The sequence below is a fragment of the Veillonella sp. 3627 genome (assembly GCF_003992195.1).
In the GTDB taxonomy this organism is placed as follows: Bacteria; Bacillota; Negativicutes; order Veillonellales; family Veillonellaceae; genus F0422.
The window spans coordinates 1-57,671 of record NZ_RQVG01000011.1; the positions used below are offsets into that span (position 1 = coordinate 1).

Annotated in this window: 52 protein-coding genes and 1 riboswitch (1 of these 53 running past the window's edge); of the genes, 1 reads left to right on the plus strand and 51 read right to left on the minus strand. The window is 38.9% G+C overall.

Translation table 11 applies throughout. The features are described 5' to 3' along the window. Positions 1 to 92 precede the first annotated feature (92 nt). From EO114_RS06430 to EO114_RS06620, 39 genes are all read right to left on the minus strand, one after another. Entirely contained in the window at positions 93 to 7,193 is a 7,101-nt protein-coding gene (locus EO114_RS06430; RefSeq protein ID WP_127062188.1) for a filamentous hemagglutinin N-terminal domain-containing protein, read from the minus strand. Positions 7,194 to 7,319: 126 nt separating this feature from the next. Beyond that, complete coding sequence (locus EO114_RS06435) at positions 7,320 to 8,546, minus strand: type II secretion system protein GspD (RefSeq protein ID WP_127062190.1); 1,227 nt, start codon at positions 8,544 to 8,546, stop codon at positions 7,320 to 7,322. A 57-nt stretch (positions 8,547 to 8,603) separates the two neighbouring features. After that, positions 8,604 to 9,347, minus strand: a complete 744-nt coding sequence (locus tag EO114_RS06440; RefSeq protein WP_127062192.1) for a hypothetical protein — start codon at positions 9,345 to 9,347, stop codon at positions 8,604 to 8,606. Between the two features lie 16 nt (positions 9,348 to 9,363). Then, entirely contained in the window at positions 9,364 to 10,344 is a 981-nt protein-coding gene (gene galE / locus EO114_RS06445; protein WP_127062194.1) for a UDP-glucose 4-epimerase GalE, read from the minus strand. 11 nt (positions 10,345 to 10,355) lie between these two features. Further along, complete coding sequence (locus EO114_RS06450) at positions 10,356 to 11,807, minus strand: glucose-6-phosphate isomerase (protein ID WP_127062197.1); 1,452 nt, start codon at positions 11,805 to 11,807, stop codon at positions 10,356 to 10,358. 98 nt (positions 11,808 to 11,905) lie between these two features. Continuing rightward, positions 11,906 to 12,616, minus strand: coding sequence for a viroplasmin family protein (locus EO114_RS06455; protein ID WP_127062200.1), 711 nt, complete (start codon positions 12,614 to 12,616; stop codon positions 11,906 to 11,908). Positions 12,617 to 12,618: 2 nt separating this feature from the next. Beyond that, positions 12,619 to 13,107: a Cys-tRNA(Pro) deacylase gene (gene ybaK, locus EO114_RS06460; RefSeq protein WP_127010845.1), complete on the minus strand. Its 489-nt coding sequence runs from the start codon at positions 13,105 to 13,107 to the stop codon at positions 12,619 to 12,621. Positions 13,108 to 13,115: 8 nt separating this feature from the next. Beyond that, the gene (locus EO114_RS06465) at positions 13,116 to 14,114 is read right to left on the minus strand and encodes a nucleoid-associated protein (RefSeq protein ID WP_127062202.1); all 999 of its coding nucleotides are present in this window, start codon (positions 14,112 to 14,114) and stop codon (positions 13,116 to 13,118) included. Positions 14,115 to 14,164: 50 nt separating this feature from the next. Next, positions 14,165 to 15,082: an NAD-dependent epimerase/dehydratase family protein gene (locus EO114_RS06470; RefSeq protein WP_127062205.1), complete on the minus strand. Its 918-nt coding sequence runs from the start codon at positions 15,080 to 15,082 to the stop codon at positions 14,165 to 14,167. Between the two features lie 90 nt (positions 15,083 to 15,172). Further along, entirely contained in the window at positions 15,173 to 15,721 is a 549-nt protein-coding gene (locus tag EO114_RS06475; RefSeq protein ID WP_127062208.1) for an NAD(P)H-dependent oxidoreductase, read from the minus strand. Positions 15,722 to 15,764: 43 nt separating this feature from the next. After that, positions 15,765 to 16,694, minus strand: a complete 930-nt coding sequence (locus tag EO114_RS06480) for a ComEC/Rec2 family competence protein (protein ID WP_127062211.1) — start codon at positions 16,692 to 16,694, stop codon at positions 15,765 to 15,767. Positions 16,695 to 16,724: 30 nt separating this feature from the next. Continuing rightward, on the minus strand, positions 16,725 to 18,317 hold the full coding sequence (locus EO114_RS06485) for an NAD(P)H-hydrate dehydratase (protein WP_127062213.1): 1,593 nt from the start codon (positions 18,315 to 18,317) through the stop codon (positions 16,725 to 16,727). Positions 18,318 to 18,328: 11 nt separating this feature from the next. Then, on the minus strand, positions 18,329 to 18,691 hold the full coding sequence (acpS, locus tag EO114_RS06490) for a holo-ACP synthase (RefSeq protein ID WP_164723793.1): 363 nt from the start codon (positions 18,689 to 18,691) through the stop codon (positions 18,329 to 18,331). A 4-nt stretch (positions 18,692 to 18,695) separates the two neighbouring features. Next, complete coding sequence (rpe, locus tag EO114_RS06495) at positions 18,696 to 19,343, minus strand: ribulose-phosphate 3-epimerase (protein ID WP_062402431.1); 648 nt, start codon at positions 19,341 to 19,343, stop codon at positions 18,696 to 18,698. A 1-nt stretch (position 19,344) separates the two neighbouring features. Continuing rightward, positions 19,345 to 20,205, minus strand: coding sequence for a ribosome small subunit-dependent GTPase A (gene rsgA / locus EO114_RS06500; RefSeq protein ID WP_126940751.1), 861 nt, complete (start codon positions 20,203 to 20,205; stop codon positions 19,345 to 19,347). Between the two features lie 8 nt (positions 20,206 to 20,213). Then, positions 20,214 to 22,118, minus strand: coding sequence for a Stk1 family PASTA domain-containing Ser/Thr kinase (pknB, locus tag EO114_RS06505; RefSeq protein WP_127062217.1), 1,905 nt, complete (start codon positions 22,116 to 22,118; stop codon positions 20,214 to 20,216). A gap of 11 nt (positions 22,119 to 22,129) precedes the next feature. After that, positions 22,130 to 22,828: a Stp1/IreP family PP2C-type Ser/Thr phosphatase gene (locus tag EO114_RS06510; protein WP_127062219.1), complete on the minus strand. Its 699-nt coding sequence runs from the start codon at positions 22,826 to 22,828 to the stop codon at positions 22,130 to 22,132. After that, positions 22,825 to 23,874, minus strand: a complete 1,050-nt coding sequence (gene rlmN, locus EO114_RS06515) for a 23S rRNA (adenine(2503)-C(2))-methyltransferase RlmN (RefSeq protein ID WP_009353452.1) — start codon at positions 23,872 to 23,874, stop codon at positions 22,825 to 22,827. The genes EO114_RS06510 and rlmN overlap by 4 nt, the downstream gene beginning before the upstream one ends. Next, positions 23,871 to 25,229, minus strand: coding sequence for a 16S rRNA (cytosine(967)-C(5))-methyltransferase RsmB (rsmB, locus tag EO114_RS06520; RefSeq protein WP_127062222.1), 1,359 nt, complete (start codon positions 25,227 to 25,229; stop codon positions 23,871 to 23,873). The genes rlmN and rsmB overlap by 4 nt, the downstream gene beginning before the upstream one ends. After that, the gene (locus tag EO114_RS06525; RefSeq protein WP_127062293.1) at positions 25,201 to 25,971 is read right to left on the minus strand and encodes a DUF116 domain-containing protein; all 771 of its coding nucleotides are present in this window, start codon (positions 25,969 to 25,971) and stop codon (positions 25,201 to 25,203) included. The genes rsmB and EO114_RS06525 overlap by 29 nt, the downstream gene beginning before the upstream one ends. Beyond that, the gene (gene fmt, locus EO114_RS06530) at positions 25,964 to 26,941 is read right to left on the minus strand and encodes a methionyl-tRNA formyltransferase (RefSeq protein WP_127062224.1); all 978 of its coding nucleotides are present in this window, start codon (positions 26,939 to 26,941) and stop codon (positions 25,964 to 25,966) included. Before fmt ends, EO114_RS06525 begins: the two co-directional genes overlap by 8 nt. Then, a complete protein-coding gene (gene def, locus EO114_RS06535; RefSeq protein ID WP_009353453.1) occupies positions 26,941 to 27,417 on the minus strand; it encodes a peptide deformylase in 477 nt (158 codons plus the stop codon). Before def ends, fmt begins: the two co-directional genes overlap by 1 nt. An 8-nt stretch (positions 27,418 to 27,425) precedes the next feature. Then, entirely contained in the window at positions 27,426 to 29,606 is a 2,181-nt protein-coding gene (priA, locus tag EO114_RS06540) for a primosomal protein N' (RefSeq protein WP_127062295.1), read from the minus strand. Positions 29,607 to 29,900: 294 nt separating this feature from the next. Further along, positions 29,901 to 31,091 carry a methionine adenosyltransferase gene (gene metK, locus EO114_RS06545; RefSeq protein ID WP_127062226.1) on the minus strand — a complete coding sequence of 397 codons (1,191 nt, stop codon included), beginning with the start codon at positions 31,089 to 31,091 and terminating at the stop codon, positions 29,901 to 29,903. Between the two features lie 49 nt (positions 31,092 to 31,140). Next, a riboswitch (SAM riboswitch) is annotated at positions 31,141 to 31,242 on the minus strand. Between the two features lie 57 nt (positions 31,243 to 31,299). Beyond that, positions 31,300 to 32,481 carry a bifunctional phosphopantothenoylcysteine decarboxylase/phosphopantothenate--cysteine ligase CoaBC gene (gene coaBC, locus EO114_RS06550; RefSeq protein ID WP_127062228.1) on the minus strand — a complete coding sequence of 394 codons (1,182 nt, stop codon included), beginning with the start codon at positions 32,479 to 32,481 and terminating at the stop codon, positions 31,300 to 31,302. 218 nt (positions 32,482 to 32,699) lie between these two features. Continuing rightward, positions 32,700 to 33,146: a GNAT family N-acetyltransferase gene (locus EO114_RS06555; RefSeq protein WP_127062231.1), complete on the minus strand. Its 447-nt coding sequence runs from the start codon at positions 33,144 to 33,146 to the stop codon at positions 32,700 to 32,702. Positions 33,147 to 33,313: 167 nt separating this feature from the next. Then, positions 33,314 to 33,754 (minus strand): hypothetical protein, encoded by a 441-nt coding sequence (locus tag EO114_RS06560; RefSeq protein WP_009353256.1) that lies wholly within the window; start codon positions 33,752 to 33,754, stop codon positions 33,314 to 33,316. 9 nt (positions 33,755 to 33,763) lie between these two features. Further along, positions 33,764 to 34,255, minus strand: coding sequence for a pantetheine-phosphate adenylyltransferase (gene coaD / locus EO114_RS06565; protein WP_062402407.1), 492 nt, complete (start codon positions 34,253 to 34,255; stop codon positions 33,764 to 33,766). Positions 34,256 to 34,270: 15 nt separating this feature from the next. Next, positions 34,271 to 34,816: a 16S rRNA (guanine(966)-N(2))-methyltransferase RsmD gene (gene rsmD, locus EO114_RS06570; RefSeq protein WP_009353851.1), complete on the minus strand. Its 546-nt coding sequence runs from the start codon at positions 34,814 to 34,816 to the stop codon at positions 34,271 to 34,273. A gap of 85 nt (positions 34,817 to 34,901) precedes the next feature. Beyond that, entirely contained in the window at positions 34,902 to 35,903 is a 1,002-nt protein-coding gene (locus tag EO114_RS06575; RefSeq protein WP_127062233.1) for an NAD(P)H-dependent glycerol-3-phosphate dehydrogenase, read from the minus strand. Between the two features lie 2 nt (positions 35,904 to 35,905). Next, positions 35,906 to 36,505: a glycerol-3-phosphate 1-O-acyltransferase PlsY gene (gene plsY / locus EO114_RS06580; protein WP_370106658.1), complete on the minus strand. Its 600-nt coding sequence runs from the start codon at positions 36,503 to 36,505 to the stop codon at positions 35,906 to 35,908. Further along, the gene (der, locus tag EO114_RS06585) at positions 36,502 to 37,836 is read right to left on the minus strand and encodes a ribosome biogenesis GTPase Der (protein WP_127062235.1); all 1,335 of its coding nucleotides are present in this window, start codon (positions 37,834 to 37,836) and stop codon (positions 36,502 to 36,504) included. Before der ends, plsY begins: the two co-directional genes overlap by 4 nt. A gap of 137 nt (positions 37,837 to 37,973) precedes the next feature. Beyond that, on the minus strand, positions 37,974 to 39,881 hold the full coding sequence (locus EO114_RS06590; RefSeq protein ID WP_009353850.1) for a bifunctional 4-hydroxy-3-methylbut-2-enyl diphosphate reductase/30S ribosomal protein S1: 1,908 nt from the start codon (positions 39,879 to 39,881) through the stop codon (positions 37,974 to 37,976). Positions 39,882 to 39,890: 9 nt separating this feature from the next. After that, complete coding sequence (locus tag EO114_RS06595; protein WP_126940761.1) at positions 39,891 to 40,496, minus strand: 1-acyl-sn-glycerol-3-phosphate acyltransferase; 606 nt, start codon at positions 40,494 to 40,496, stop codon at positions 39,891 to 39,893. Then, positions 40,489 to 41,175, minus strand: a complete 687-nt coding sequence (gene cmk, locus EO114_RS06600) for a (d)CMP kinase (protein WP_009353847.1) — start codon at positions 41,173 to 41,175, stop codon at positions 40,489 to 40,491. The genes EO114_RS06595 and cmk overlap by 8 nt, the downstream gene beginning before the upstream one ends. A 1-nt stretch (position 41,176) precedes the next feature. Further along, positions 41,177 to 42,421, minus strand: coding sequence for an NAD(P)/FAD-dependent oxidoreductase (locus EO114_RS06605; protein ID WP_127062238.1), 1,245 nt, complete (start codon positions 42,419 to 42,421; stop codon positions 41,177 to 41,179). Positions 42,422 to 42,429: 8 nt separating this feature from the next. Then, on the minus strand, positions 42,430 to 43,152 hold the full coding sequence (locus tag EO114_RS06610) for a pseudouridine synthase (protein WP_127062241.1): 723 nt from the start codon (positions 43,150 to 43,152) through the stop codon (positions 42,430 to 42,432). Position 43,153: 1 nt separating this feature from the next. After that, complete coding sequence (scpB, locus tag EO114_RS06615; protein ID WP_127062243.1) at positions 43,154 to 43,690, minus strand: SMC-Scp complex subunit ScpB; 537 nt, start codon at positions 43,688 to 43,690, stop codon at positions 43,154 to 43,156. Beyond that, on the minus strand, positions 43,687 to 44,418 hold the full coding sequence (locus tag EO114_RS06620; protein WP_127062245.1) for a ScpA family protein: 732 nt from the start codon (positions 44,416 to 44,418) through the stop codon (positions 43,687 to 43,689). The genes scpB and EO114_RS06620 overlap by 4 nt, the downstream gene beginning before the upstream one ends. A 175-nt stretch (positions 44,419 to 44,593) precedes the next feature. Here EO114_RS06620 and EO114_RS06625 point away from each other — a divergent pair, with 175 nt between their 5' ends. Then, positions 44,594 to 46,420, plus strand: a complete 1,827-nt coding sequence (locus tag EO114_RS06625) for a phosphoethanolamine transferase (protein WP_127062247.1) — start codon at positions 44,594 to 44,596, stop codon at positions 46,418 to 46,420. A 225-nt stretch (positions 46,421 to 46,645) separates the two neighbouring features. On the opposite strand, the gene EO114_RS06630 is transcribed toward EO114_RS06625, so the two are convergent. From EO114_RS06630 to EO114_RS06685, 12 genes are all read right to left on the minus strand, one after another. Further along, on the minus strand, positions 46,646 to 48,253 hold the full coding sequence (locus EO114_RS06630) for a glycosyltransferase family 39 protein (RefSeq protein ID WP_127062249.1): 1,608 nt from the start codon (positions 48,251 to 48,253) through the stop codon (positions 46,646 to 46,648). 25 nt (positions 48,254 to 48,278) lie between these two features. Then, positions 48,279 to 48,614: a hypothetical protein gene (locus EO114_RS06635; protein ID WP_009353859.1), complete on the minus strand. Its 336-nt coding sequence runs from the start codon at positions 48,612 to 48,614 to the stop codon at positions 48,279 to 48,281. 8 nt (positions 48,615 to 48,622) lie between these two features. Beyond that, entirely contained in the window at positions 48,623 to 50,068 is a 1,446-nt protein-coding gene (gene gatB, locus EO114_RS06640) for an Asp-tRNA(Asn)/Glu-tRNA(Gln) amidotransferase subunit GatB (protein WP_126938696.1), read from the minus strand. Then, positions 50,065 to 51,522 carry an Asp-tRNA(Asn)/Glu-tRNA(Gln) amidotransferase subunit GatA gene (gene gatA, locus EO114_RS06645; protein WP_127062252.1) on the minus strand — a complete coding sequence of 486 codons (1,458 nt, stop codon included), beginning with the start codon at positions 51,520 to 51,522 and terminating at the stop codon, positions 50,065 to 50,067. Before gatA ends, gatB begins: the two co-directional genes overlap by 4 nt. Before the next feature lie 10 nt (positions 51,523 to 51,532). Further along, positions 51,533 to 51,817 carry an Asp-tRNA(Asn)/Glu-tRNA(Gln) amidotransferase subunit GatC gene (gatC, locus tag EO114_RS06650; RefSeq protein WP_126938694.1) on the minus strand — a complete coding sequence of 95 codons (285 nt, stop codon included), beginning with the start codon at positions 51,815 to 51,817 and terminating at the stop codon, positions 51,533 to 51,535. 107 nt (positions 51,818 to 51,924) lie between these two features. Beyond that, positions 51,925 to 53,136: an ABC transporter permease gene (locus EO114_RS06655; RefSeq protein WP_127062254.1), complete on the minus strand. Its 1,212-nt coding sequence runs from the start codon at positions 53,134 to 53,136 to the stop codon at positions 51,925 to 51,927. Then, positions 53,129 to 53,866: an ABC transporter ATP-binding protein gene (locus EO114_RS06660; RefSeq protein ID WP_062402368.1), complete on the minus strand. Its 738-nt coding sequence runs from the start codon at positions 53,864 to 53,866 to the stop codon at positions 53,129 to 53,131. The genes EO114_RS06655 and EO114_RS06660 overlap by 8 nt, the downstream gene beginning before the upstream one ends. Continuing rightward, positions 53,866 to 54,933: an efflux RND transporter periplasmic adaptor subunit gene (locus tag EO114_RS06665; protein WP_082717795.1), complete on the minus strand. Its 1,068-nt coding sequence runs from the start codon at positions 54,931 to 54,933 to the stop codon at positions 53,866 to 53,868. Before EO114_RS06665 ends, EO114_RS06660 begins: the two co-directional genes overlap by 1 nt. Positions 54,934 to 55,194: 261 nt before the next feature. Then, positions 55,195 to 56,154: a 6-phosphofructokinase gene (gene pfkA / locus EO114_RS06670; RefSeq protein WP_062402363.1), complete on the minus strand. Its 960-nt coding sequence runs from the start codon at positions 56,152 to 56,154 to the stop codon at positions 55,195 to 55,197. A 1-nt stretch (position 56,155) separates the two neighbouring features. Further along, a complete protein-coding gene (locus tag EO114_RS06675) occupies positions 56,156 to 56,719 on the minus strand; it encodes a shikimate kinase (protein WP_009353844.1) in 564 nt (187 codons plus the stop codon). An 86-nt stretch (positions 56,720 to 56,805) separates the two neighbouring features. Then, complete coding sequence (locus EO114_RS06680; RefSeq protein ID WP_127062256.1) at positions 56,806 to 57,189, minus strand: hypothetical protein; 384 nt, start codon at positions 57,187 to 57,189, stop codon at positions 56,806 to 56,808. A gap of 34 nt (positions 57,190 to 57,223) precedes the next feature. After that, on the minus strand, positions 57,224 to 57,671 hold the 3' portion of the coding sequence (locus EO114_RS06685; RefSeq protein WP_127062258.1) for a hypothetical protein. Its footprint extends 104 nt past the window's final position; only the last 448 of its 552 coding nucleotides appear in the window; its start codon lies off the right edge, out of view; its stop codon occupies positions 57,224 to 57,226.

Here is a 57,671-nt window from a genome sequence, read left to right on the forward strand (position 1 = left end):
GTCACATACCGGTGAATATTGATATATAGATAGAGTGGCCCTAGTATTCCGACAATTATTAAAAACCACATACATATTTTTCGCATTCTTCATCACCCAATAAACATAAGTTCATCAATTTTATATGCCACATCATAGGTTGTTTTATAGGCAAAAATTTTTTTCCTTTTTGACTGCTGTAAAATATATGCATCTTTCAAGAACCAATATTTAGATTCATCTATATCATGATCCCAATTATCTATAATGGTAATTTTTCCATAAACCAAATCTCCATCAATTTGATATGTCGCTATATAACTTGCTGTTCCATAGGCTAAAGCTTCATCGACTCCTTTCCTATAAAAAGAAATAGTCCCTTCATATGTTACTTGTTCTAAGTTATGCATATAAGAATTCGACATAGTCTTAGAAATTATTTCTTTATTCAGTCCATCGTTATTTGCAAGATATTGATGTACTTTAGAGTTCTCATTTAAAACATATAAAGGAAATCCTGGTAAAATCTCTTCAGATTTTTCTATAATATCTTGATTATTTTCTGGTTCCATAAATAACCCTAACAGTTCTGTCGCTTGTGGGAATATATTTGCTTTTTTATTCAAATGGTACATATTCCACAAGTCATTTTCTGCTTGGTTGATAGTCTTCTCACCATAAGGATTACCTTTACGTTCCATTTCTATATATTGCCCCTTAAAGGTATCAATAAAGTTTTCATATCTTTTCTGCCGTATAGCTTTTGCATGTTCATTTAATAATAAATTCCACTTAACCCCATAATGACTGATGCTTCCACCTAGCTCTCCCGTTCCTCCAGCAAGCTTATCTATGGCATATCCCAAAGCATATGCTAGCCATTGTGCTTTTGCTGGATCGCCATTAGATGCTTCTAATATAGCTGGTGCTAGGAGTTCAGATAGTCCGCCAGCTGCAGTGCCTACACGTATATTACCATTCACCATATTAGCACTTATATTGCCTACTATGGCATGTAATGCTACCTTTTCTGATGAACCTTCCTTCCAACCTGCCATATCAGAGATATGATGAATAGCTTCATTGGCATATTTGTTAAATAATTTAGTTAGTTCTTGTCGTTCTTGTATGTCTTGTTTGTTGAAAATAGTATCCAATGCTTGAAGGCTGTGATTAATATCTCTATTAATTTGACTCACATCCATCTTAAAGTTCTCTACATCAATCATTCCAGGTGCAATAGCAGATTTTGTCACACTGTAAGCTTCTTTTCTTTCACCAGGCATCATATTTGGTAATAGGCCTACTTGATTATGCAAGCTATTAACATACTTGAGGTGGCTTGTATAGTCATTATCTTGATTCAACTGTTGTAAGTATTTTATCTTAGCTGGAATGCTAAGATTTTTATCTGTGAGTATAGCATTTTTTCTATCTCTCATGTGTTGCAAAGACTTCCTGTATTGTACGTCAGATAGATATGATACTCCCTTAGACCCATAGGTATACTTCGCCCTATTCTCCATATCCTTCATAACTAGATATTTTGTTTTCAGTGTATTCGTATCTGTACGACTAGCTAAGAGAGCTCCTTCTAATGTAGTTGTGTTGCCTACGGATATGTTGAATCCTGTACTTCCTGCATAGAGTCCAGATTGGTGGATCACAGAGGTGTATTTGCTATCTATATCAGTCCGTTGTAAAGAACTTTGTAATGATTTGAATGCTCCCTTTTTAGATAGGCTAAGACTCATGCCACCAGATGTAGTATGGTCTGTATAATCATGTGTATCCTGTACAGAGTGAATCTCTAAGTTACCACCAATATTTGCTTGGATAGCCTCCCCTTTAAGAACACCATCTTTGATGTGTACATCCTGTTTTGTAGTTAGTGCAAGGGTATTCGTTGCACGTATCTTCGTAGGGTCATGGACTATATCTGTACCAGCTATATTTCCTTTACTGCCACTGGCATTGACAGATATATCGGAGAATCGGTGTTGTAATACATCATATGAAATACCTAAGGAGCCTTGTTTCTGCTTCATACTCTGTGTCATCTTAGAGGTCGTTTCTTTGCCTTTCACATAGATACTTTTTGACGAGTCTAAGGTAATGTCCTTGCCTTGTACATCGCTTCCTTCTATGCGGAGATCCTCCTTCTTAGTGGTAACACGAATATGTCCATCGGACACAACCGTCGATGCTTTTGCTATCTTGCTGTCTACATGAGTAGAGGCTTCGCTTCGTTCTGTGCCTAAAGATAGATTGAGGTGTAAACTCTTGGCTTGGTCTTTCAGTTTAGATTTTTCTAAAGATGTCTTGGCATCATCATAGGTTTTGTAGGCTAATAGAGCTTTTAATCGCTCGTCTTTCACCATATGTGCTCGTGTCAGTGTACCCACTGCATTGGTTGTGGTATCTACTAAGCGATTCGACAAAGAAAGAGTAAGCCCCGTTTTAGAAAATCTATGTGTTTCTTCTGTATGGGATGTGGTATAACCATTACGTATTGTCACACCAGATCCTTGAACCTGAATATCCCCTTTCGATGCTACATCACTGGCTTCTACTTGTGTAGATCCTGTAGCACCTAAGGTGACAGAACCAAAGCGACTTCCAATCACGCTGCCTTTAGCTACACTGCTCTTAGCATCGTAAGTATCTGTTTGTTTTTGTGTACCAATGGTAAGGCTAAGACCGCCATTACCAAAAATACCCGATTTACGTACTTCCTCACGATGAGTGGCACCAGATTCTTCCTGTGCTGATGTGATGGTCAAATTACCTGCACTCGTAACCGTAACATCTGCATCCCCCACTATATGGCTGGCTTTGACTAGTACGTCTTGTTTACCATCTACCTTAACAATACCACTTGAAATAGTAGAGCCCACTACCGTATCTGTACGTCTATGGTCATAGGTATCCCTTGTGGTAGATGATAAGAACCCTCTATCTTTTTGATGTATCTCAGATAGTGTTTCATGACGCTCAGTACCATGTGCAATAGATACTCGATCTGCTTGTACATCTACAAGGCCCGTTTTACTATGTATGGTACTTGCTTTCATGGATACATTGTTATCCATACGCACCTTCACACCGGTATCACCTTCAATGGTAGCTCCTAGATTCTGTTCTTCTATAACCATCTTACGGTTGAAATAGTCACTACCTCTAGCACCCACAGCTACATCTGACAAAGTTCTATCTGTTACATTCGTAAGGGTTAGAGAGTTCCCTGTAAGGTCCACTGTGTGTCCTATCATGCGAGAGCCTTGTAACGTGATCTCTCCTCCTTGCACTTGTACCGTATGTCCTTGTACGGTACTTCCTAGGTACTTAGTGGACTCTAGGGTCACTCCGCTACCTATATAACGATTTTGTAAGGTCCGGGCAGAGAGTTGTATATCTTTCCCTGCGAGATTCACTGTATTACTACCCTGTATAGTAGCGCCTACAGAGCGTATGGAATCCCCTTGGATATGGATACTACCTTCACTAGTGATACTAGCATTTCCATGCGCTGTATCTTGTTGATATCCAAATGAACTGTTAGTCATTATTTGCGTTTCATTACGGATATCCTTTCCTTCTATATGAACACCATCTTTACCATGTATACGACCCGAAGTATTTTCTAACATATCTGTTCGTATAGACACTAGATTGCCATTCATAGACCCACTGAGGTTTCGGACATGATTTCCTGTAATGGACAGAGAGTCCTTAGCTTGTATGCTGCCAGTATTATATAGTTTTTGGCTTGTTATTTTCACGTCTTTACCTAAGACGATACTACCATCTTTGCGCAAATCTCCCGCTTGTAACATGCTATTAGGTATCCCTGAAAGTAAAGACTGATCATGACCTGTATATTTCGTAAGGGTATGACCACTTTGACGGAGTTCTTCTTTCGCTATTTCTTGATCTTCATATCCATTGCGTAATCGATTGTACACTCGTTCTGGGTCTGCTTGTAATCTAGCGACCATATAGTCACTAGACAAAAATTGCTTTTTATCTGTATATAATGGGTTCTCTTCTATCTTGGCAACGGCAAGGGGCTCCCTCGTCATGTAGAGTTGTTTTGATGGTTCCAACACAGGGGTCACTAATTTAGAAACATCTGTAGGTGCCACCGCAGTTTCAACCTTTTTATCTCGTATGGCATAAGCTGTTCCATCTGCCTCAAGTGTTGTATTGGTAAATGCATTAGACTGGATGCTCGTAGTTCCATGACTGCCTAATACAGCAATACGTTCACTAGATGGACTACTTTCAGCATCAAAGCTCTCGTGATGTTCATAGGGAATATCTGTATGTCCATAGACCCACTTTTTACGTTTCCACCAGCGTTTTTTCTGTTTATACTTCCAGTAATGTCTATCTCGGCCTATATCATCGTAGTGAACCGTCCCTTGATATCCTGTGTTGGTAATGGAATCTGCCGTAACCTGTAAGCCATCCTTCGCCATAATCTGGCTATATGTATTTTGCACATCTTGCCCTGTAATGTGAATTGTACCATCGCTCAGTATTCTAGATGTGGCGGTTTCCTCTTCTATGGTTCCTGTATGAATCGTTCTATGGTATTTTCTATCTGCCTCATAATAGTTAGGCTGGTCTAGATGCGGTATGCCCTCATACTTATCTTCTTCTGAAATGGTCCACCCCGTCTTAAACACATCCTTATGGTTTTGTATTTTAGGGGCTGTGATAGTGAGATCACCTTTGACAATGACATCTGATGACCTATTTTCAAAGCTCTCTTTTCCCAATACATAGGCATTACCTTTTACATAGATGTCTGAACCAAAGTAAGAACCTTTGCTGTTGATATTCCGAATGTGGCGACCTTGCGCACGCAAATTACCTAACACATGCCACAACCCATCTGTATTCGTCACATCTTCTTTCATATCTATCTCTGCATCGTTTTTTGCAAAGAGAATGCCTTTCGTATTAGCAAAGGTATTCCCTTGTATCTGTAGGGTATCTTCTGCAATGATTGCCCCTATGTTTGTGTTTTCTAAATTGCCTACGCCTAAGTGCATCACACCATGACTGACCACATGGGACGCATCGTTCTGTAAGGTATCTCCCGTGATATGCACACTAGTACCAGCTTCTAATACAGAAGAATTGCTATTTCGGATATGATGCGCTGAGATATGTACATTCTGATTCGCCTTCATAATTCCCTTATCTTGTACAAGCTCATTTCCAGCAAATTGGAGAGTATCTTTACTTTCTACAAAACCCGCATTGTGCATAGTTTTGGCAGATATATGCATAGTCTCTGCTGCTATATTTCCTGTATTCTCTAAGGTATCTGTGTCAATACGAAGGTGATGGCCCCATAGTTCACTGCGGCGGTTACGTAGATGGTCAGTGATGAAAGTACTATCTATCTGCTGTCCCCCATAGCCCTTTCCTACGATGTCTATATAATCTTTCCCTTGCAGGGTCATATGAGTGCCATTGATCACACCAAATCCGTTGACGGTCATACCATTTGGGTTCACAATGACTACATCCGCTGGATTCCCTGCCACTTCTATATATCCCTTTAAAGTAGATGGGTTCGTAGAGGTAACTTCATTGATGATTGTCTTAGCACCATTCCCAGCTAAGAACATATTTTTATCAATGTAACCAGCTAACTGAGTTTTTGTGTATTTCGTAGCATTATTGAGAATAAGGCCTCGGTCTTTCACATTAAACTGTGTATATGCATTGTGAGAAACACCGTTTCCATCAACACCAGCAATGTGTAGGATATCTATGCCATTCCTCGTCGTATCTAAGATAGGTTGGCGATTCTTGGGACTATTCGTATCTACAACAATAGGTAACTCTTCTTGTGTATCCTCTACCACCACCTTGTTAGGTATATGAGGGATAGGTTGTATGGTCGGTGTATGTAAAGGGTTCTCTAAAGCTGGTTTTGAGCTATCTACAGGTATTTCAGGATTAGGTGTTTGCGATTCTATATGCAGTTTATCTTTAGATACTACTTGTATATGGTTTCGATCTACTTCTACCTGTTTCCCACGTACAGTGATATCCCCAGACTGAGAGCGTATGCCGCCTTGATACACAATAGAGTCTATACCTTGGATTGTTATATTCTCCGCACTGGAAATCACTCCCTGTCCACGAAGATTGGTCACATTCGCCTCAATCTGTTTTCCTTGTAGGTTCCCATCGTTGGTAAGTGTACCGCTTTGTATTGTCACTGTTTCATCACTCACAAGGGTGCCACGATTATGAAAGTCTTGGCTACGAATCACTACTTTTTTGGCACTGTGAATACTTGTAGGCTCTTGCTGTGAACCACCTTGTTCAATGGTGAGATTTCCCGCTGTATCAATATGTAGGTTCCCCGCTATGGCATCGATAGAGCCACTGATATTAACACCTAATCCAGATTCTGTACCGATTAAAGAAATGGTATTTCCATACATACCACCAAGAGCCCCTACATCTAAGGCAACACCTGTAGAGGTATTTCCACCAGATTCCTTAGCTGTTACAGTTCCATCCGCATAATTCACTATATTACGTCCTGTGATAGCTCGAATAGAATCTTGTGCCACCACATCTGCATTGATACGAATCGTCTTTGCCAGTAAATCGACCTTTGAAATAGGGGTATATGAGTTAGCTCCACTATGTTCCGTAGGTGCATTGATAGCCCCTGTTACATCAATCTTTCCTTTCTCAATGGTAAAGTTTTCTAACTGACCATCTACCATGTGTGGGACACCTGTAGTAAGCGTGGCTTTTGGGGTGTTAATAAAATGAACTCCTTTGATAGAAATCCCGTTGGGATTGGCAATGACCACATCCGCAGGCTGTCCTGCTACTTCAAAAGTTCCTGCTAACTGGGATGTAGAAGTCCCTACTACTTCATTGACAATAAGGTTGGCAGACTCTCGTAAGTTAGGGTTTGCATTTACAGGACCAATCTGAGTACTAACTGTAGGTGTAGTGGCATTGTTAAAAATAGCCCCCGTATCTGTAGAAAAGGACTCATACCGATTATGGGATACACCATGGGTCGGACTTGCAATCTGTATAATGGGAACAGCCTGACTATTGTCCACCATTACTTCGTGACTTATAATGCCCTGTGCTGCATAGGTTCCTAATTGCAAAGACAACGTAATCCATAACGTTAAGAGTTCTTTTCTTTCTTTTTTCATATCAATACCCCTATTATATAACGACCATATCCCAAAAACCTGATATGTTCTATGCTTTCATCATATCATACATAAAAGGATTTTTGGAATAGTGAATGCGTATATATGGTATTTTGCCTTTCTTATTTACTGAATTACCCTAGCGGTCACTAAAATATATAATTCTACTTCATCTTTTGTTTTACGACTATGTTGAAATAGTTTCCCAATCAAAGGAATATCTCCCAAAATAGGTACTTTTTGCCATTGTCGCACGGTACGTCGATCCATCAATCCACCAATGACCAATGTTTCTCCATCAGGTATGCGCACTCTTGTTTTCGCTTGCCTTGTGGTAATGCGATAAGCTTTCATTTCAGGGACCAAAGTAGGGTTACTCACTTCAGCTTCCACAATAGTATCAATGTGATTCCCCTGTAATACATAAGGTTTGCATAATAACCGAATACCCGCCTCTTCATAGCGAATACTGGTTCTCGTGACACCATTTTGAATAGATTCTACTGTCACCGGCACGCGTTCACCAATAAGTATGCTTGCTTCCTCTCCATTAAGAGCTACAATACTAGGTCTTGCAATCAATGCCATACGACTACTTCCTTCTTTAGCAGATACTGTAGGGTGCGCTAAAAACGAATACGATGTGCCCTTAGGCATATGACCGATATGAACATTTCCTTCCACACCTGATTCAGATTTTCCATGCATGGAAAGCCCTGAACTTTGTAATCCAGGAAATGACCATTGTATCCCTAGTTCTTTAGCATAGCCTTTTTCCATTGCCAATACCGCCACATCTAACTGTACTTGTTTTGGTGTAGCATGCCAAGATCGTAGTAATTTTTCTACTTCTAAAATTTCATGAACCGTTCCATAATAAATCACTTCATTCGTGCTTGGCATCACTTGTACATGTTCTTTAGGTACTACAGACAGAATCAGATTGCTCAATTCCTCAGGCGTTCCTATCTCCGCTACGATTCGACGCACATGTCGACGTTCTTTTTCTTCATGGCGCCCCTCTACAATGAAGGTACCACCTTCTTCATAGACTAAAAAACCTAACTGTGATCCCAACTTAGTAATGGCCTCTTGTCCTGAATTTTCTTGTACTTCTAAAGTAACCTTCCCCTCTAATGTATCTAATCCTACTACTGAAAGTTTCTCCGTCCTAGCTATGGTTTGCACCAATGTTCGTAAAGGCATATCTTTAGCCATAATATGTACTGCCTCTGCAGGGAAAATTCCTAAAACTATCATTATCACCGCATAGGCTATTCCCCAGCGATAGATAGCTTGATGGATATGGATTGCTACATTCCTTTTAAAATAATTTACTGTTTTAATCCACATATGTATCTCCTTCCTTTATGTTTCTACTTCTTACTCAACATATTTTTTACCCTTCCTTTATTCTATCCATTGAACAGAACTGTTTACTTGAACTTGTACCTTTGTATCACGAATCGTATGCACCTGTACCTCATCAACTACATCTCCTTCATACACAGTATGAGTATTTCCATTAATATCTAACACAGCTACAGGTACCTCTCCTTGTATAATTCCCAACAGTTGTACTTGCATCTCTTTTACATGCCCTACCTCATGTCTCGCATGCGTGTTTCTACCATTATCATTGCCATAGGTATGTACAGCGTATCCTTCCATACTATGTTTATTACCTTTTCCTTTCCTGTTCATATTGTCCATGTTGCTTCTATCTGCACTTAGTACCGATGTTGGAGTAACTACAGACAATTCCTTTGAAAACGTATCTAGTAAAGGATAGGGTCGTACTACATTCCGTATTGGAAAGACAAGTTTCCCCTTATCTGTCTCTCCTTCTAGGGATTCTCTCTTTTTTTCATGTTTCTTTCCCCTATATTTTTTCTCACCTTTTTCAGATGTATGAGTAAGTGTTTCTGAAGAATCTTCAAATTTTCCTTTTTTATTTTTTCCTAATGCATCACTTTCACGATGTGACTGTATAGGACTTTCTAATTGTTCAACCTCCGACCATGCGGACTCTCTCCAACCTAGATAGCAAATAAGGCACAATAAAACGGTCGCCCCGAAAACGAGACGACCGTGTGTACGTATATATCTTTCTATTTGGTTGTAGAGGTCTTTCACAGATGATACGTTCATCATGCCCTCCTATATACGATTAATATCCTTTTGGATGTAGTTGATGCCAATTCCAAGCATCACGAATCACTTCTTGTACTGTACTATGTACAGGTGTCCAACCAAGTTTAGCATGAATTTTTTTAGAAGATGCAATTAATGTACCTGGATCCCCAGCACGACGTTCCCCGTAATCAACGCGGAAATCTACACCTGTCACTTCTTTAGTAGCAGCTACGATTTCATTTACACTAAAACCATTACCTGAACCTAAGTTAAATACGTCTGATTCTCCACCATTATACAGATATTCCATAGCTAGAATATGAGCAGAAGCTAAATCATTTACATGCACGTAATCACGTACGCATGTACCATCCGCAGTATCATAATCTGTACCAAATACAGTGATGGATTCACGCTTACCCAAAGCTGCATCAATAATAAGTGGGATTAGATGTGTTTCTGGTGTATGATCTTCACCAATTTCACCAGATGGATCGGCACCTGCTGCATTAAAATAACGTAGTGCTACAAATTTAAATCCATAAATTTTGCTATAGTCACGTAGCATATCTTCAATCATCAATTTTGTGCGACCATACACATTGGTAGGATTCCATTTCGCATCTTCTGTAATAGGTACTACTTCTGGTTCACCATAGACAGCTGCCGTAGAGGAGAATACTAATCGATTTACGCCATGTTTACGAGCTGTTTCTACTAAGCGGTAAGAACCTACTACATTATTTTCATAATAGATGGATGGATTTACCATAGATTCCCCAACTTGAGAGTGTGCTGCAAAGTGCATAATGCCATCAATTTTATGCGTATCCAGAACCTCACCTAATGCAGGGTCTGTAATATCCATTTCATAGAATGGTACTCCTGCAGGAATCGACTCCTTATGGCCTCGAGATAAATTATCTACAATCACCACTTGATGACCTGCTCCTAATAAGGCACGTACTGTATGGCTACCAATATACCCAGCGCCACCTGTTACTAAAATATTCATTCTTACTTCTCCTATGCTTTTGAAAGTTTAGGTCCTAATAATTTTTTATATACTTCTACACCTGGTTGATTGAAAGCATCCACCCCTGCCAATTGTCCTTCAAAGTAGATGGCCCAGCACATAGTAAACATCAATTCTCCCAAATGGAAGGCATTCATCGTTGGAACTTGGTAGGTTCCATTAAATCGTCCATCGCTTGCTAAGGACTCTGCATTGGATGCCAAGGCAGCACGATTGATAAATCCTAAGTCAAGACCTGCTAAGGCTTCAAGTTTACTATATTGGTCATACATATGTGGCACTGTTAGATTCACATGCCAATTTTCTACATCTACAAAAGATACAACTTTATCGTAGCGTCCTTCTTGATGTTCCTGTGTTTGGGCATGCATGTCTGTAGTACCCACCGCTACAATTGGAGTACGACCATAGTGTCCAGATTTATCATCTTTCTCTTTACCTAAGGATTCCGCTAATAATTGTACATACCATTCAGATAAAGATTTCAAACGATCTGCATAAGGCATAAACACTTCAATATGACGACCATATTGTTCAGAGCCAATATATTTTAACACAGCACTTAACAAGGCTGGATTCTTCCATACATCTTGTTCTTGAGCTGCTATATCTGCTACTTTAGCCCCATCTAAATAATCATGAATGTCAAATCCTAATAAAGCACCGATTACTAATCCTACTTCTGAGAACACAGAGAAACGACCACCAATGCCATCAGGTACAGCGAAGATGGAGTCTCCCCAACCTTCTGCAACGGCTAATTTATGCAATAACGTTTCTTTTTCATCATCTCTAGGATCTGTTACAACTAGTACTTCATAATTAATCATTGCTACTTCTAGAGCTTCTTTCACAATCATGAAGTTTGTCATTGGTTCAATAGTAGAACCAGATTTAGAAATTAGCACCAATAGCACTTTATACTCATTAGGTACATGGGCATGGTCTTCTAAAAATTGTTGCCCTTTCCATTCTCTTTGTAATTGCTTAATTAATTCTTGGGTACGTACAGGGTCAACATTATTACCACTGAAATACATACGTGGACGGTAATTACGTTCTTCATCGCTCATGGAGTTCCAAAACTCCCCACAATGTACGTCAAATAATACTTTTCCACCTAGGAAAGAACCACCAATACCAAAGCTTACTACAGTGCTTACTTTCTTATTTCTTAAAGCATCTAATCTAGCCATCACAGTAGGATTATTAATATGTCCTTCCACTACATACGGCAATTGTGGAAAAAGTACTAATTCAGGCTCTCCATCCTTGGACAGATGGCCTTTTACAATACCATGATGACGAGTTTCTTCCGCTGCTGCTAAGGCATCAGAAATGGCAGTGCCTAAGTTTGTTACATCTGCTTCCGTCACCCCACCAGGTAACATCATATTTGTATAATCATAAACAAAACCAGAGTCTAATTGAATCCGTTTCATAGTTTCCTCCTATGTACAGTATGATTGTAATCGTACTTTTATTGTACATCAAATCATGGAGAGATTAAAGGAATTTTATGAGAAATTTCCTACCAGTGTTATTTTAGTAGCGTTCCTTTCTTTGCTAATGCATCTGCACGGTCGTTATAGGCGATACCAGAGTGAGCTTTTACCTTATGAAAATCGATACGAAGTTTTTTGCTAGCTTCTTTCATTCGTTTCGCATAGTTAGTTGTTAATGGATTATTTGTTTTCCATCTACCTGTAGCCCACATTTCAATGCCCATATAATCATAATAGAGAGAGCATGATGTATACCCATGGTCTAATGCATAATCCACTACATGAAGTGCTGCTAATAATTCCCCAGACACATTCCAATAGGCCACATGATTCGGTTCTGTACTCGAAAGAGAAAATTCTACTTCTTCTGCACCAAGAAGAATAACCCCTCCAGAGCCAACCACACCTTTTCGCTTATCAAAACTGCCGTCGATAAAAGCACGAATTTCACAAGGATCTGATTCTACGATTTGACTTATGTTATCAGTCTGTGTTTTAAGATATTCACCTACGCTCATACCTTTAGACGCACTAGCAGATGTTTTCTTTGTATCAGTTCTAGTCGGTTTAATCCCTGCACTCTTAGGTAAATCGATAGAGCCCATATAGGCTTTTGCTTCTGCTTCTGTAGGGAATGACTTATACTGCGCACCAGGAAATCCTTTTACTTGCACTTCACAGTCAGACCATGTCACGTAGATTCCTGGATTGTGCCCTACTCGAACAGCATAATACTTCTTTGCCATACTTACCCCATTGTCAGTGGCGCTATCGTGCCACCTACTACATCTACTAATGCTTGTGGATTAACCTGTACTTGCATCCCTCTAAGTCCTGCACTGACATAGACCATAGGAATGGATGTAATGCTATCATCAAAATAGGTAGGAAATGCTTTTTTCATCCCTAATGGAGAGCAACCGCCACGTAAGTATCCTGTTAACGGTAATAAGTCTTTTACCGCAATCAATTCTACCGATTTATTTCCACTCACTCGTGCGGCTTGTTTCATATCTAGTTCCCCTTCTACAGGAATACAGAATACTACATGACCTGTTACATTGCCTTTCCCAACCAATGTTTTAAACACTTGTTCAGGCGGAATATGCAAAGATTCAGCAACATGTATACCAGCTCCGCGTTCTTCAGACCATTCGTAGGTGAACACTTCATAGTCAATATGGTGAGTATCTAGTATGCGTAATGCATTTGTTTTTTTATGTCCTTTTTTACTCATTAGACCCCCTATTTGTTGGTAATCTTTGAAATATTTTTTAATTCAATGCGCAAGGTACCATTTTCATTCGTTGAAATTTCTATAAACTCACGATCATTCATATATTCTACTGGAAATGAAAGTTCAATACCAGTATCTGTTTTAATTTTATGTTGCTTCCCCACTTTTGTAGCATAGGTCCGACTCACTGGCAATGGTTCAAGTAAATCTTCTTCTGCTAGCTCTTTCATAGCTGCTTCTCGCTGAATGGGGTTCGTACTAAACACTTGCTCAATAATATGTCGTGCTTCTAATGTATCAGAAACTTCTGCATTCTTAGCTAGTAATTCTTTTGTTTTAGCCATAGCTGCCACACCATCTTGCTCATGAGCTTTAGAAATTCGATCTACCACTGTACGTACTTTTTTCACTGTATCTTTAGAAGACGGATTCGTGGTAACCTGAAAGATTCGTTCTTCCAAGAAGTGCATTTTCTCTCCATCATATTCTCCTTTCGGCTCAAAGAGACGAATGGATAAATCAGAAAGTTTAATACTTGCAAAAGCATATAGTTTTTGTGTCACTGTTGGTAATACGACTCTATGCTCTACTAATTTTGTTGCTAATGAACCATCCTCTTCTGAATATAATTGGTGAGTATATCCATCATGGGCTTTACAAAGAAGAACACAAAGGTAAGCTTGCTCTCCTTGTGCTTCACAGACAATCATATCTAGTACACAAGGGTCCATTGCTTGTGCCATATAGATAAATAAAGTCTCACCTAGTTCTTTACCAAACTCTACAAGGCTTACTTCTTGATTCTCCAATTGTTTAATCTTTCTCCCCCATGGGGTTTGGTCCGAGATATAACCAGTTCTAGTTCCAGGGTCTTGTAACGCTTTCATTACATGCATTTCAAGATAGCTTTGTATCTCTGGTTCAGTAATATCCATATGATGATCTGAATAGGCCGACATAGACGACGTAAAGTCAAACACTTCTAGTACAGCTGCATTAATTTGCATAGTTCCTCCTCAATAACAAAGAGCTTTGCCTTCGCAAAGCTCTTATGATGTTATCTATTATCTTTCACATAGTGATAGGTATTTTCCAGTCCTTTTTGTAATGTCCATTTCGGCATATACCCTAAAGATTGTTTTGCTTTTGCAGTACTCAATAAAGAATGTTTAATATCACCAATGCGCGGTTCTTCATAATAACGTGTTACCGTAGTGCCAGCAATATCTTCTAATGTGTCGATTAAATCATTCACAGAAATTCCAGTTTCTGTACTCACATTGATGACACCTGTTACATCATTATTCAATCCCAATATATTTGCTTCTACTACGTCATCTACATAGACAAAGTCACGTGTTTGTTCTCCATCACCAAAAATTTTGATGGATTCACCATTCGCCACATGTTCGCAGAAAATGCTAACAACGCCACCTTCACCACCATTTCCTTGACGTGGTCCATATACATTAGAATAGCGATAGCAAATATAAGATAATCCAAAAGATTCTTGGTAAATACGCAAATAGCCTTCCGTAGTTAATTTTGTCAATCCATAGCAAGAACGAGGCACTCCTGCCAATTCTTCTGTAAGAGGTAATACCTCTAAATCACCATATACAGCAGCAGAGGATGGCATAAGGAATTTTTTTACTCCCACTTTAACTGAGGCTTGTAATAAATTCAATAGTCCCATTAGATTGATATCACAATCTTCTGTTGGATGTACCATGGATTCTGCTACTACTGTTTGCGCTGCCTCATGAAATACATAGTCCGGTTGAAAGTCTTCAAACACGTCATGTATCTTTTTATCTCGTATATCCAATTCTAAAAATTCAGCTTGTTCATTCACAAATGTCCGCAATCCACTGCTTAAATTGTCAATGACAAGTACACGATGTCCCTCTTGAATCAATCTGTCTACTAGATGTGATCCAATGAAACCGGCACCGCCTGTTACAATTATATTCATGTTCCTCATTCCTGTATCAATGACTGTCTTAGTAATATAAATTATACACCGTATCTAGTATATCGCAATAGTATGTACCCTATGGTGCACTTAAGCGTCTATATACTGAACTAATTGCTCACAGTGTTCTTTTGCTTGTCTATGAATCACTTGTAGCTGTGCATCTTCACCTGTATACAGCATATTGCCAGTGAAAACACCACCTTTAAAATTCATTTTACAGAACTTACAAGTAGCTTCACAGGTTTTAAATATTTCATCAATGGTAATGCCTTTATCACCATACAACGCATATTCATCATTACCACAAGCGGCGGTAAGACCAACAACCATATCCTTACCGGCTACTGCATAGGTATCTGCTCCATAGGCCCAACCATAAGCAAACACTTCTTCAAACCATCTCATAATCAGCGATGTTAAAGAATACCAAAATAGAGGAGACTGTATCACAATCGTATCTGCCCACAGCAGCTTTTCACGTTCTGCTTCTACATTGATCTTGTAATCTCCGTAGAGCACTTCCAAACGATCAAACTCAGCCTTAGGATATTTTTCTTTAAGCAACGCGAGAATCTCTTTGTTTGCCACAGAATTTTCTTCGTGGGTATGACCTGTTACAATTAAAATGTTTTTCATTTCTATACCTCCCCTAATTTAGACCCTTATATAATACACTCTATTATCGTTCTCGTTGGATATCATAGTCTGTACCATTTGTCCGAATGGTAACAGTCCCCATCGTATCTGTACGATAGATATCTACATGTTCCTCCAATAAACGTGCCATAGCTTTCTCACCAGGATGTCCATAAGAATTATGTAAACCTGCAGAAATAACAGCTGCTTCTGGTCGAACAGAACGAATAAAATCTTTTTGACTAGAACCATTACTACCATGGTGTCCCACTTTTAAGACTTTACTAGACATTTTTGTATTTTGCTCTTTAATAAGACGTGCTTCTTCTTCTTTTTCCGCGTCACCAGTCATAAGCATAGAAAACTTACCAAATGTCAGCTTACCTACAATGGAGTTATTATTTTGATGAACTTCACCTTTTTTGTCAGCCATCACTTCCCCTTTCCAAGGGGCATAGACCTCAAAATAAGCGCCATTTCCTAAGTCTAAAAGATCACCTTTATGAAGTGTTTCACGATGAATCTGTTTTGTCTCTATCATTTTTAAATAGGTTCTATAGGTACCACTATCGATATCGATGCCATTATCATAGACATGTTTAATCGGGATTGCTTTGGCAATAGCATAGAAACCGCCAATATGGTCCGCATGAGGATGTGTCAAAATGACATTTTCTAATTCTTTCACACCATATTTTTTTAATAAGGCGACCACCTGTGGTCTATGTTCAATATCGCCTGTATCAATCATGGAAAATCTATCACCAATTTGGAGTAAAATTGCATCTCCTTGTCCGATATCCAGTACATGGACCTTCATAGTACCAGTTGGTGCTTGCGTAGATTGACTGACCTCTGTCTTTGCAACATTTGCATTCGCCTGTGAAAGTTCTTTTCCACAGCCCAATAGACTAAGTAGTGATACTACCAACACACCTAACAAGAGTAGATATTTATATATTGATTTTTTCATTTTGAAGTACTTTCTAATTTCTACGTATTATCACAGAGGTATCATTCGCACATATCCATCCATAGAGGGTAATACTCGACCAATTCGCTGTGCCACTTCTGTAGGAGTAAATCCTGGACCACAATCATCGAGTGCTATATCTCCGGCTCGACTATGGGCATACACAGCAACATTAATAGCATTCATTGGATCCTGCTCTTGATTCAACAGAGAACCAATCACACCAGCTAATACATCACCCATGCCCCCAGTTCCCATATATGGGTTACCAGTTGTCGTTAGATATACTCTGCCAGCTGGGTTAGCCAGAATCGTTGGTTGTCCTTTAAGCACTACATATACATTGTACTCTTTCGCAAAGGCACTAGCATATCCAATGGGATCTTTGTTAAGCTCTCCTATACTTTTTCCTGTAAGAGCTGAAAATTCACCTAAATGCGGTGTTACTACAACGGCATGCCCTTTTTTACCTAATGTATACGAGCACTGTTTTAATAATGATACATCATTAGAAATCGCTATGAGACCATCTGCATCAAGTACCATGTGGCTATCTGTAACAGATTGCATCCATTGAAGTAAATGTTTCCTATCAGTATTACTCCTGCCACCACCAGGGCCAATGACTACTGTGCTATTCCCATCTAGTTGTTCTACATTGTTACAATCACGAATCATCATTTCAGGGCGACTCAAGGAACGCAACGCATCTAACTCATTTGTACCAGACAGTATAGTGACCTTTCCAGCTCCACTACGTAAAGCTCCTTCAGCACTTAATATGGGAGCCCCATAAACTCCCGGAGAACCACCGACAATATAAACATGTCCATTGGTCCCTTTATGGGCAATGGGAGAACGAGGCTCTACATACAAGGAATCTGCATTGTTCCAATAGATTTCGGACCAATTATGATCAGACTCCCCTAAGGCATGATGGGGAAAAGGATATCCAATACTGCCTACGGTCATTTTCCCTACATATTGTCGCCCTGGATACATAAGCATTCCCACTTTAGGAGCTAATAATGTAATCGTTTCATCTGCTCTGAATGAGGATACATCGGCATTTCCTGTTAAGCCATTTACACCACTAGGAATATCGATAGCAATACATGTTCGTATCTCACTGTTAGAACGCCATGCTTTACATTGTTCAAAAATAGATGCTATCTGTTCTGGCAATACACCGTGAAAGCCTGTACCAAACACACCATCTACCACAATACTCACATCCCGTAATATATGGGAGGGTATTAGATTTCCATTAGACTGCATCATCTCATCAGTCACAATCGTAATCGTATCTTCTAGAGTATGTACCACCTTCCATTGTTGTTGAAACAAAGGAGATCCTTCGTCTGGATTCCCACACACAACAACATAGGGCGTCACTTCAGGCACTTCTCTTAACAATCGTGCTGCCACTAAGGCATCACCACCGTTATTGCCAATGCCACAAAGAAATAAAACTCCCTTTGGCCTCTTTATTTCTTGTATGTATCTATATACTACCTCAAAAACAGATCGTCCCGCTTGTTCCATTAAATGAGATACTGGAAGTCCTAAACTTTCAATATATTGATCTACTATGTTAACTTGCTTTGGAGTTAAAAGTCGCATAGGTCTATCCTCTAATATACAATGACAGTACTCGTAGCATATTCACGACAATGACTAATAGAAACTTGCATCGTTTCATATCCTAAGGCTTTCATTTGTTGTCCAAAATAGCCTGTACAAGTAAGGACAGGTGCCCCCCATGCATCGTGAGTAATCTCAATATCCTGCCAAGAACCGTGGCGAAATCCTGTCCCCAAGGCTTTTACACAAGCTTCTTTCGCCGCAAAGATGCCCGCAAAGGATGCTGCTGCTTGTTTGTTACGTCCCCACGCATAGTTTCGTTCGTATTCTGTAAATATTCGTTGTAAAAAAGTATCCCGTTCAATCGCTTGTTCCATACGATGAATTTCTATGATATCTGTACCTACTCGAATCATCTTAGCCTCGTAATCTGGCAATCATCATCGCTCTATCTTCTGCTCCGAATACAGCAGAACCAGCTACTAATAGAGTAGCCCCTGCTTCACGCACTAATGGAGCTGTTTCCAAGTTAATACCACCATCTACTTCTACAACAGCTTTTGTATTGCCTACCGAGTCCAATAGTTCTCGAGCTTGCTTTACTTTTTTTACTGCATTATGAATAAACGATTGGCCGCCAAATCCTGGATTTACACTCATAATTAAAATTAAATCTAAATCTTCTGCAATATCTTCCAGTAAGGAAACTGGCGTAGATGGATTTAAAGAAACGCCTGCTTTCATACCAGTTGCTTTGATAGCTTGAATCAAACGATGCGCATGTGGCACAGCTTCCCAATGAAAGGTGAAATACTCCACACCTATCTTGGCATACTCTTCTACATAATCACCTGGATTTTCTACCATTAAATGTACATCAAAAGGCAATTTCGTATGTGGACGCAATGCTTTTACCACAGGAGCACCAAATGTTAGGTTTGGCACAAAATGTCCATCCATCACATCAATATGTAATAAGTCAGCACCACCTTCTTCGATAGTACGAATATCTTCTCGCAAATTAGAAAAATCTGCCGATAACATAGATGGGGCAATTTGAATCATCTTATCGTCTCCTTTGATCTTCAAGTTCTGATTTAATCGTCAAATAGGATTGGTATCGTTGCTCACTAATCTGCCTATTAGCTAAGGCATCTTTCACAGAACAAATAGGTTCATGACTATGGGAACAAGGACTAAACTTGCATCCCCTATCATGGTCACCAAACTCAGGGAATGTATGCACTAACTCTTCTACAGTCATCCCTGTATGCTCTAGAGCTGAAAATCCTGGTGTATCCATGATAAAGGAACTTTCATCCAAGCTGTATAAAGAGGCATGGCGCGTCGTATGGCGACCACGTTTAATCTTATCGCTAACAGCCCCTGTTTGAAAGGCAAAATTCGGATCTACTGCATTTAGCAAACTACTTTTACCTACGCCAGAAGGGCCGGCAAAGGCACTGATTTTACCATGTAATACATGGCGTAACTCCTCAATCCCTTCACCAGTATATGTGGACGTGCAGAGTACAGTGTAACCGATATTTTCATAGATAGATTTCAGTTTCATCGTATCTTCTGTATGCAAATCATATTTATTAATCACTAGTACTGGAGGAATATGACTATGATGAATCATCACTAATAAACGATCCAATAATAGAGGATGAATATCTGGCTCTCTAGCTGCTACCACTACAATGACTTGGTCAATATTGGCAATGGCTGGTCTACGCAAAGAATTTCTTCGTGGTTCAATCGTATCAATCCAAGAATCTTCTGTAATTGTCACTGAATCACCTACTAAAAGGGAATATCGTTCTTTTTTTAATCGACCACGCACTTTACATTCATGCACATCTCCATTTGGAGTCTGCACATAAAAGTAGCCATTCATATTTTTAATTACAACACCTTGTTCCATAGTCTCTCCTATAAGGATTGTTCTTGCACTAATGCATTGTTTAAGTACACCTGTACGCGTACATTTCCAGATCCTGATACACTTTTCACAATACGATCTCCAGGCGCATTTGTACCATCATAGACAACACGACCGCCATCGTCATCAATAACCACTAGCTTGATATGCTGGGAGGCACGTCCATTTGGTACGGTTATATCTACTACACCTTTTGTAGTACCATTTTGTTTACTATTAGTAGTATCTTTTTTGGCATCTTTTGCTTGCCCTACTAGAGAAATACTTTCATCACGTTTTACGGAAGATCCTGGTGCTGGGCTCACTTCAATTACAATTGCAGAATCCTCATTAGAGCCTGCTATTTTACTAATGCTTAATCCTAAATTTCCCAATGCTTCTTTAGCTTCTTTAATTGTCATACCCACTACATTAGGTATCTCTACCATGGTAGATTTTGTTTCATTAATCGTAATATCTACGGTTGCATTTTTAGAGGCTTTACCGCCTGGCTGTAAGCCTTGACTAATAATAACTCCATCATCTTTACTAGTGTCACTTACATAGGATATCTTACCAATTGATAGGCCTAAGGCTTTCAACTTTTCTCTTGCCTGATCAAAACTCATCCCTTGTAGATCTGGTATTGTTATATCACCAGCACCTTTACTAACCACCAAATGAACCATCCGTTGTTCTTTTACTGTTTCACCTGGCTCAGGACTCTGTGAAATAACCTGCCCTGCAGGTACATCAGAGTTAGTTACCTCTGAACTAGAGACTCGAAGATGTCGTTCTTCCAACAATCGTGTAGCCACACTTAATTGTTTGCCCACCACGTTTGGCACATCTACTGTGGAATTACTCCAAAAGTTACCAAAACTCAAGAAGGCCCATAAAAAGGCAAGCAAAAAGGCAAAAACAGCACCACCAATGACATATTTTTGTGGTAAGTTTCCAAGTTTTGCCAATATTCCTTCTTGTGAATCAGCCTCATCTTCCATAGTGTCTGTCTCCATAGGAGGTAATACTTGTGTAGCAAAGTCATGCTGTAATGGTCGTGTCGAAGTACTACCACGATAACCTAAAGACATCCGTAAAGCTTGAATCATCTCAGAAATAGAACCAAATCTCTTACCAGGTTCTTTTTCTAATGCTGTCAAAACAACTTGCTCTAACTGTGCTGGAATCTGTGGATTCTTAATACGTGGTGCCAATACTCGATCACGTACATGTTGTAAGGCTACACTAACTGGTGTCTCTCCTCTAAAAGGAACTTCTCCCGTTAATAATTCATAAAGCACAACCCCTAATGAATAAATATCTGTACTCACATTAATACTTTTTCCACTAGCTTGTTCTGGAGAAATATAATGAGCTGATCCCATTACTGAATTTGTATACATCATCGTAGCTGCTGTATTAATTGCACGAGCAATGCCAAAGTCAGTTACTTTGATACGGCCAGAATCTGTAATTAAAATATTATGCGGTTTTATATCACAATGTACTATGCCCATCATGTGTGCATGCTCCAAGCCCTCTGCAATAGCTACTACTATTTTTACAGCCTCTTGCACAGATACTTGATTACCATGATGTTGAATATACTCTTTCAATGTACATCCAGATACATATTCCATAATAATGTAATGAAAGCCTTGATCAAAGCCTACATCATACATACTAACAACATTGGGATGATTTAATTTACCAGCAGCTTGCGCTTCTCGCTTAAACCGAGCCACAAAATCTTGATCACTACCAAAATTTTGATGCAAAATTTTAATGGCCACAGGTCTTCCTAACAATGTATCTTTTCCAAGATATACGTCGGCCATGCCGCCAACACCTATTTTTTGCTGTACTTCATAGCGATGGTCAAAGACCAATCCTACTAATGTAAGTCTATCCATAAGTCACCTCTTTATATACGTCCTAGTACGATTGTCACATTATCTCGTGCTCCCGCATCATACACAAGGTGCACTAAATCTTCTAACGCTCTATTTTCATTTTGTTCTTCAGAAAGAACTTGTTCAATCTTGGATTCTTCAATATAACCAGATAAACCATCACTACAAAGTAAGATTCGGTCATTTTGAAATAATTCTATCATCCCTGTATCGACTTCTACCGATTCATAGACGCCAATCGCACGGGTTAACATATTCCGTTTAGGATGATGAAGAACTTCTTCTTCTGTAATCGTTCCAGCTTCTACTAACTGTTGTACCATAGAATGATCTTTTGTCATGCGTTGTAAGCCTTTTTCGCCATATATATATAAACGGCTATCTCCTACGTGAGCCCAATATAAAATATTATTTTGCACATAAGCCACAACAGCAGTAGTTCCCATACCTTCTAATTCCTTATAGGATTGGCTTTTTCTATACACCATATGATTTGCCTCTAGTATGGCATTTCGCAATACATGAGCAGATACTTCTTTAGACTTTTCTACTACATTTACAATAGCATCTACCACCATAGTACTAGCATATTCTCCACCAGTATATCCACCCATACCATCTGCTACAATTAACAGCGGTCCTTGTGCATAAAAGCGATCTTCGTTTCGCTGGCGAACTAGCCCAGTTTTACTAATTCCTAAACTAATCATACCCTTCCTTCTTTCAAAGATTGTTGATGTTGTATTTTTAATTGTCCACAAGCTGCTTGGATTTCATCTCCCATTTCCTTACGAATCGTTACAGACACACCATAGGATTCTACAATAGACTTAAACTCTTGCATTGCTTTCATAGACGGTTTATATAAATTAATATGTTCATTTCCATTGACAGGAATTAAGTTGACATTACAATGAGGAAATTGTTTTGCAATACTACCTAGTTCATGAGCTTCTTTTTCAGATGTATTCACATCTTTAATTAAAATATATTCAAAGGTTACACGGCGTTCTGTCCGTCGATAATATTCTGCCACAGCATCTAGCACATCTTGTAAAGCATACGTCGCCCCTATAGGCATAATTTCTTTTCGTTTTTCATCAGTAGTAGCATGCAATGATAATGCTAATGTGATAGGTAGTTCCAGTTCTGCAAAACGATAAATATTGGGTACTAAACCACATGTAGATACAGTCATTCGACGATAACCTATATTAAAGCTTTCTTTTTCATGAATAAATTGCAATGCTTCCATAGTGTAATCGAAGTTTTGTAATGGTTCTCCAGATCCCATGACAACAATGGAGTTGACTTCTTCTTTGATGATACTTTCAAACAATAACAACTGCCCAACAATTTCAGCTACCGTCAGATTCCGGAATAGGCCTTCTGTAGTGGATGCACAAAAAATACATCCCATTGCACATCCCACTTGAGATGACAAACACACAGAGTTCCCATAGTGCTGCTTCATCAGTACCGTTTCTACTTGATGCCCATCAGAAAATCTGAGCAATAATTTCTTTGTATTTCCATCAGAACTAGTAGATTCTCGCACCACCGTAGGAAGTGTAATTGTACAGTGTGTAGCAAGCCATTCACGCATTGTCTGTGGAAGCTGTAACATATCTTCCATAGAGAATACGTGACGTTGATAAATATAATCCATAATCTGTTTGGCTCTAAACTTTGGAAACCCTCCATCTGTCACAACTTTACTTAATGCTGGCAATGAAAGGCCAAGTAATTCTATCATGCTCTCTCCTTACGTAAACGGGCTATAAAAAATCCATCCATATCATATACATGCGGTAATAAAGTAACCATAGGACCTTCTGCTGCAAACGGCAACAAGGGAGCCACATCTTCTAATATAAAATTAGGGTTTTCTCGTAAAAAGTTTTCTACAACCCCTTCATTTTCCAATGTATTTATAGTACACGTAGAATATACCAAATATCCCCCTACTTTTACATAGGAACTAGCATTTTGCAATATTTGTTTCTGTAACATTGGCAATTCTTGTAATTGAGATTCCTCTTTTCGCCAACGCATATCTAATTTCTTCTGTAAGATTCCTAGTCCTGAACATGGTGCATCTACTAGTACCGCATCAAAAGACTCTTTCCATTGTTCTTCTTTAACTGTAGCATCCCCTTGCTGTGGTTGCACATTAGATATTTTCATGCGTTTTGCATTTGCCTGCAACAGTTCTACTTTATGTTCATGAATATCCGTAGCTACGATAGTTCCTGTATTATCCATAAGGGTTGCCATATGTAATGTTTTACCACCCGGCGCTGCACAGGTATCTAAAATACGCATATGTCCTTTAGGTTGTACTGCATAAGCTACAGCCATAGAGGCTTCGTCCATGAATGTCATCAATCCCTCTTGTACCCATTTTGCTTCCTGCAATTGTCCTTTGTGAGATTTGATGATAATTGCATCTGGAATCATATGACTAGGCTCTACCACCCAATTTGCCTGTGAAAGCTCTTCTAATAAATCATGCCGGCTAATTCGTAAAGTATTCACTCGCGCTGTCAATAATGGAGTTTCATTGAACCATTCACAGAGATCAATTGTTTCTTCTAGACCTCGTTGCTCTATCCATAAACGGACTAGCCATAAAGGTTGATTATAAATATAGGAAATTCTCTCCGTTTCCGAAGTGGCTAAAGCATCTACTCCAATATCTTCGCGCTGTCGATCTACATTACGAAGTACAGCATTGACAAAGCGGTCTGTACCAGGTGCCACTTTTTTGGCAAGCTTTACACTTTCATTCACCGCAGCACTAGAGGGTACCTTATCCATATAGAGCAATTGATACACTCCGAGTCTAAGAATTTCTAGTACAAAAGGAGATAATTTTTTAACCGGTTTCTTGGTAAAGTGAACGATAACGGCATCCAAGTAGTTTTGGCGTCGCACCACACCATATACCAACTCTGTAAAGAATCTACGATCTAAATCCTCTAGTCTTTCTTGCATCATATACTGAGGCAATACAATATTGGCATACTTCTTATCTCGATGTATATCTACTAAGGCTTTCATAGCTAGGCGCCGAATGTTTTTATGTTCTTTCTTTTGTTTCGTTTCCATAGAGTAACCTTTCTATGACAAGTCTAATGTCTTCTGTATTGACTCGCGTATTACAACAAGGACCACAAGGTCGTTCATTTAAGACACCAATTACAGGAATAGGAAATACATCTGCCATACCACTAACTAAGTCTCTTTCACAGGCGATAGCCACAATCGCTTGAGGACGAATTTCCTTAATTTTTAAACGTGCTAATGTACCACCTGTGACTACCACAAAATGACATCCATAGGTATCTGCAATATCTAGCAAGGTTCCTACTTGGCATCCCCCACAGCGCTTACAATTATGTACATCTGTAGTCACTTTATGTACACAGCTAGATAATTGTATGCAATGCGGTGTAAGCAATAATAATCGTTCTGGTTCCACGCGATACACTTGGGTGCTCACGAGATGATTAATTAACGCAATCAAGGATTGACTCACTTCATCCTTTGTATACCCAAAACATCTAGCTAAGACCGTGACCAAAGGAAATAAAAGATATAACCCACGATTGGATAGTCGCAATAAAATCGGATGTTGTATAGGATATATTGTGACTAATGCCATGTATATCCACATGGACCACCCAATCAATATAGGTAGTAGTAGCGCACTCTCTACGATAGGCCCGACAACAGGTCCCCATTGGGATAAGCTAAGATGCATCATCCAGACTATCCAACCCCATACCATGGAAATCAATAGCATTGCCACAGCCGTCACTGTTAAATATAGACGATAAGATTTATTCATCGCCAAAGCAAGCTCCTACTGCTAACTGATGACCACGAGCAAAATCACCTGCATTCATTCGTTTTTTATTTTCAGGCTGCACTTCTGTGACACGTAAGACCCCGTGACCAGTGAAAATACTGAAAGACTCTTTATCTACATGCACTATTGTCCCCTCTTTAGGATAGCCACAAGCCCCTTGTAAATGTTCAGGGGCATACTTGGAGGTAGGGTCTACTTTTGCATGCCAGAACTTAATCCGTTTACCCTCTAAGAATGTATAACATCCAGGACTGGGATTGAAAGCTCTTATTTTCGCAGCTAATGTATGTGCTGGTTCTGTAAAGTTAAGATGTCCCATCTCTTTTGTAATTTTTCCTGTTTCAATAGCTTCTTCATGATTTTGAGGGACTCTTGTTAACGTACCTGATTGTAAAGCATCTACGGCTGGTACAATCATCTGTGCCCCTAATTTTGCCAAAGCTGTAAAGATTGTACCAGATGTATCCTCTTCTGTAACAGGAATACGTTCCATTAACAGAGTATCACCTGTATCTAATCCTTCGTCCATATGCATAATAGTCATACCAGTTTCTGACTCTTCATGAAGAATCGCATATTGAATAGGTGCTGCACCTCTAAATTTCGGTAATAAAGAAGCATGTAGATTAATACACCCCAAAGGAGGCTGATGAATAAGCCAAGGAGGCAAAATTTTTCCATAAGCAATGACTACCACAATATCAGGAGCCAAGGATTCTAATAGTTCTTCCGCTTCTTCATTGCGCAAGGATTTTGGTTGATACACAGGAATATCATGCTCTAATGCCAACTCTTTCGTCGGCGGCATTTGTAACTTATTACCTCGCCCTTTCGGCTTATCTGGTTGACAAAATACACCTACTACAGTGTGTGGACTATCGATTAAAGCCTGTAACGTTGGGACTGCTATATCTGGAGTACCCATAAATACTATACGTAATGGATTCATTATTGTTGTTCCTTTTTATGGATAAAAATCTCATTGGGATTCACTAACTTTTCCACAAATAAAATACCATTTAAATGGTCGATTTCATGCTGAAAAATACGAGCTAAAAAGCCTTCTGCCTTAATTTTTATCTTTTTATTATTTCGATTGATACCATGTACTTCAATTTTGTCATATCGCTCTACATCGCCGAATAGTTCTGGTACGCTCAAACAACCTTCTAAGCCTACTTGAGAACCTTCTTTTTTCACGATTTCTGGGTTGATGACTTCAATTAAACCATTTCCATCATCTAGTACAATAATTCGTTTGGATACGTTGACTTGTGGTGCCGCCAAGCCTACACCATCTGTTTTATACATAGTTTCAGCCATATCATCTAATAATTGACGAATCTTTTTATTTACGAACTCTACCGGTTCTGCTATTTGTTTTAACACAGGATGCCCTGTTTTCATGACTTCTAAAACTGCCATAGTCCCTCCTATACTGGATCCACATCTATATAGATATGGGGCAATGTAAATATATCTGAATGATACATGTGTGATTTTAAATTCGATAAATCAATACCACGAATCATAATACAAAGTCGATACATATCTCGTATCTTTGCGGCGCCATTTTCATAGGGCCCTAGTATATCAATGCGCTGACCTTCACAAGCCTGGCGCAAAGTGTTGGCTAATTCTGTCGCTCTTGTTCGTACTACTGAAAGCTTTTCATCTAATAAGGTAATTTGTATCATTTCACCAATTGGTGGATACAACAAAGCTTTACGAGCCTCTATTTCTTCCTCATAAAAGCTAACATAATCATGGTGCGTGCTGTGCTGAATAGCATAATGTTCAGGACTATAGGTTTGTACCACTACTTTTCCTGATTTATTACCACGACCAGCACGACCAGCTGCTTGCGTTAGCAAATTAAATGTTCTTTCAGAAGCCGTATACACAGGAATATGCAATACAGAATCAGCAGTAATAATTCCCACTGCAGTAACATTTGAAAAATCATGTCCTTTTGCCACCATTTGCGTGCCCAACAAAATATCATATTGACCAGCACCAAAGGCTTCTAAAATACGCTGAGATTCTCCTTTTTTAGAAGTTGTATCTTGATCTAGACGAGCAATTCTAGCTTGTGGAAAACGTTTTGCTAATTCTTCTTCTACTTTTTGCGTGCCTGTACCAAAAAATTTAATTTTATGGCTACCACAATGCGGACAAATTTGAGGCACTTTTTCATGATGGTCACAGTAATGGCAACGCAAGTCCTTCCCCGCTTGATGATACACCATAGATATATCACAGTGAGGACAATGGATAGGTTTACCACAGTCACGACACATGACAAATGTACTATGACCTCGACGATTCAGCAAAAGAATGATTTGCTCACGTTTCTGTAGTGTTTCTTGGATTAAAGTATCTAACGCCATAGAAAATACAGAGTAATTCCCATAGAACATTTCTTCTTTCATATCCACAACAGTCACCTTAGGCATAGGTTGATGAAAAATACGATGCTCTAAAGATAGTAACTCATAGATACCTTGGCTCGCTAAATAATAAGCCTGTACAGACGGTGTAGCAGACCCAAAAATAAGCGGACATTGATGGCTTGCACTGCGCCATCTTGCCACCATTCGCGCATCATAACGAGTCATATCTTGTTGTTTATAAGATGGGTCGTGTTCCTCATCGACTACAATAAGACCGATATCTTCTGTAGGTGCAAACACTGCTGAACGAGCACCTATGATAATATGGCTATCTTTCCGACGTAAACGCTCCCAATTGTTATAACGTTCCGCTTTTGTTAACTGGCTGTGAAAAACGACCACTTCTTGACCAAACTTCTCTACAAATCGTCGCACTATTTGCGTAGTTAAGGCAATTTCTGGAACTAGTATAATAGCAATCTTATCTTGTTGAATCGTCTCTTGTGCAGCTTTTAGATATACTTGTGTTTTTCCACTACCTGTCACACCATGGAGTAAAAACGCTTTACTTTTCTGGTTAGCAATACACTCCTGAATAGGTTCGTATACAGCCTGCTGCGACTCAGTTAAAGGAATGTCTATACTATCCACAACTTCCTCATACCGTGTTTTCGTCATTTCATACCGCCAATCTATGTCGATATGAGAACATTCTTTTACTTGCTTAATGACAGGCAAACTAAATCCTGCCAATCGTAAGGCACTTACTGAGGTTGCTCCATGTTCTAATAAGTATTCCGCCAACAAACGTTGCTTTTGTTTCCTCACTCCAAATAGTTCTACATGAAAGGAATCCTTAGGCACAAGCCATTCAATTTTAGGTCTATCATAAGATTTTAATTTACTTTTATCGACAGTGAATAAGCTTAACGCTTCTGCGAATGTACATAGGTAATACTCGCTTAGCTTACGAGCTGTACTAAGCATTTCCGATGAAAACCAAGGTGTTGGATCTAATACCGATAATATGGGTTTGATCACAAATGATGGATTTTCTATGTCACTATAACCTACAAGAATCCCCTCTTCTTTAGAGGCTCCTAAGGGAACTGCTACGCGAGTTCCAATAGGCACCTCTCCGAATGAGTCAGGTATTTCATAGGTTAAAGGTTTATTCAATTGTTTCGCAGGACGATTAATAATAATTTCACCTAAACGCATCATAACCTCCTGACTAAACACTCTCCATTATACCACGTTTGTACCTACGATTCATACTATTTCATACCCTACTTCTACACATTTGCATATGATGAAATTTCTTTTAGGAGTAAGATGATAGGACAAAATCACTTGGTAGTCTAATTCCATCTTCTTATAAGATGTAAACACATGACAACCTAGACTCTTATAATTTATATACATAACAACTGGGGTAACAAAAATAGAGGACAAAGACATACGTCTTTATCCTCTATATATGTATCATTCAAAAGCGAAGGGCAAATTAATCTATTATAAGCCTGCTTCTTTACGAAGTACTTCTGCTTTATCTGTGCGTTCCCATGGAAGGTCTACATCTGTACGACCAAAGTGTCCATAGGCAGCAGTTTTTTTATAATGTGGTTTCAACAAGTCTAACATTTCAATGATACCTGCTGGACGAAGATCAAAATGTTTACTTACTAATGCAGAGATTTTTTCTTCTTCGATTTTTGCAGTACCAAATGTTTCCACCATGATAGATACAGGTTTCGCTACACCAATTGCGTAAGCTACTTGTACTTCACATTTATCAGCAAGACCAGCTGCTACGATATTTTTAGCTACATAACGAGCTGCATATGCTGCGGAACGGTCAACTTTTGTAGGATCTTTACCGGAGAAAGCTCCACCGCCATGACGAGCCATACCGCCATAAGTATCTACAATAATTTTACGACCTGTCAAACCAGCATCGCCTTGTGGACCACCGATTACGAAACGACCAGTTGGATTGATAAAATATTTAGTATTTTCATCGATGAATCCTTCTGGAAGTACTGGATCGATAACATATTTTTTAATATCTGCTTGGATTTGTTCCAATGTTACTTCTGGACCATGTTGTGTAGAAATAACGATAGTTTCAATACGTTTTGGTTTACCATCAACATATTCTACAGTTACTTGTGTTTTACCATCTGGACGAAGGTAATTCAAAGTATTATCTTTACGAACTTTTGTTAATTGACGAGATAAACGGTGTGCCAAGCTAATAGGCATAGGCATTAATTCTTCTGTTTCATTAGATGCGAAACCAAACATCATACCTTGGTCACCAGCACCGATTTTATCAAAGGCATCACTACCACCTTCACGAGATTCTAATGCTTCATCAACACCCATCGCAATGTCTGCAGATTGTTCGTCAATCGCTACGTTAACGCCACAAGTATCAGCATCAAAACCGAATTTTGCACGAGTATAGCCGATTTCACGAATTGTATCGCGAACAATGTGAGGAATATCTACATATGTATTGGTAGTAATTTCGCCTACTACATGAACTTGGCCTGTTGTTACTAATGTTTCACAGGCAACGTGCGCTGTTGGATCTTTTTCTAAAATAGCATCCAATACAGCATCTGAAATTTGGTCAGCAATTTTGTCTGGATGACCTTCTGTTACAGATTCAGAAGTGAAAAATACATGTTTTTCTGCCATGAATAAACCTCCAATAAAAAAATTCCTCATCCCAAGATGAGGAATTATATCCCCATCTTCCGATCAAATATCGTTGGATTTAGCACCTCTTCCATCAGGAATGGTTGCTGTAGCTTCACAGGGCCTTTCCCTCCACTACTCTTGATGAGACTTGTATCATACATATAATACTTAGTTTAAAATCACTACCATGTATTATAGCATAGATTTATAGGTCTGCCAAGGCTTGAATAATGCGTTCTGCCACATCAAGTTTCGACATATTAGGTAAACTTACAATTTGATCTCCAGGATAAATAAATGTCACTTCATTTGTATCTACATCAAATCCAGCATTGGATTTACTTACATCATTAGCTACTAACATGTCCAAATTCTTTTTGCGCACTTTTTCTTTTCCATAGGCAATGACATCTTGCGTTTCCGCTGCAAAACCAATTAATTTTTGTTGCTGTTTACGCTCTCCTAAGCTTGCTAAAATATCTGGATTTTTTACCAACTCTAATATCATAGTTTCTTGTTTTTTTATTTTATTATTTGCTACCTCAGCCACACGATAGTCCGCCACAGCCGCAGCCATAATCACCGCATCTGCAGAGTCATAGTGACTATCTATAGCCTCTTTCATCTCTGTAGCAGAACAAACTATAATACGCTCTACACCAATTGGCACAGCAAGATCTGTGGGAGCAGATACCAAAATTGTCTTAGCACCGGCTTGGGCTGCTTTTAATGCTACCGCGTATCCCATCTTTCCACTAGATCGATTCGTAATATATCGAACTGGATCAATTGCTTCTTGCGTACCACCGGCACTGACGATAACCGTTTTACCTTGCAGTAGTTCTGTTTTCCCTAAATGAAAGTCCACCCAGTCCATAATTTTTTGCGGATCTGGCAAACGCCCTTTTCCTTCTACCCCACATGCTAGGAGTCCACTGTCAGGTTCTAGCACATGAACTCCTCTACCACGTAAGATAGATAAATTTTCTTGCACAGTTGGATGGGCATACATGTTACTATTCATAGCTGGACATACAAATACAGGGGCCGTTGTGGCCAATAATTGGGTAGATAACATATCATCTGCAATTCCATACGCCATTTTAGCAATCATATTAGCCGTTGCAGGTGCTATCACATAAGCATCTGCCCAAGTTGCATAGGCAATATGCTCTACATTCCAATCCTGTACATTTTCAAACATTTCCACAGCCACTTTGTGTTTACTAATTTCACCAAACACAAGGGGACTCACAAATTTAGTGGCATTTCTCGTCATTACCACTTTTACTTCTGCTCCCGCTTTATATAAACGGCTTACTAACTCTACTGCTTTATAAGCTGCTATTCCTGCTGTTACACCTACTACAATATGCTTACCCTTCAAAGGTCTCACCTTCCTATAGAACTAATTCAATTAATAGACTTTCTATACTTACCCTATTATACAGTATCTGGATAAGTAATACATCAATATTTTTATCCATAAAGACTCAAAATATCTTTATCCACGAAAAAAGCTGTATACAAATTAAAAGGAGCATAATTTGTTACAGCTTTTTACGTATTTATATGATGAATATAAAATCCATCAATGATTAACCTCTACAGAGGTAATGATAAATGAACTACTGTCTTTACCGGCTTCTTGGTACCATCTAATTTTTTAAATCCTAAGCTTGTATATAATTCTTTTGCATTTTCCATACTTGGCAAGCTATCTAGTAGCAATGTTTTATATCCAAATTCACGAGCATCTTCTACTACCATTTTAGCCATATTTGTACCTAAAGAACTGTGCCTAAATGCTGGACGAACATACAACCGTTTCATAGCCGCGGTTTTACTATCTACATAACGCAACGCAACACAGCCTGCTGGTTTGTTATCGATAAAGGCAATATACAAGGCTTCACCTTCACCTTTATATTTTTCTTCCAGTCCATGAAACTCTCTTAAATTAGCAGATACTCCTAATGATTGTACATACTCTACAAACAAATCTTTTACTTCATCAATATAATCGTGGCCATTACGAATTTCAAAATTCATAGTATACCTCCTCATAGTATTACATGAAACTGATATTGTTAGTATTCGACGAAATTATAAAAACTCCTTTTATTTTTTTAATTTTGTATGACTAGCAAATATAAAAATCTCTAATTTTAATAAAAAGCACCTTTTAAGAGTACCTCTCAAAAAGTGCTTAATTAATGTTATTTGTGCAATGTTTGACGATTTTCTTGCAATGCTTCTAATGTACGCTCTAAATTAGATTCTACATATTTGAATACATCACTAGCATATTGAATAGAACTATTTTTGAGTTCTTCCGAAGATTTATTAGCCTCTGCAATAATATGATTAGCATGTTCTTGTGCTTGTTTTACCAATTCACTTTCTTCTGTTAATTTTTGAATGTATTCTTTCGCTTGTTCAATTAATGCATCCGCTTGTTTTTGACCTTCCGCTACAATACGATCACGCTCTGCTACAATACGACGAGATTCTTCTAATTCAAGAGGCAAAGATTCTGTTAATGCATCTACAATACGCATAATTTCTTCTTCTTCAATTAATTTTTTATTTGTCATAATCATATTGTTACTAGTAACAATTAAATTTTCCAACTCTTCTAATAATTTTTCTGTTCTCATGATGTCCTCCTATTTATCTTGTTTTCTATGAAATTTATCTTCCAATGCTTGTTTCACAACTGTAGGTACTAAGCCATCTAACTTACCACCATACCTAGCCAATTCCCGTATACCTGTAGAGCTTACAAAGGCATATTTATTATTGGTCATAATAAAAACAGTTTCAATCTCATCATCCAAATATTTTGAAAACAAAGCACGTTGAAATTCATATTCAAAGTCACTTAAAGCTCGAAGTCCACGGATGATGATATGACTATCTCGTGATTTCACATACTCATTCAACAAACCGCTTCCAAAATCAACTTCAATGTTAGAAATATGTGATACAGATTGACGAATTAACTCTGCCCTCTCATCCAAAGTGAATAAATACTTCTTATTTGGATTTTCTAAAATTACTACTATTAACTTATCCACTAATTTACTAGCGCGCTCAAATATATCTATATGTCCATTTGTAACAGGATCAAAACTACCTGGACAAACTCCAATTCTCACAGTATAAGCCCCTTTCTATGGTTCTCGACAAAGAATGTCAACGCGAGTATACCCAAAGGATAAAGCTTTCACAACCACCCACTTAGGCAATAATTCTAGAGTTTCATTCTTATGGCGTTCTATAATTAAAAAGCCATCTTCGGTAAGTAATTGTAACTCGTCCACTAAGTCCAAAGTTTTTTGAACATACCCTTTTTCATAAGGGGGATCTGAAAATATTAACTGAAACTGCTTTCCTTGTAACCGTGTAAGTGCTGATTCCATAGTACATTTCATAATTTCTAATCGATCATCTACTTTACAGTGTCGGCTATTACTTTGGATACAATCAACAGTGCGTGTATCTACTGCGATGGCATGACTAGCACCTCGACTTAAGGACTCTATGGCTAATGCGCCAGTACCCGAAAACAAATCTAGCACCTGAGCTTCAAAAAATCCTCTTCGACTTTGTATAACATTACAAATACTCTCACGCACTCGATCTTGTGTAGGTCTTGTATCCATCCCCTTCGGAGCCTGTATAGTATGCCCTTTGGCTGTTCCTGAAATAATTCTCATATAATTTACTACCTATACTTGTATATTCTACATGATTTTACTATGGGGTACAATAGATTTTTTATAAAATCTTCCTCATAATCTGTTACTTATTACAAACTTCTTGTTTTACATCTCGCATCATTAACTGCATCAACACCTCAGCAGGAGAAACTTGATGATATAATACCTCATACAAAGCATTAGTAATAGGCATATCAATCCCTTTTACTTTAGCTATGTCATATATAATACGTACTGCAAAAAAACCTTCTACCACCATTTGGGATCGATTAATGATATCCTCCATAGTTTCTCCATTTGCCAACTTTTGTCCAGCTCGCCGATTCCGACTATGGGGACTCATACAAGTAGCGATTAAATCTCCCATTCCTGAAAGCCCTGCATAGGTTTCTGATTTTGCTCCCATGGCAACACCAAACTTTGTCATTTCATGAAGACCACGAGTTAATAAGGCTGCTAACAAATTATCTCCTAATTGCATGCCATGTGCAATTCCCGCTGCTAAAGCAATAATATTTTTTGTGGCTCCTCCTAGTTCTACGCCGATTACATCTGTATTCCCATACACTCGAAAACTAGGACCTCCCAAAGCACGTTGCAAACTACATATAGCATCTACATTTTGACTTGCTACAACTGTGGCAGCCGGCAAACCACGGCCTACTTCTTCTGCATGATTAGGCCCAGATAAAATAGCCGTTGCTTTCACTAAGCCCTGTACCTCTTCTTCAATAACCTGAGATAATCGCTTTTCACTATCTTTTTCCAATCCTTTAGAGCAACCTACTATAATCATAGAAGGTCCTAGATAGGGCTTTAATTCTTGTAGAGTACGCCTCACATAAGTTGATGGAGTAACCATCAATACCACTTCTGCATCTTGTAAAGCTTTGCTATAAGAATGTTGAAACTCTAAAGTAAGTGGTAAAACTACATCTGGCAAATAAGGGTTAATACGATATTCACGCAAATAATTTGCTTTTTCTTCCGTGCGACAATACATCGTCACTTGATGCCCCGCCTCTAGCCCTTTTAGAGCTAATGCAGTGCCCCAGCTACCTGATCCAATGACTGCAATTTTCATAATTACTTATCCTTTGTAATACGTTTAACAGCTAATTCTTTTCCTTGCAAAAGACGTACAATATTTTCTCTATGACGGAATACGACAAATAATGCCGCTATAGCGCCAAAGATGATGTATGGTAAAGGTTCAGATAAACAATACATCACAATAGGCACAAGAGTAGCTGCTACGATAGATCCTAAGGACACATAGGAAGTAAACTTGACAATAATGCCCCATACAGCAAAGCAAATTATAGCCGCTATAGGAGATAATGCAATGAGTACCCCCAATCCTGTCGCAACCCCTCTACCGCCAGAAAAGCCAAGAAAAATAGACCAATTATGACCAATCATAGCACATAAGCCACCTACAATCATCCATTCTGGATTCGGCGAAAATAAGAGAACTCCTATGGCACCCTTTCCAGCATCCCCTAGGAAAACAGGCAAAGCAGCTTTCATCCCTAGTACACGATACGTATTGGTAGCACCAATATTTTTACTACCATATTGACGTACATCTGTATGAAAACATAGCTTTCCAATAATTAAACCTGTAGGAATAGAACCTATTACGTATGCAAGTAAAACTAATACAACAATTTCCACCGTTATCATTCTTCATCAGATCCCTTCTTACCACGAAGTACTAAGCGAATTGGAGTTCCCTCAAATCCAAAGGATTCTCGAAGTCGATTTTCTAAGAAACGCATATAGGAAAAATGAATCAATTCAGGTTCATTCACAAATAATATAAATGTTGGCGGTTTTACACTAGCCTGTGTCATATAATAAATTTTAGGAATACGTCCACCACGAGATGGCACTGGATTAACTGTTTGTGCATCCGATAATAATTGGTTCAACACACTTGTAGAAATACGCATATGTTGTTGCTCAGATACATATTTAATTAATTCTGCTAAGCGATGAACACGTTGTTTCGTTAAAGCTGAAGCAAACAAGATCGGAGCATAACGCAAAAATCCCATTTCATCATATATATCTTCTGTGAATCGCAATGTAGTTTTATCGTCTTTTTCAATCAAATCCCATTTATTGACAACGATGACTAAACCTTTTCCAGATTCATGAGCATAGCCAACAATTTTTTTATCTTGTTCAGTTACTCCATCTGTAGCATCTAATACTAAAACAACAATATCAGAGCGATCAATAGCACGGAGAGAACGAACAATACTATATCTTTCTACAGGTGCATCAATACGAGATTTACGTCGCATACCTGCTGTATCGATTAATACAAAATCCTGTCCATCATGACTCCAATGGGTGTCGATAGAATCACGTGTTGTACCAGCCACATCACTAACAATAACACGTTCTTGACCTAATAAGGCATTTGTTAGAGATGATTTACCCACATTAGGACGCCCAATCAAGGCTACATGGATTGTATCTTCATCTTCCTCACTAGCACTTTGTGGAGGAAAATGTTTCACTACATCATCAAGTAAATCACCTAAATTCATCAAATTTTTAGCAGAAATACCAATTGGGTCACCAATACCTAAATTATAGAACTCATAAATATTAGCCTGTTGATTTACACTATCGATTTTGTTAACTACTAAAATCACAGGCTTACCACTAGCACGCAACAAATTGGCCACTTCTTCATCAGCAATGGTAATCCCTTGCTTACCATCTACAACAAAGAGAATCACATCAGCTTCTTCAATCGCTAGTTGTGCCTGAAAACGCATCATTTTAGGAATTTCATGACTTTCTGCAGTAATAAACTCAATCCCACCAGTGTCAATCATAGTAAATTCACGTTGTAGCCATTCTGCATCAAAATAAATTCTATCACGTGTAACACCTGGAATATCTTCTACGATCGAAATTCGTTTATTAACAATGGCATTAAATAATGTAGACTTTCCTACATTCGGTCTTCCTACGACCGCAACTAATGGTTTTGACATGCTTTCACCTCATATTTCAACTTCCTTAAAGGAAGAGTAAGAACACATAGTTTATCAACTTATATTGTATCACATAAACGAAAGCAAAAAAAGAACAGTAAGTCCATTGGACCTACTGTTCTTCTATTATGTAGAAATTATTCAGCTTCTTCTTCAGTTGCTACTGGTTCCATTAACTCAGTTAATTTTAAACCTAATTTCTTTTCATCTTTATTGAAGGAAATTACTTCTACTTCTACTTCTTGGCCACGGCTCAAGTAGTCTTCTACTTTTGCATTGCGTTGTTTAGTCACTTGAGAGATGTGAAGTAAACCTTGGATATCATCGTTGATAGCAACAAATGCACCGTATTGTACTGTGCGAACTACTTTACCAGTTACTACATCACCTACATGGATAGTTTCTTCTGCAACGTCCCATGGGCTTTTGGATAATGCTTTTAAAGATAAAGAGATTTTGCTGTTTTCTTCATCAAAGGATTGTAATTTAACATCGATTTCTTGACCTACCGCTAACACGTCTTCAACGCGTTTAATTTTTTGCCAAGAAATGTCGGAAATGTGAAGTAAACCTTCGATTCCTCCGATATCAACAAATGCGCCATAAGGCATGATTTTACGAACAGTACCTTTGTAAGTACCGCCAACTTCTACATTTGCTAACGCTTCTTTTAATTTAGCTTGGCGTTCCACTTCAAGTACTTCACGACGAGAAAGAACTAAACGGTTTTTCTTTTCTTCAACTTCAAGTACTTTAGCTTCGAATTCTGTACCTACTAAGTTATCAAGGGATTTCACGAAGTGAATGTCACCTTGGGAAAGTGGAATAAAACCACGTAAAGACTTAACAGTTACGACTAAACCTGCAGGAATTGCATCCACACCTTTACAGATGATTGGTTCATCTTTTTCTTGTGCTTCAATAACATATTGCCAATCTTCATCTTTAGCCAAACGAGTGATAGAAAGATAAATTGGGCTATCTTCTTTGATGTGGTTAAGGATAACAGCTTTGATTTTATCGCCTTCCTTTAATACATCTTTAGCAGAAGCTGGTGTAGGGTATGCCATTTCTTTTCTCTCTAGTTGTGCTTCTGTTTTGTAGCCAAAGGATACATATGCACGTTCGTCATCGATTTGTACAACTTCCCCTTCAATCACATTACCTTTCTTAAATTCTTCTGCTTGCGCTTCTGATGCTGCAAATAATTCTGCAAAATTTTCCATCGTCTGAATGACCTCCTTAATTATCCAGTCTGGTGTCGATGCACCAGCCGTGACTCCTACTGTTGTGACGTCTTTCAACCACGTCATTTGTATTTCAGTAGCAGTTTCGATGTGGTATGTAGTACACCCTACATCACGACATACTTCTGCTAATCTAGTCGTGTTGCCGGAGTTCTTCCCACCTACCACGATCATAAGATCCACTTCTTTCGCCAAAGCTACAGCAGAATTTTGACGTTCCTCAGTAGCCTGACAAATTGTCTTGAAGATCTTTTGATCATTAGATTTTTGTTCTAATATTTTTATTATACTTTGAAACTTAAATTGTGAAAAGGTAGTTTGTACTACAACTCCAATTTTTTCCACGAATTGAATATTTCTAGCATCCTCTTCTGTTTCTACTATAATACCTTTATTACCTGCCCATAGATTAATACTCTTTACTTCTGGATGTTTCTTTTCACCCAAGATAATGAGCGTAAGCCCTTCATCAACAACTGACTTCGCATCTCTTTGTGCTTTTTGCACATGAGGACAGGTGGCATCTATAACTGGTAAACCTCTTGTTTCTGCCTCTTCATATACTTCTGGACCAACCCCATGGGAGCGAATGATAATAGTACCTTCTTCTACATCACTCAATTCATTAATGGCATAGACACCATTATCTTCTAACCGACCTACTACTTGAGGGTTATGAATAATTGGTCCCAATGTATAACTCAAATCTTGTGAGTCTGCTGCTTTTTCTGCCATAGTAACAGCACGCTTTACGCCGTAGCAAAACCCACAATTTTCTGCTAATCGTATTGTAAACATAGCATTCCCCTATTTATACTTACCTGCTTTATATTCATCAATCATAGTTTGGATAGCTGTTTTTACCACATCATTCACGTCTGCAATAGCCTCTACAGTTGCTTTTGCTTTTGCTACTACAATCGGTTTTCCAATAATAACAGCTACTTCTCCACGAATCATTTTATCGCTTCCTACAATGGCTATCGGTACTACTGGTACCCCTGTACGCAACGCCATCGAAGCTACGCCATCGTGAAAGCGCCCTAAAGAATCACCCTTTTGTCGTGTCCCTTCTGGAAAAATACCAAGCATTAAATTATCCTTCAATAAATTCATAGCATGACGAATAGCTAATTTATCGACTCCACCTCGTCGCACCGGAAAGGCTCCTAGCCAAGTACAAACTAATTTAGAAATTGGATTTCTAAATAGCTCTTCTTTTGCCATGAAGTTCACATGACGTGGTAATGCAAAGCCACATAAAGGAGGGTCATTATTACTCTTATGGTTTGGAGAAATGATGACCGGCCCTTCTTTAGGTACATTTTCTTTCCCATATACCTTTGTGCCATACCACCATCCATAAACGATGGTAAACGCAGATCTCCATAAGCATTCAGAAAATTTATCCATGATGCCCTCCTAGTTCCGCTTTACGAATTAAGTCAACAAGAGTTTGAACAGTTTCTTCTATACTAAGATGATCCGTTTCTACAACCACTGCATCATCTACGCATACAAGAGGAGATTCCTTTCGATTCATATCCATGGCATCTCGCTCTGCTACAGTACGACATACTTCTTCCAAAGAGATATTCTCGGAATCTTTCAACTCCAACCAACGTCGATGCCCACGAGTCTCCACAGATGCTGTTAGATAGACTTTTAATTCCGCATTAGGTAACACAACAGAACCAATATCCCTACCATCAAGAATCACACCGCCCGCTGATGCCATGTGACGTTGCATTTCTACCAACTTAGTGCGCACTGCTTTTTGTGCAGCCACTTGAGACACGTGACTTGTCACATATTGCGTACGGATATCTTGGGATACATCTGTTCCATTTACCCATACAGATAAACCCGTTTCTTCTACACGTAGTTCTAATTGAATCTTAGACAAAGCAGCTTCTACTGCATCTACATCATCAATAGATATACCCGCATTCAGTAGTGCCCAGGTAATGCCACGATACATAGCTCCTGTATCAATATATAAATACCCTAATTTCTTGGCTACTACTTTAGAAATACTACTTTTACCTGCACCAGCAGGACCATCAATGGCTACGGAAATTCGTCGATTCATATTAGACTCCTCCTTCTGCTGCATGAGTAGCAGCTACGTAGGCTGTAGAAAACGCAACTTGCAGATTATAGCCCCCTGTGAACGCATCCACATCCAAGACTTCTCCTGCCATATATAAACCATGCACCAATTTAGATTGCATCGTTTTTGGATCTACTTCTTTTACAGAAATGCCACCAGCTGTCACAATGGCCTCCGCTATAGGGCGAGGTTTATGTACGGTGAGTCGCATATGTTGTATGGCATCCATTAGTCGCAAGCGCTCCTCTTTGGTAATATCGTGAATCGCCTTGGTTCCTTCTAATTCTGCTAATTGACATATAACTGGAATTAACTTGGATGGCAATAAACCTTTCAATACGTTCACTAATTGCTTATTTTGAGACTCACTGAAATCACGTTGTACCCGCTTATCTAAAACCTCTTTAGTTAATGCTGGTTTTAGATTAATTTCAATAGTAATGGGATCTACCTTTTTCTTCAATAATTTGGTCACTGTATGAGAAGCTGATAAAATAATCGGTCCTGTGACCCCAAAATGGGCAAATAGCATTTCTCCAAATTGTTTTGTCTGCACTTTATCTTTCGCAATAATAGAGACTTCTACATTTTTAAGGCTCAGCCCCATTAAGTCTTTCACCCAATGTTCTTTTGTTTCTAAAGGAATTAAAGATGGTCTCAATTCCACGATAGAATGTCCCACAGAAGAGGCTAATTCATAGCCATCTCCAGTGGAGCCAGTCAATGGATAGGACATCCCACCTGTTGCGATGATGGCTGCATCGCACTCATAGGTTCCTTTATCTGTAATCACACCTGTAATAGCGCCATCTCGTACGATTAAATCCTTAACACTTTCTTCTAAGTGAAGTTGTCCACCTAATTTACGATACGTGTCTATAAAAGCATTGCGCACATCCGTTGCTTTATCAGACTCTGGAAACACACGGCCACCGCGCTCAACCTTAGTAGGGACACCCCAACTATTGAGCAAATGAATCATATCTTCATTTGTCCATTGTTGGTACGCACTATATAGAAATTTACCATTTCCAGGCGTTTGCTTAATAAAATCTTCTATAGGAGCTGCATTGGTCACATTACAACGCCCTTTTCCTGTAATCCCCATTTTAAGGCCCACCATCTTCATTTTTTCAATGATACGCACAGAGGCACCTAATTGTGCAGCTCGGACGCCAGCCATAAGACCTGCAGCGCCACCACCGATGACAATAATTTTTTTCATATGCATCCTTATTTTATCGCTTGTAATTGTTTCACTTCTTCACGAGTTAATTTACGAAAAGCCCCACGTTTCAACCCTTTCAAATTCAATCCCGCATAATTGATGCGTTTCAAATTATGAATAGAGTACCCAAAGTGTTCAAACATACGGCGTACTTGACGATTACGCCCTTCATGGATGGTAATTTCTACAGTGGTAAGACCTGTTTTTCCATTAAATCCGTAGTCTGTAATTTCGCAAGGCGCCGTCATACCATCTTCTAGTTTGATACCTACTGATAACTGTTCTAAATGTTCATCAAGCACACGATTTTTTACTTTTACTTCGTAGGTTTTCGTCACACCTTTTGATGGATGGGCTAAGTTTTGCGCCATAGTTCCATCATTCGTCAATAGTAATAATCCTTCTGTATGGTAGTCTAATCGGCCTATAGGATAAATACGAACTTTTACAGAATTAATATAATCCATTACAGTTTTGCGTCCTTCAGGATCTGTGATGGATGTAATCACCCCTTTTGGCTTATTAAAAATATAATATTCCAATGCCTCCGGCTCCAATAGTTGTCCGTCCACTTTGACGCGGTCCCGCGTAGGATTTACCTTTGCACCCAATTCTTTTACATATTTACCATTCACAAGTACTTTGCCAGAAGTAATCAATTCTTCTGCTTTTCGTCGTGATGCCACACCACAACGGGCAATATATTTTTGCAAACGTTCTAGTTCCATATTAATCTCCTTCTATATCTATGGATAACCCCGCTGAAAGAGGCATGGACTGTTGCAATTCTTCAATAGAATTGGCACCTACAGTCCTTAAAAAGTTATCCGATGTTCCGTAAATCACAGGACGTCCGATAGTTTCCTTTCGTCCTAACTCCACAATCATGTCACGGGCCAATAATTGTTTTAATACTTTTTCACAGTTCACACCACGAAATTCTTCCACCTCACCTTTTGTAATAGGTTGTTTGAAAGCAATTACCGCCAACGTTTCCATAGCCGCTCCTGATAATTTTTCATCTCTATGGCGAATTTTCGTAACAAATTCACTGCATTCTTGGGCGCTCACTAGTTCTATGCCCGATGCACTTTTACGAATACGAATACCTCGTCGCTCCTGAACCAATGTTTCTTCGTAAGCACTGACAGCCTGTTCTATTTCTGGCACATAGACCTCAAAAATATCTGCTAATGTCTCTACCGTTAAAGGGGTAGCCGCTGCAAATAAAACAGCCTCTAACTGCTGAAATTCAATGCTACTCACAGGGCCTCTCCTTCTTCTATACCTTCTACAATCACGCTATATACATCGTGATTGCCCACTATAATCCGCAATAATTGACGTTTCATCAATTCTAATAATGCTAAAAATGTAACTACACTTTCTTCCTTCGTCTGTGCCTGAGCAAATAAATGTATACAAGGCACTTGTTGATGTCTCGTCGCTAGTAATACATCTTCAATCCCTTGTTCCAATGTATATTCTTCACGTTCCATCATCACTTTAGGGACTTCTACCTCAGGTCGATGATACCTTTCTTGCACTTTCTGAAAGCACGCCACTAAAGCATCCCACTCCACAGTACAAACAAGATCTAATCCCACTTGGCTAAGCTCTTCTGGTCTATTAAATACATAGGAACCATCGGATACACGTTCTTCTAGGAGCCCCGTCAATTCTTTGATGCGTTTGAACTCCACCAATCGATTCACCAATTCGTCTCGTGGATCTTCTGTATCATTTTCATCTTTATGATTTATCTTAGGAAGCAAAAGGCGTGACTTAATCTGCAACAAAGTAGCTGCCATTACTAAAAACTCACTACTATAGGCAATATCAAATTGATTCCAAGTTTTTAGTATATCCATATATTGTGAAGTGATATGCACAATGGGAATATCGTATATATCGATCTGATTCTTTTCAATCAAATGCAATAAAAGATCCAAAGGGCCTTCAAAAATATCCAGTTTAAAATCGTAGGTATTCATGAAAACTCCTTTCTACCAAAAATAAAGGTATGGCTTTCACCACACCTTGTATGAAAAAATTGCATTTCCTATTAGAAACAGTTAGAATAATACATAGACATACCAACGTATGTATCTATATGTATTATAAATGAAATGGGCGAAAATTGCTACACCCAGAAAGAGAGGCGACACTATGCATCGTCAAAGATGGAAACAGTTGGGACTGTATACCATCGTGTCCACTATCATCGCAGTGGCACTATTTTACATCTATGAACCAATTACTTTAGGGTTTGACATAGAAGATATCCTTACCTTATTCGTTCCTACCATTGTAGGCTTAACAGTCTTACAATCGATCATTCGTAGTTCCTTTACAAAAGGATATCTCATTGGTCATGGTATAGTGGGTATCAGTTGGGCATTAACATTCCCCCTCTTATTTCACTGGTCTTATGAAAAGCCTTTTTACTTCTACGAATTCGCCAACGATTTTTTATTTGGTCTAGTCTTATTCTGTGGTCTTAGTGTCACCCACTATTGGCTACTACAATGGGGAAAGGCAAAACGTATTTGGTCTGCTCTATACAGCATCCTTGACGTAACATTGCTCCTCATCCCAGTTGGTCAAATCGGGTACTATCTATCCACTTGGCATTGTATTACTCCTGCCACTATGATGGCATTGTATCAAACTAACCCCGAGGAAGCCTTAGGATTTGTAAAAAATATTATCGGCGTAGGTGGCATCGGAGGGGCTATCATAGGTATCGCTATCATACTTGGTCTTTTATACTTTGCCAATGTAAAAGCTCAAACGAACGATGAGCCTACTGTGTTCTATTCCTCTTTCTTTCAGCGATATCAAGATGATATAAAATGGATTCTATCCATCGCCCTCATCGTGTATGGTGGATATTACCTTTTCCCTCGTACAGATATTGTCAGCAATTGGCTAGAAGTTCGAGCCTATATGAAAGAGTTGCAATCTTATAATGATAAGCATGTTAGTGTATTTAACAATTTACAATTAAGCACTACCGAAACAGCGGCGCAAAAAACTCCAGGTACTGTCATCTTAGTCATTGGAGAATCTTCTTCTAGAGATTACATGAAAATGTATACTCCTGACTTCCCTTACGATGATACTCCATGGCAAGGTTCCCTGTATCAAAATCCAAACTTCAATGTCTTTAAACACGCTTACTCTTCCTATGTGCAGACTGTACCAACCTTGGAAAGAGCCTTAACAGAGCGCAATCAATATGACGACAAACCATTCTTTGATGCCACAACCATTATCGATGTAGCAAAAAAAGCTGGATATCACACCTCTTGGTTATCTAACCAAGGTGTATATGGTGAATACGATACAGCTATCTCTCTCATTGCAAAAGCAAGTGATACGCCCCGTTGGGCTCATGAATCCTATGCCTTCTCTGATCAATATGATGGCGCTTTGTTACCACTTTTAAAAGACGTACCAAAGAACCAAAATAATTTCATCGTCATCCATATTATGGGTAGTCATATCTACTACAACGATAGATATCCTCACGAGTTCAGCAAATGGAAACAAGGTCCAAACCCTGAAGGAATTGAAGCTTATGCAAATAGCCAACTATATACTGATTGGCTGTTACAAGAAATTTACACCTATGCTAAGGATAACTTAAACTTACAAGCCATGGTCTATTTCTCTGACCACGGAGAAAATATTAAAACATCTCACAATCCAGACATTTTCAACTTTGGAATGACACGGATACCAATGTGGGTGTACTTATCTCCTACATATCGTAATGCGTATCCAGAAACAGCAATTACCCTACGCAATCATGAACAACAATATTTCACCAATGACTTATTGTATGATATGCTAGTGGGCATCATACATGCTCCATCTGGTAACTATGATGTAACACGAGATTTCTCCAATAAAGCCTATCGCTTTAATGTCAATAACTTAACTACAATGTTAGGTACACAACCGTTGTCCTTAGATCCTGAGGCGAAATAAACTACTACAAGCACAAAACAGGCACCAGCTATTGCGTTGGTGCCTGTTTCATATCTATTTTTTGTATATAAACATAAGCCTTTTAGAATCGCTTTCTCTGTCCTCCTTCATTTATTATCGAGTCATACAATATTCCTTGAATGTAGGTCTCATGCCGCCTGTCCTATAGTAACAGAAACTTATTGGGGATACTCCCTAGGAGCATCCCCAATACTATAATTACCATTATTTCGCTTTGTAAAAGACTCCTAGAGAATTTCTTTCTACAGGTTGAACCTGGTCATATAAATTTGTTTCTTTAAAATACGTTGCGTATTTATTTGGCACATAAATCAAAGCACGTGATAGTTTCTCTGTATCTTTTGCCAAGTCAGTAGGTTTCACCATAGGCATGATATTTTTCCCATTTTCCCAAACACTTTCATGTTCTTTGTAATGTATAAAGGAAGTAGTTCGTCCCAAATAATAGGATAAAGACGTACGATAATTACCATATTGATACACCTCTAATGGCGTAGTGCCTTCCAATGTCATCACTTCATTGGCTAATACTTTTCCAGATTGGTCTTCCATAACTGGCACTAAGTTAGGAACTAATGCTAAATAAAAAATGATCGTACTCGTTGCCATACTGCACACTAAGACAGACCCTGTTCGTTTACTAGCGGCATAAATAAACGTCAACAAAGTCACTGCCAAACTAATCCAAAGATACGCACTATGTGACAAAGACACACTCAATCCCACTATGACTAATCCTAGTAAAAATGGAAATCCACCCAGTGCATATAGGGTAAACACCCTCCATGTCATCTTACGCTCTTTGTATCCTTCTATACCAGCATGAATGCCCATGCCTGCCCATAATGCCAAAGGAATCAGCATAATAAATGTATAGGTAACATATTTAGTGGCCATACACGTGTAGAACAGAACGGTTCCTACAAACCAAAAAATCGACCAATACCAAATATAGGCGTGTTTCTGTTCATTGATACCACGAACTACAAAGCTAGTCCATGGCATCATGCATACTGGCAACAAGGCAAAATATAAATACCACCAATTATGTTCGGGATGCTCTGGTACCGTCGCTCTCGTCACATTATGTAGCCCTAAAAATCCTTGGATAAAAGCATCACCATGAACATAGTACATATATCCATACCACGGTGCTACAACTAGGATAAAAGCAAGAATACCTTTCCAAGAAAAGACATATTTGAACCAATCCATACGACGATTCAAGGCCACATATAGAATTAAAATAATCCCTGGTAGCACGATCCCTACAGGGCCTTTGGTAAGCACCGCTAACCCAGCAAACATATACGCATAGACCATATGGCGATGACTTTCACCAGTGATACCACGATATAAATAGTAAAAAATACCCATAGAAAAGAGAAATAAATATCCATCCGTCACGACAGCATGACCAATGTACCAAAATTCTAACGCCGTTCCTAGGGCAATGGCACTCCACATAGCAATCCGTTCTACTTGATATATACTGAAAGCCATCCGATACATCGCTAATACTGTACAAGTAGAAACGACAATGGATGGCAATCGAGCAGCTAAATCAGAGATACCAAACAAAGAGTAGGACAGTATAAGCCCCCAATATGCCATAATTGGTTTATCATACCAATACATGTCATAAATCATAGGAGACAAAAACTCTCCATGTTTCATCATGGTCACGGCAGACAAAGCGTAGTTTGATTCCACTGTATCCGTCACAGGCAGCGCCCATGCCATAAACAGATAGAACAAAAACGTTCCTATCCCTAGCCATGCAAACCGCTTCCATGAAAATGTTTGTTCCATAGTAATACAACCTCTGTATTTACATTTAAAAAAATAACTTTCCCAACAAGCGCATTACTAGCCAAGCTAAAATAATCACAAAGGCACCAGCAATGATAAATTTAGCTAGTGCAAATAACACTATAATAAGCATCACGACGCCTACTGCTATGCCTAGTTTCCACTTCCAACTAAGAGCATTCCACAAAAATATCTTCATATTAGGAATGGTTTGAAATTGGTCTTGTTCCTGTTGAGAAGATTGATAACGAGGAGCGTCATATGTACGCCCCTCTTCATCTATTGTTGTACCATCAAAGTCACGCAATTCCTCTTCTGAAAGAACGCGCGTTCCTTCATCATACTTTTGTTCTTGACTCATAGTCACTCCTATAGAGCTTGTAAATGTTTTTCCAACAATTCATTCACTACGCCAGGATTGGCTTTACCTTTAGAGGCACGCATCACTTGGCCCACCAAGAATCCGATAGCTTTACCTTTACCAGATTTGAAATCTTCCACAGATTTTGGATTATCTGCAATAACTTGTTTTACAATTTCTTCAATAGCTCCTGTATCGGTAATTTGAACTAAGCCTTCTTCTTCTACAATTTTGTCTGGATTTTTACCAGTTTCAAACATTTTGACAATGACTTGTTTTGCAATTTTACCAGAAATCGTGCCTTTTTCAATTAGGCTAATCATATCAGCCAATTGTTTTGGTTGTACTTTGCTATCCGCATAAGAAATACCAGCATCGTTCACAAGTTTTGCCAAATCACCGATGATCCAGTTAGATGCCGTTTTTGCATCTGCTCCAGCCTCTACGACAGCATCGAAATAGTCCGCTGTAGCACGTTGGCTCGTCAATGTACGCGCATCTTCACTAGACAATCCATAGGATTCCATGAAGCGTTGTTGTTTCGCTTCTGGCAATTCTGGTAAGGATTGACGAATTTCTTCTACATAGTTAGGGTCTACTACAATAGGTACCAAATCTGGTTCTGGGAAGAAACGGTAGTCATTTTCCTTCTCTTTCTTACGCATGGAAAGAGTGATACCTTTACTATCGTCCCAAGTACGAGTTTCTTGAACAATCGTTTCTCCGTCTTCCAATGCTTCTGCTTGACGAAGTGCTTCGTATTCAATGCCTTTTTGGATACCTGTTAAAGAGTTCATATTCTTGATTTCAGTTTTTGTGCCTAATTTAGTTTCCCCTACTGGTCGAATAGAAATGTTCGCATCACAACGCAAACTACCTTCTTCCATACGTCCGTCAGATACGCCTAAATATTGTACAATAGCACGAATTTTATCCACATATTGGCGCGCTTCTTCACCAGAACGAAGATCAGGTTCTGATACGATTTCTAACAATGGTACACCTGTACGATTGTAGTCTACATTGGAGCTATCAGAGCTAGAAATAGTAGCACCACTATGCACTAATTTACCAGCATCTTCTTCCATATGGATACGGTTGATACGAATGCGACGAGTTTCACCATTCACCTCTACATCAAGATGACCGTTTACGCAAATAGGCAAGTCAAATTGAGAAGTTTGCCAGTTTTTAGGCAAATCTGGGTAATAATAGTTTTTGCGGTCAAATTTATTGAATAGTACGATTTCACAGTTTAATGCTAAACCGACTTTGATAGCATATTCCAACACTTTTTGGTTAAATACAGGCATTGTTCCTGGTAAACCTAAGCAAGTTGGACATACATGTGTATTATGGTCGCCCCCGAAGGCCGTTGTACAGGAGCAGAAAATTTTTGAATTTGTTTTCAGTTCAGTATGAACTTCAAGGCCTACGACTGTTTCATATTTCATAGTTTCAATTCTCCTATAGTTGGCATTTTTGTAAATTCAGGACATTCTTGTTCAAAACTATAGGCTGCTTGCAACAATGTACTTTCACCCATAGCAGGCGCCAATAATTGCATACCGATTGGCATACCATTAGAACCAAATCCAGCAGGAATACTGATACCTGGGATACCTGCCAAGTTAACTGGCACTGTACATACATCCTCTAAATACATAGTCAATGGATCGTTGATTTTTTCACCAAATTTAAAAGCTGTATTCGGAGCGGTTGGTGTTAATAATACATCACATTCTTGGAATGCTGCATCAAACTCATTTTTAATCAAACGACGAGCTTTTAGAGCTTTTAAATAGTATGCATCATAATAACCAGAACTCAATACATAAGTCCCTAACAAGATACGGCGTTGTACTTCTTCACCAAAGCCTGCCGTACGAGTTTTAGTGGACATTTCCACTAAATTATCTGCTGGCACGCGAAGGCCGTAGCTAACTCCATCATAACGAGCTAGGTTAGAACTAGCTTCTGCTAAAGCGATGATATAGTACGCGGACAAGGCATATTTTGTAGTTGGCAAGGAAATATCTACAATAGTGGCACCCATATTGCGATACGTTTCAATAGCTTTTTCCAGAGCTGCACGCACTTCTGGATGTAAACCTTCACCAAAATATTCTTTAGGCACACCGATGCGCAAGCCTTTTACATCTTTCACAAGAGCTTTTGTATAATCGACACGATCTCCTGGGATGGATGTAGAATCATGGAAATCATGGCCTGTAATAGCATTCAACACGATGGCTGCATCACGTACATCTCTTGTCACAGGGCCAATTTGGTCCAACGAAGATGCATAAGCAATTAATCCATAGCGAGATACATTGCCATAGGTTGGTTTCAAACCAACCACGCCACAGTAGGATGCTGGTTGACGAATAGATCCACCTGTATCGGAGCCTAATGCCCAAATAGCGCTACCACTGGCAACCGCCGCTGCACTACCACCGGAAGATCCGCCTGGAACATAATCTGGATTCCATGGGTTTGTCGTTTTGCCTAAAGCAGAATTCTCTGTGGAACTACCCATAGCAAACTCGTCCATGTTTAACTTACCCAAAATAACAGCATCTTGAGCTTGTAATTTTTCGATAACAGTAGCATTGTACGGAGGCACAAAGTTTTCCAACATATGGGATCCACATGTAGTGGCCACACCTTTTGTACAAATATTATCTTTAATCGCCCCAGGAATCCCTGCTAATGGCGAAATAGTTTCTCCCTTGGCGATTTTTGCATCTACAGCCTCTGCTTGTGCTAATGCCGCTTCATGAGAGTCAGACAAGTACGCATGTACTGTTGGCTCTACATTACCTTTATGTGCCAATACAGCTTTTGTAAGCTCTAGGGCAGAAATTTCTTTATTTACTAATTTTTGATGTAATTCAAAAAGAGTCATGTATCTTCTCCTAGTTCTGTACAACACGAGGTACTCTGAAATACCCATTCTCTTCTTCAGGTGCATTTTGTAACGCCGCTTCACGTGGCAATGATGGTTTCATCTCATCTGGACGATACACATTTTGTAATGGCACCGCATGAGCCATTGGCTCTACATCTGTTAAATCTAATTCTTCTAATTCCTCCACATAGGTAAGGATATTACTGAGGGCTTTTTCAGCAGCCTCTAAATCTTTAATTTCTAATCGGGATAATAAGGCAATATTCTTAATTTCCTCTTGACTAATTTTCATAGACACACATCCTTTCAATTTATATATTATATCATATTCTCTCGGGAAAATGAAAAATACCAATATATAATAGGTCTAGTTTCCTATACATATTGGTATTTAATCAGCTATTCATAATGTAAGGCATCAATAGGATTTAACTTAGCTGCTTTTCTAGCCGGATATAAACCAAATACAAGACCTATCGTCATAGAGAATCCAAAGGATAATAAAATAGGTCCTGTGGTCACTACAGTTTTTAACTTAGCTACTGTAGCAATCAGCTGTGACGCACCAATCCCCACTAAAATACCGATGGCACCACCTACGAGAGAGATAACGACGGCTTCAATTAAAAACTGTGTAATAATCGTACGATACGTAGCACCTAAGGCTTTACGAACACCAATTTCTCGAGTACGTTCCGTAACAGACACAAGCATGATATTCATAATGCCAATGCCACCAACTAATAAAGAAATCGCTGCCACAGCACCTAGGAATAAGGTCATGGTAGCTGTATTTTCTTCTACCGCCTTCATAATGGACGCCATATTGTTCACATTAAAATCATCGAGATCAGGATTTTTAATGCCATGACGGACACGCAAGATATTTTCTATATCTGCTTGCACCCGTTCTAAGTCTTCGCCTTCTTTTGCTTGAATGTAGATCATACGCAAATAATCAACACCCATCACACGTTCCATCATAGTTGTATACGGTACTACAATAACATCATCTTGATCATTCCCCATAGTACCAGAACCCTTTTCATCAAGGACACCTACTACTTTAAACGAATTTTTATGAATCCGAATATCCTTACCAATAGGATCTTCATTACCAAACAAGTTTTTTGCCACTGTGGCACCTATAACTGCCACCCGTTCACGGCGTTCAATTTGACTATCTGTAATAAAACGACCTGATTTCATAGTCCAATTATTCACATACTGAAAGTCAGCGTTAGCACCATTCACAGTTGTGGTCCAATTCTTGCTCATGTACACAGTCAAATACGAATTAGCTGCTACTGGTGAAGCTGCTTGCACGCTATTCATCTTCGAAATAGCTTCATAGTCGCCCATTTTTAACGTTTTATTAGCACCAGATACCGGGCGTACCCCTGGTGTTCTAGGAGCCCCTGGATAAACCATTAATAGATTACTACCCAAACTGGAAATAGATTCTGTGATTTGTTGACGAACCCCATATCCAATGGATACCAATGCAATCACCGCAGCTACACCAATGATGATACCTAGCATCGTCAATAATGATCGCATCTTATTGGCTATTAGAGATGACCAAGCCATTAAGAAACCTTCCTTATACATGGCTTTCACCTCCTACCTGCAATCCTTTCATATGGGGATTTATTCTATCTTCTACAATAAGACCATCTTTTAAAACCACATTGCGACCTGCATATTCAGCAATATCTGGCTCATGGGTGACTAAAATGATGGTACGCCCTTCTCGATATAATTCTGTGAAGATATGCATCACATCTAAACTTGCTTTTGAATCAAGATTACCTGTAGGTTCATCCGCCATAATAATCGCTGGGTCATTGGCCAATGCCCTCGCAATAGCAACACGTTGTCGTTGTCCCCCTGATAATTCTGCTGGCATATGATCCAACCGAGTACCGAGCCCCAAATCTATCAATAACTGACTAGCCCTAGCTTTACGTTCTGCTTTAGACACTCCTGCATAGACCATCGGTAATGCTACATTATCTAGAGCCGTTAATTTAGGCAATAAATTAAAACTTTGGAACACGAACCCAATTCGTTTATTTCGTACATAGGCCAATTCATCGTCCCCCAGATGGGCTACTTCTTCTCCATCTAATCGATAGGAACCACTGGTAGGTCTGTCAAGACATCCTAAGATATTCATAAACGTAGACTTCCCAGATCCTGAAGGTCCCATGATAGAGGTAAACTCCCCTTCATAAATGGACAAATCAATACCATGTAATACTGGTACCGTTAACTTTCCATTCACATAGGTTTTCGTAATCCCCTCCAAGGTAATGACTGCTTTTTTTGGAGTTTCCATTAGAATGGCCCCCTCTGTTGTTGTTTTTTTGTCGTGCTTACATCACCACTGATAATGATTTCATCACCTTCTTCTACTCCAGAAATAATTTCAATTGTAGAATCACCAGTCATACCAGTTTTTACACTGGTTCTAAGAGGCTTACCATTTTTGATGACATACACAAATTCTCCCACTTTATCAGAACGAACAGCAGCCAATGGAACTACCAATACATTTTGTCGTTCTTCTCCATGAATCGTAGCACGTGCGGTCATACTAGGAAAGAAATGGCTTACATCACCAGCAGGAATTGCTACGCGCACTGTATAATACACTACGGATGAACTGGTCGTTCCCATACTACCTTTTGTACCTAAAGAAATACTTTTAACAGTACCCGTGAAAGTCTTACCAGGATGCGCATCGACCGTGAAATCTACTTTGGCACCTTCTTTTACATTTCCAATATCTGTTTCGTCAACTGTTAAATAAATTTCTAAATCAGACAAATCAGCGATAGTGGCAATGATCATTTGTGTAGAAATACCAGTGGCGATAGTTTGACCTGCTTTCAAAGGTTCTCCAATAATGGTCCCATCCATAGGAGCTGTAATAGTACTATCTGTTAAGTTTGCTGCTACTTGATCATAACTAGCTTTTGCTTTTTCATAGGCTGCTAAGGCATTATCATAGGTTTGCTGTGAAATGGCGCCTTGTGACACTAACGTACGGTATCGATCCAAATCTGTGGCTGTTTGGTTGAGTGTGGCCCTTGCATTATCTACAGAAGCCTGTAATTGACGAGAATCAATAGTAGCGATGACCTGACCTGCTGTTACATGCTGATTGGCTTTCACCAAAACAGATTCTAATTTGCCAGGAATATTGGTAGATACATCTACATAACGAACAGGATTAATCGTTCCCGTTGCATTAATAGTAGATGAAATACTACCTTTTCCTACTTTTCCCGTTGTATAGGTAGGTGCCTCTTTTGTTTGGCTACTACTATACCATTGCCATCCACCAATAGCTACCACTAAGATAGCCACAATGGCAATCCATAATTTTTTATTTTTCCACATAAAATATCTCCTTTTGTCCATCGATTACATATAGAATGCCACCAAAATGGTGTTTCCTTACTCTAATAGGCCCCAACTCCAACATATAGTATAGACTTTCATCTCCTTAAACTGGTTTACGCCTGCTGATAGCTTCCTTTTATAAGTAGCCCTTTACTATAGTATAAAACAAAACATACCATAGATAGAGGATAAAAAGAAAAGAAAACTAAAGTTAGTTTTCTTTATCTTATACAATACAATAGCAAAACAACTATGAAATTATTGTCCTAATACTCGTATTAATTGGTATAAAGAAGTATCTAAAGGATACTCACATATTACAGCTTCCTCATAGGCTATCGCATCAATATGATTGCAATGAACCCCTATTAGATGATGTGTATGTCCCTCTAACAAGGCACGTACTCCTGCCTCTCCTAAGCGAGCAGCCATTAATGCATCATAAGCAGACGGTGATCCACCACGTTGTAAATAACCTAACACTGTCACAGAGGGTGCATAGGATGTATGTGCTTTAATATATTGAGCCACTTCAAAAGCACTATAGGCTCCTTCCGCAACGATAATAATACTATTCTTTTTACCATTACGAGTAGTATTTTCTAATGATTCTTTTACCTCTTCTAATGTCATTGGCACCTCTGGTGTCAGTACCACCTCAGCACCGCATGCGACGCCAGCGTACACAGCAATATGACCTGCATGTCGTCCCATCACTTCTACAATAGCTACACGATCATGAGCTGTAGAGGTATCACGAATTTTGCTCACCCCATCAATGATGGTATTAAGAGCTGTATCAAAGCCGATTGTATAATCGGTACCATTCATATCTTTATCAATAGTGCCTGGAATTGTCACCGTAGGTAATCCTAGGTCAGACAACACCTTAGCACCACACATAGAACCATCTCCACCAACAACGACTAATCCGTCAATACCATGACGACGTAAATTATCATAGCCTCTTTGTTGATGTTCAGGTTCTTTAAATTCAAGACAACGGGAAGATTTTAAAATCGTCCCTCCCTTGTTCACAATATTCCCTACACTACGCCGAGTCAAAGAAATAAAGTCTTCTTCTAAAACGCCCAAAAAGCCTCGTTGTATTCCTACTACATCGAGGCCTTCATATATTGCACTTCTTGTGATAGAACGAATGACTGCATTCATTCCTGGTGCATCTCCACCACTTGTTAAAATAGCTATACGTTTCATATTATTCACCTTGGTGTACTTTTCGCCGTTTAAAATATATGCCTTTAGACTTTATGGATCCGTCAATACTCGTCACCAATTCATCAGTATGACTGTATGTAGTATCTAACACATGGTCACATTTACGATATAAGGGTTTCCACCGTCGCATCATCCATGCTACATACCCAGATACATCATCATAATTCATAGTCGGTCGCTTACCAATCCACCGATTGACACGATTTACAATCCGATAATGTGAAGCGCGTATACCTACAATAAAAGAGTATTTTTGCATATATCGTAATGTACGCATGTCAATAGGGAAGTTTCCACCTACAGAAATCACCGCTTCATGATACATGGCCACCTTTTTAATTACTTCAAATTCTGCACGACGAAATGCCTTTTCACCTATTGTCTTAAAAATATCAGCAATAGGCATATTATATCGTTTTTCTAATATTCGATCCGTGTCAACAAACTGCCAGCCTTTGGCATCCGCTAAATTTCGACCTAAGTGACTTTTTCCGCTCCCCATAGAACCAATGAGGATAATGTTTCTCTTGATAGTCGTTTTCATATTTTATAATATCTCATTCTTCCATCTAGTAGTAAATTTTAACTTTATTTTACTATACTCGACTATACTTTGACAAACCATTAGGACTAATTTTTAGTATTTTCATAAATCTTACATTGTAAAGTAGTCACACTTTGTGAGTGAATAATTTTCTCTATCCTAAAACGCAAGGTAGGATGTACCTTTTGCATCCCTACTAGCCACTGCACCATATCTAGGGTAGACCCTTGCACTACCACATCTAGGGATTCTGCTTCTTTGTGCGTACTGACCACCACTAAAGGTGTGTCTCCTATAGAGGACAATACTAAATGATACAAGCCTTCTAGGTCTAACACATTGTCATCTAATTGTTTTATAAATTGATAGCTTTCACTGTTTAAAAATGTTGTTTCTGCCTCCTGTGATAGTATCTCTTCATCAATCTCTGCAGAGATTCGTTTCGTTTCTCCTTGAAAGTACACCATCATACTAATACCCGTAACCACTACACAACAGTACACACTAACGACTAGAAGCAGACTTTTTTTGGGAATTGGTAAGGCTTTCCATAGTGGCTGTAATACGACTACGGTATAGTGCAGTTCCGGATTCTTTTTCCACCACTTCATCATAATGACGGTGACCTCCTAATCGACTCAACACTGAACTAAACTGATGCAATTCAGTTTCACTGCTTCCTTTAGCTTCTATATACCATTGGTTCATAGTAGACCACTCGACCAATTGAATGTGATATGTATTCGATGTATCTAATACATATATACATTCCTTCAACGTCCCCTGTGGCAATGGTTCTTCTTTTGTATTCTCATGAATCATAGAATCATATACACTATGAGCCTCTTTAGCATCAATATGGCGAGATATTATCTCTTTCTGTTTCTCTACAATGTCTTGATACTGTATATATGCTTTTGTGCCTATCGCCACAGAACCCACTAATATAATG

Coding starts and splice junctions, on each gene's coding strand:
- EO114_RS06430 (WP_127062188.1), bottom strand. CDS start 7,193: ATGAAAAAAGAAAGAAAAGAACTCTTAACGTTATGGATTACGTTGTCT.
- EO114_RS06435 (WP_127062190.1), bottom strand. CDS start 8,546: ATGTGGATTAAAACAGTAAATTATTTTAAAAGGAATGTAGCAATCCAT.
- EO114_RS06440 (WP_127062192.1), bottom strand. CDS start 9,347: ATGATGAACGTATCATCTGTGAAAGACCTCTACAACCAAATAGAAAGA.
- galE (WP_127062194.1), bottom strand. CDS start 10,344: ATGAATATTTTAGTAACAGGTGGCGCTGGGTATATTGGTAGCCATACA.
- EO114_RS06450 (WP_127062197.1), bottom strand. CDS start 11,807: ATGAAACGGATTCAATTAGACTCTGGTTTTGTTTATGATTATACAAAT.
- EO114_RS06455 (WP_127062200.1), bottom strand. CDS start 12,616: ATGGCAAAGAAGTATTATGCTGTTCGAGTAGGGCACAATCCAGGAATC.
- ybaK (WP_127010845.1), bottom strand. CDS start 13,107: ATGAGTAAAAAAGGACATAAAAAAACAAATGCATTACGCATACTAGAT.
- EO114_RS06465 (WP_127062202.1), bottom strand. CDS start 14,114: ATGCAAATTAATGCAGCTGTACTAGAAGTGTTTGACTTTACGTCGTCT.
- EO114_RS06470 (WP_127062205.1), bottom strand. CDS start 15,082: ATGAATATAATTGTAACAGGCGGTGCCGGTTTCATTGGATCACATCTA.
- EO114_RS06475 (WP_127062208.1), bottom strand. CDS start 15,721: ATGAAAAACATTTTAATTGTAACAGGTCATACCCACGAAGAAAATTCT.
- EO114_RS06480 (WP_127062211.1), bottom strand. CDS start 16,694: ATGAAAAAATCAATATATAAATATCTACTCTTGTTAGGTGTGTTGGTA.
- EO114_RS06485 (WP_127062213.1), bottom strand. CDS start 18,317: ATGCGACTTTTAACTCCAAAGCAAGTTAACATAGTAGATCAATATATT.
- rpe (WP_062402431.1), bottom strand. CDS start 19,343: ATGATTCAAATTGCCCCATCTATGTTATCGGCAGATTTTTCTAATTTG.
- rsgA (WP_126940751.1), bottom strand. CDS start 20,205: ATGGAACAAGGTGTTGTAATTAAAAATATGAATGGCTACTTTTATGTG.
- pknB (WP_127062217.1), bottom strand. CDS start 22,118: ATGGATAGACTTACATTAGTAGGATTGGTCTTTGACCATCGCTATGAA.
- EO114_RS06510 (WP_127062219.1), bottom strand. CDS start 22,828: ATGATTAGTTTAGGAATTAGTAAAACTGGGCTAGTTCGCCAGCGAAAC.
- rlmN (WP_009353452.1), bottom strand. CDS start 23,874: ATGATAGAATTACTTGGCCTTTCATTGCCAGCATTAAGTAAAGTTGTG.
- rsmB (WP_127062222.1), bottom strand. CDS start 25,229: ATGGAAACGAAACAAAAGAAAGAACATAAAAACATTCGGCGCCTAGCT.
- EO114_RS06525 (WP_127062293.1), bottom strand. CDS start 25,971: ATGAATAAATCTTATCGTCTATATTTAACAGTGACGGCTGTGGCAATG.
- fmt (WP_127062224.1), bottom strand. CDS start 26,941: ATGAATCCATTACGTATAGTATTTATGGGTACTCCAGATATAGCAGTC.
- def (WP_009353453.1), bottom strand. CDS start 27,417: ATGGCAGTTTTAGAAGTCATGAAAACAGGGCATCCTGTGTTAAAACAA.
- priA (WP_127062295.1), bottom strand. CDS start 29,606: ATGCGTTTAGGTGAAATTATTATTAATCGTCCTGCGAAACAATTGAAT.
- metK (WP_127062226.1), bottom strand. CDS start 31,091: ATGGCAGAAAAACATGTATTTTTCACTTCTGAATCTGTAACAGAAGGT.
- EO114_RS06555 (WP_127062231.1), bottom strand. CDS start 33,146: ATGAATTTTGAAATTCGTAATGGCCACGATTATATTGATGAAGTAAAA.
- EO114_RS06560 (WP_009353256.1), bottom strand. CDS start 33,754: ATGAGAACAGAAAAATTATTAGAAGAGTTGGAAAATTTAATTGTTACT.
- rsmD (WP_009353851.1), bottom strand. CDS start 34,816: ATGAGAATTATTTCAGGAACAGCCAAAGGGCATACTATACAGGCTCCG.
- EO114_RS06575 (WP_127062233.1), bottom strand. CDS start 35,903: ATGAAAATTGCAGTCATTGGATCAGGTAGCTGGGGCACTGCATTAGCT.
- plsY (WP_370106658.1), bottom strand. CDS start 36,505: ATGATAACGGTGGAAATTGTTGTATTAGTTTTACTTGCATACGTAATA.
- der (WP_127062235.1), bottom strand. CDS start 37,836: ATGTCAAAACCATTAGTTGCGGTCGTAGGAAGACCGAATGTAGGAAAG.
- EO114_RS06590 (WP_009353850.1), bottom strand. CDS start 39,881: ATGTTTACAATACGATTAGCAGAAAATTGTGGGTTTTGCTACGGCGTA.
- EO114_RS06595 (WP_126940761.1), bottom strand. CDS start 40,496: ATGGATAAATTTTCTGAATGCTTATGGAGATCTGCGTTTACCATCGTT.
- cmk (WP_009353847.1), bottom strand. CDS start 41,175: ATGAATCGACGAATTTCCGTAGCCATTGATGGTCCTGCTGGTGCAGGT.
- EO114_RS06605 (WP_127062238.1), bottom strand. CDS start 42,421: ATGAAAAAAATTATTGTCATCGGTGGTGGCGCTGCAGGTCTTATGGCT.
- EO114_RS06610 (WP_127062241.1), bottom strand. CDS start 43,152: ATGGAACTAGAACGTTTGCAAAAATATATTGCCCGTTGTGGTGTGGCA.
- EO114_RS06620 (WP_127062245.1), bottom strand. CDS start 44,418: ATGAATACCTACGATTTTAAACTGGATATTTTTGAAGGCCCTTTGGAT.
- EO114_RS06625 (WP_127062247.1), top strand. CDS start 44,594: ATGCATCGTCAAAGATGGAAACAGTTGGGACTGTATACCATCGTGTCC.
- EO114_RS06630 (WP_127062249.1), bottom strand. CDS start 48,253: ATGGAACAAACATTTTCATGGAAGCGGTTTGCATGGCTAGGGATAGGA.
- EO114_RS06635 (WP_009353859.1), bottom strand. CDS start 48,614: ATGAGTCAAGAACAAAAGTATGATGAAGGAACGCGCGTTCTTTCAGAA.
- gatB (WP_126938696.1), bottom strand. CDS start 50,068: ATGAAATATGAAACAGTCGTAGGCCTTGAAGTTCATACTGAACTGAAA.
- gatA (WP_127062252.1), bottom strand. CDS start 51,522: ATGACTCTTTTTGAATTACATCAAAAATTAGTAAATAAAGAAATTTCT.
- gatC (WP_126938694.1), bottom strand. CDS start 51,817: ATGAAAATTAGTCAAGAGGAAATTAAGAATATTGCCTTATTATCCCGA.
- EO114_RS06655 (WP_127062254.1), bottom strand. CDS start 53,136: ATGTATAAGGAAGGTTTCTTAATGGCTTGGTCATCTCTAATAGCCAAT.
- EO114_RS06660 (WP_062402368.1), bottom strand. CDS start 53,866: ATGGAAACTCCAAAAAAAGCAGTCATTACCTTGGAGGGGATTACGAAA.
- EO114_RS06665 (WP_082717795.1), bottom strand. CDS start 54,933: ATGTGGAAAAATAAAAAATTATGGATTGCCATTGTGGCTATCTTAGTG.
- pfkA (WP_062402363.1), bottom strand. CDS start 56,154: ATGAAACGTATAGCTATTTTAACAAGTGGTGGAGATGCACCAGGAATG.
- EO114_RS06675 (WP_009353844.1), bottom strand. CDS start 56,719: ATGAAAACGACTATCAAGAGAAACATTATCCTCATTGGTTCTATGGGG.
- EO114_RS06680 (WP_127062256.1), bottom strand. CDS start 57,189: ATGATGGTGTACTTTCAAGGAGAAACGAAACGAATCTCTGCAGAGATT.